General features: G+C 50.8%; 54 protein-coding genes and 1 riboswitch (2 of these 55 cut by a window edge). Of the genes, 47 read left to right on the forward strand and 7 right to left on the reverse strand.

Features of this window, described 5'->3' with window-relative positions:
- The 5 genes from lpdA to lipB all read left to right on the forward strand — a co-directional run.
- A protein-coding gene (gene lpdA / locus ACTJKB_RS09360; protein WP_440833461.1) for a dihydrolipoyl dehydrogenase crosses the window boundary here: on the forward strand, positions 1-229 show its 3' end. The gene continues 1,193 nt to the left of window position 1, outside the view; 229 of the gene's 1,422 nt are visible here — the last part of the coding sequence; the start codon falls outside the window, past its left edge; its stop codon occupies positions 227-229.
- Positions 230-477: 248 nt separating this feature from the next.
- Entirely contained in the window at positions 478-1,509 is a 1,032-nt protein-coding gene (locus ACTJKB_RS09365) for a thiamine pyrophosphate-dependent dehydrogenase E1 component subunit alpha (RefSeq protein WP_074085257.1), read from the forward strand.
- Positions 1,510-1,512: 3 nt separating this feature from the next.
- Positions 1,513-2,499: an alpha-ketoacid dehydrogenase subunit beta gene (locus tag ACTJKB_RS09370; RefSeq protein WP_440833462.1), complete on the forward strand. Its 987-nt coding sequence runs from the start codon at positions 1,513-1,515 to the stop codon at positions 2,497-2,499.
- Positions 2,500-2,923: 424 nt separating this feature from the next.
- Positions 2,924-4,354: a dihydrolipoamide acetyltransferase family protein gene (locus ACTJKB_RS09375; protein ID WP_440833464.1), complete on the forward strand. Its 1,431-nt coding sequence runs from the start codon at positions 2,924-2,926 to the stop codon at positions 4,352-4,354.
- Positions 4,355-4,411: 57 nt separating this feature from the next.
- Positions 4,412-5,134, forward strand: a complete 723-nt coding sequence (gene lipB, locus ACTJKB_RS09380) for a lipoyl(octanoyl) transferase LipB (protein ID WP_440833465.1) — start codon at positions 4,412-4,414, stop codon at positions 5,132-5,134.
- Between the two features lie 79 nt (positions 5,135-5,213).
- Here lipB and prli42 read toward each other — a convergent pair whose 3' ends face one another.
- On the reverse strand, positions 5,214-5,315 hold the full coding sequence (gene prli42 / locus ACTJKB_RS09385) for a stressosome-associated protein Prli42 (RefSeq protein ID WP_143186211.1): 102 nt from the start codon (positions 5,313-5,315) through the stop codon (positions 5,214-5,216).
- A 96-nt stretch (positions 5,316-5,411) separates the two neighbouring features.
- On the opposite strand from prli42, the gene ACTJKB_RS09390 reads away from it, so the two are divergent.
- Positions 5,412-6,539: a tripeptidase T gene (locus tag ACTJKB_RS09390; protein WP_440833467.1), complete on the forward strand. Its 1,128-nt coding sequence runs from the start codon at positions 5,412-5,414 to the stop codon at positions 6,537-6,539.
- Between the two features lie 122 nt (positions 6,540-6,661).
- Here ACTJKB_RS09390 and ACTJKB_RS09395 read toward each other — a convergent pair whose 3' ends face one another.
- A complete protein-coding gene (locus ACTJKB_RS09395) occupies positions 6,662-6,838 on the reverse strand; it encodes a hypothetical protein (protein WP_440833469.1) in 177 nt (58 codons plus the stop codon).
- A 77-nt stretch (positions 6,839-6,915) separates the two neighbouring features.
- On the opposite strand from ACTJKB_RS09395, the gene ACTJKB_RS09400 reads away from it, so the two are divergent.
- The 4 genes from ACTJKB_RS09400 to ACTJKB_RS09415 all read left to right on the forward strand — a co-directional run bounded on the left by ACTJKB_RS09400 (position 6,916) and on the right by ACTJKB_RS09415 (position 10,052).
- Positions 6,916-7,488 carry an NUDIX hydrolase gene (locus ACTJKB_RS09400; RefSeq protein ID WP_440833471.1) on the forward strand — a complete coding sequence of 191 codons (573 nt, stop codon included), beginning with the start codon at positions 6,916-6,918 and terminating at the stop codon, positions 7,486-7,488.
- Positions 7,479-8,672: an endonuclease Q family protein gene (locus ACTJKB_RS09405; protein ID WP_440833473.1), complete on the forward strand. Its 1,194-nt coding sequence runs from the start codon at positions 7,479-7,481 to the stop codon at positions 8,670-8,672. The genes ACTJKB_RS09400 and ACTJKB_RS09405 overlap by 10 nt, the downstream gene beginning before the upstream one ends.
- 74 nt (positions 8,673-8,746) lie before the next feature.
- The gene (spoIIM, locus tag ACTJKB_RS09410; protein WP_074101102.1) at positions 8,747-9,379 is read left to right on the forward strand and encodes a stage II sporulation protein M; all 633 of its coding nucleotides are present in this window, start codon (positions 8,747-8,749) and stop codon (positions 9,377-9,379) included.
- Between the two features lie 160 nt (positions 9,380-9,539).
- Positions 9,540-10,052: a copper amine oxidase N-terminal domain-containing protein gene (locus tag ACTJKB_RS09415; protein WP_440833475.1), complete on the forward strand. Its 513-nt coding sequence runs from the start codon at positions 9,540-9,542 to the stop codon at positions 10,050-10,052.
- A gap of 280 nt (positions 10,053-10,332) precedes the next feature.
- On the opposite strand, the gene ACTJKB_RS09420 is transcribed toward ACTJKB_RS09415, so the two are convergent.
- Positions 10,333-10,929, reverse strand: coding sequence for a hypothetical protein (locus ACTJKB_RS09420; RefSeq protein WP_440833477.1), 597 nt, complete (start codon positions 10,927-10,929; stop codon positions 10,333-10,335).
- 206 nt (positions 10,930-11,135) lie between these two features.
- Between ACTJKB_RS09420 and fur the strand changes: the two genes are divergently transcribed.
- The 7 genes from fur (at position 11,136) to ACTJKB_RS09455 (ending at position 17,563) form a co-directional block, all read left to right on the forward strand.
- On the forward strand, positions 11,136-11,603 hold the full coding sequence (gene fur / locus ACTJKB_RS09425; protein ID WP_440833479.1) for a ferric iron uptake transcriptional regulator: 468 nt from the start codon (positions 11,136-11,138) through the stop codon (positions 11,601-11,603).
- A 201-nt stretch (positions 11,604-11,804) separates the two neighbouring features.
- On the forward strand, positions 11,805-12,038 hold the full coding sequence (locus ACTJKB_RS09430; RefSeq protein WP_440833481.1) for a DUF4227 family protein: 234 nt from the start codon (positions 11,805-11,807) through the stop codon (positions 12,036-12,038).
- 155 nt (positions 12,039-12,193) lie between these two features.
- A complete protein-coding gene (gene xerD / locus ACTJKB_RS09435; RefSeq protein ID WP_440833484.1) occupies positions 12,194-13,087 on the forward strand; it encodes a site-specific tyrosine recombinase XerD in 894 nt (297 codons plus the stop codon).
- Positions 13,088-13,270: 183 nt separating this feature from the next.
- Entirely contained in the window at positions 13,271-14,449 is a 1,179-nt protein-coding gene (gene deoB / locus ACTJKB_RS09440; protein ID WP_440833485.1) for a phosphopentomutase, read from the forward strand.
- Between the two features lie 31 nt (positions 14,450-14,480).
- Positions 14,481-15,305 (forward strand): purine-nucleoside phosphorylase, encoded by an 825-nt coding sequence (locus tag ACTJKB_RS09445; protein WP_074113814.1) that lies wholly within the window; start codon positions 14,481-14,483, stop codon positions 15,303-15,305.
- 63 nt (positions 15,306-15,368) lie between these two features.
- Positions 15,369-16,232, forward strand: coding sequence for a purine-nucleoside phosphorylase (locus ACTJKB_RS09450; RefSeq protein ID WP_440833486.1), 864 nt, complete (start codon positions 15,369-15,371; stop codon positions 16,230-16,232).
- Entirely contained in the window at positions 16,232-17,563 is a 1,332-nt protein-coding gene (locus tag ACTJKB_RS09455; RefSeq protein ID WP_440833488.1) for a pyrimidine-nucleoside phosphorylase, read from the forward strand. The genes ACTJKB_RS09450 and ACTJKB_RS09455 overlap by 1 nt, the downstream gene beginning before the upstream one ends.
- A 178-nt stretch (positions 17,564-17,741) precedes the next feature.
- Here the strand turns inward: ACTJKB_RS09455 and ACTJKB_RS09460 are convergent, their stop codons facing one another.
- Together ACTJKB_RS09460 and ACTJKB_RS09465 are read right to left on the reverse strand one after the other, a co-directional pair.
- Positions 17,742-18,197 carry an AraC family transcriptional regulator gene (locus ACTJKB_RS09460; RefSeq protein WP_440833490.1) on the reverse strand — a complete coding sequence of 152 codons (456 nt, stop codon included), beginning with the start codon at positions 18,195-18,197 and terminating at the stop codon, positions 17,742-17,744.
- A gap of 91 nt (positions 18,198-18,288) precedes the next feature.
- Entirely contained in the window at positions 18,289-19,308 is a 1,020-nt protein-coding gene (locus ACTJKB_RS09465) for a serine hydrolase domain-containing protein (RefSeq protein ID WP_440833492.1), read from the reverse strand.
- A gap of 316 nt (positions 19,309-19,624) precedes the next feature.
- On the opposite strand from ACTJKB_RS09465, the gene ACTJKB_RS09470 reads away from it, so the two are divergent.
- The 4 genes from ACTJKB_RS09470 to sigF all read left to right on the forward strand — a co-directional run bounded on the left by ACTJKB_RS09470 (position 19,625) and on the right by sigF (position 22,565).
- A complete protein-coding gene (locus ACTJKB_RS09470) occupies positions 19,625-20,818 on the forward strand; it encodes a D-alanyl-D-alanine carboxypeptidase family protein (protein WP_440833879.1) in 1,194 nt (397 codons plus the stop codon).
- Between the two features lie 174 nt (positions 20,819-20,992).
- Positions 20,993-21,346: an anti-sigma F factor antagonist gene (spoIIAA, locus tag ACTJKB_RS09475; RefSeq protein ID WP_062522208.1), complete on the forward strand. Its 354-nt coding sequence runs from the start codon at positions 20,993-20,995 to the stop codon at positions 21,344-21,346.
- A complete protein-coding gene (gene spoIIAB / locus ACTJKB_RS09480; RefSeq protein ID WP_440833493.1) occupies positions 21,343-21,798 on the forward strand; it encodes an anti-sigma F factor in 456 nt (151 codons plus the stop codon). Before spoIIAA ends, spoIIAB begins: the two co-directional genes overlap by 4 nt.
- Positions 21,799-21,809: 11 nt before the next feature.
- Positions 21,810-22,565: an RNA polymerase sporulation sigma factor SigF gene (gene sigF, locus ACTJKB_RS09485; protein WP_025704171.1), complete on the forward strand. Its 756-nt coding sequence runs from the start codon at positions 21,810-21,812 to the stop codon at positions 22,563-22,565.
- A gap of 146 nt (positions 22,566-22,711) precedes the next feature.
- Here the strand turns inward: sigF and ACTJKB_RS09490 are convergent, their stop codons facing one another.
- On the reverse strand, positions 22,712-23,755 hold the full coding sequence (locus ACTJKB_RS09490) for a BtrH N-terminal domain-containing protein (protein ID WP_440833494.1): 1,044 nt from the start codon (positions 23,753-23,755) through the stop codon (positions 22,712-22,714).
- A 182-nt stretch (positions 23,756-23,937) separates the two neighbouring features.
- On the opposite strand from ACTJKB_RS09490, the gene ACTJKB_RS09495 reads away from it, so the two are divergent.
- The 25 genes from ACTJKB_RS09495 to ACTJKB_RS09615 all read left to right on the forward strand — a co-directional run bounded on the left by ACTJKB_RS09495 (position 23,938) and on the right by ACTJKB_RS09615 (position 54,747).
- On the forward strand, positions 23,938-25,554 hold the full coding sequence (locus tag ACTJKB_RS09495; protein WP_440833495.1) for a sigma-70 family RNA polymerase sigma factor: 1,617 nt from the start codon (positions 23,938-23,940) through the stop codon (positions 25,552-25,554).
- A gap of 305 nt (positions 25,555-25,859) precedes the next feature.
- Positions 25,860-26,069 (forward strand): zinc ribbon domain-containing protein, encoded by a 210-nt coding sequence (locus ACTJKB_RS09500; RefSeq protein ID WP_440833496.1) that lies wholly within the window; start codon positions 25,860-25,862, stop codon positions 26,067-26,069.
- 286 nt (positions 26,070-26,355) lie between these two features.
- Positions 26,356-26,934 carry a TetR/AcrR family transcriptional regulator C-terminal domain-containing protein gene (locus ACTJKB_RS09505; RefSeq protein ID WP_440833498.1) on the forward strand — a complete coding sequence of 193 codons (579 nt, stop codon included), beginning with the start codon at positions 26,356-26,358 and terminating at the stop codon, positions 26,932-26,934.
- 130 nt (positions 26,935-27,064) lie between these two features.
- Complete coding sequence (locus ACTJKB_RS09510) at positions 27,065-28,759, forward strand: oleate hydratase (protein ID WP_440833500.1); 1,695 nt, start codon at positions 27,065-27,067, stop codon at positions 28,757-28,759.
- Between the two features lie 569 nt (positions 28,760-29,328).
- Positions 29,329-29,550, forward strand: a complete 222-nt coding sequence (locus ACTJKB_RS09515) for a hypothetical protein (protein ID WP_440833501.1) — start codon at positions 29,329-29,331, stop codon at positions 29,548-29,550.
- Positions 29,551-29,790: 240 nt separating this feature from the next.
- On the forward strand, positions 29,791-30,849 hold the full coding sequence (locus ACTJKB_RS09520; RefSeq protein ID WP_440833503.1) for a FecCD family ABC transporter permease: 1,059 nt from the start codon (positions 29,791-29,793) through the stop codon (positions 30,847-30,849).
- On the forward strand, positions 30,846-31,886 hold the full coding sequence (locus ACTJKB_RS09525) for a FecCD family ABC transporter permease (protein WP_440833504.1): 1,041 nt from the start codon (positions 30,846-30,848) through the stop codon (positions 31,884-31,886). Before ACTJKB_RS09520 ends, ACTJKB_RS09525 begins: the two co-directional genes overlap by 4 nt.
- Positions 31,887-31,921: 35 nt before the next feature.
- On the forward strand, positions 31,922-32,962 hold the full coding sequence (locus ACTJKB_RS09530; RefSeq protein ID WP_440833505.1) for an NAD(P)/FAD-dependent oxidoreductase: 1,041 nt from the start codon (positions 31,922-31,924) through the stop codon (positions 32,960-32,962).
- Between the two features lie 181 nt (positions 32,963-33,143).
- Positions 33,144-34,715 (forward strand): spore germination protein, encoded by a 1,572-nt coding sequence (locus tag ACTJKB_RS09535; RefSeq protein WP_440833507.1) that lies wholly within the window; start codon positions 33,144-33,146, stop codon positions 34,713-34,715.
- Positions 34,705-35,910, forward strand: a complete 1,206-nt coding sequence (locus ACTJKB_RS09540) for a Ger(x)C family spore germination protein (RefSeq protein WP_440833509.1) — start codon at positions 34,705-34,707, stop codon at positions 35,908-35,910. Before ACTJKB_RS09535 ends, ACTJKB_RS09540 begins: the two co-directional genes overlap by 11 nt.
- A gap of 34 nt (positions 35,911-35,944) precedes the next feature.
- Positions 35,945-37,042 (forward strand): GerAB/ArcD/ProY family transporter, encoded by a 1,098-nt coding sequence (locus tag ACTJKB_RS09545; protein WP_440833511.1) that lies wholly within the window; start codon positions 35,945-35,947, stop codon positions 37,040-37,042.
- A 78-nt stretch (positions 37,043-37,120) separates the two neighbouring features.
- Entirely contained in the window at positions 37,121-37,255 is a 135-nt protein-coding gene (locus ACTJKB_RS09550; protein WP_440833512.1) for a hypothetical protein, read from the forward strand.
- Between the two features lie 218 nt (positions 37,256-37,473).
- The gene (locus tag ACTJKB_RS09555) at positions 37,474-37,833 is read left to right on the forward strand and encodes a (2Fe-2S) ferredoxin domain-containing protein (RefSeq protein ID WP_440833513.1); all 360 of its coding nucleotides are present in this window, start codon (positions 37,474-37,476) and stop codon (positions 37,831-37,833) included.
- A 110-nt stretch (positions 37,834-37,943) separates the two neighbouring features.
- Complete coding sequence (locus tag ACTJKB_RS09560) at positions 37,944-38,885, forward strand: carbohydrate ABC transporter permease (RefSeq protein ID WP_440833514.1); 942 nt, start codon at positions 37,944-37,946, stop codon at positions 38,883-38,885.
- Positions 38,886-38,908: 23 nt separating this feature from the next.
- The gene (locus ACTJKB_RS09565; protein WP_440833516.1) at positions 38,909-39,748 is read left to right on the forward strand and encodes a carbohydrate ABC transporter permease; all 840 of its coding nucleotides are present in this window, start codon (positions 38,909-38,911) and stop codon (positions 39,746-39,748) included.
- 368 nt (positions 39,749-40,116) lie between these two features.
- On the forward strand, positions 40,117-41,526 hold the full coding sequence (locus ACTJKB_RS09570) for an ABC transporter substrate-binding protein (protein WP_440833517.1): 1,410 nt from the start codon (positions 40,117-40,119) through the stop codon (positions 41,524-41,526).
- A 133-nt stretch (positions 41,527-41,659) separates the two neighbouring features.
- Complete coding sequence (locus ACTJKB_RS09575) at positions 41,660-43,474, forward strand: cache domain-containing sensor histidine kinase (RefSeq protein WP_440833519.1); 1,815 nt, start codon at positions 41,660-41,662, stop codon at positions 43,472-43,474.
- Positions 43,467-45,074 carry a response regulator transcription factor gene (locus ACTJKB_RS09580; protein ID WP_440833521.1) on the forward strand — a complete coding sequence of 536 codons (1,608 nt, stop codon included), beginning with the start codon at positions 43,467-43,469 and terminating at the stop codon, positions 45,072-45,074. The genes ACTJKB_RS09575 and ACTJKB_RS09580 overlap by 8 nt, the downstream gene beginning before the upstream one ends.
- A 29-nt stretch (positions 45,075-45,103) precedes the next feature.
- The gene (locus tag ACTJKB_RS09585; RefSeq protein WP_440833522.1) at positions 45,104-46,912 is read left to right on the forward strand and encodes a hypothetical protein; all 1,809 of its coding nucleotides are present in this window, start codon (positions 45,104-45,106) and stop codon (positions 46,910-46,912) included.
- Positions 46,913-46,947: 35 nt separating this feature from the next.
- The gene (locus tag ACTJKB_RS09590) at positions 46,948-48,084 is read left to right on the forward strand and encodes a glycoside hydrolase family 88 protein (protein ID WP_440833524.1); all 1,137 of its coding nucleotides are present in this window, start codon (positions 46,948-46,950) and stop codon (positions 48,082-48,084) included.
- A gap of 25 nt (positions 48,085-48,109) precedes the next feature.
- Positions 48,110-50,032, forward strand: coding sequence for a DUF2264 domain-containing protein (locus tag ACTJKB_RS09595; protein WP_440833526.1), 1,923 nt, complete (start codon positions 48,110-48,112; stop codon positions 50,030-50,032).
- Between the two features lie 159 nt (positions 50,033-50,191).
- On the forward strand, positions 50,192-51,001 hold the full coding sequence (locus ACTJKB_RS09600; protein WP_440833527.1) for a GNAT family N-acetyltransferase: 810 nt from the start codon (positions 50,192-50,194) through the stop codon (positions 50,999-51,001).
- Positions 51,002-51,101: 100 nt separating this feature from the next.
- Complete coding sequence (locus ACTJKB_RS09605; RefSeq protein ID WP_440833881.1) at positions 51,102-52,256, forward strand: AI-2E family transporter; 1,155 nt, start codon at positions 51,102-51,104, stop codon at positions 52,254-52,256.
- 19 nt (positions 52,257-52,275) lie between these two features.
- The gene (locus ACTJKB_RS09610; RefSeq protein ID WP_440833528.1) at positions 52,276-53,784 is read left to right on the forward strand and encodes a carboxylesterase/lipase family protein; all 1,509 of its coding nucleotides are present in this window, start codon (positions 52,276-52,278) and stop codon (positions 53,782-53,784) included.
- On the forward strand, positions 53,785-54,747 hold the full coding sequence (locus ACTJKB_RS09615; RefSeq protein WP_440833530.1) for an alpha/beta hydrolase: 963 nt from the start codon (positions 53,785-53,787) through the stop codon (positions 54,745-54,747). It begins immediately after the preceding gene.
- A gap of 58 nt (positions 54,748-54,805) precedes the next feature.
- On the opposite strand, the gene ACTJKB_RS09620 is transcribed toward ACTJKB_RS09615, so the two are convergent.
- Positions 54,806-55,981, reverse strand: a complete 1,176-nt coding sequence (locus tag ACTJKB_RS09620; RefSeq protein WP_440833531.1) for a PstS family phosphate ABC transporter substrate-binding protein — start codon at positions 55,979-55,981, stop codon at positions 54,806-54,808.
- Positions 55,982-56,191: 210 nt separating this feature from the next.
- Positions 56,192-56,340, forward strand: a riboswitch (FMN riboswitch).
- A 164-nt stretch (positions 56,341-56,504) separates the two neighbouring features.
- On the opposite strand from ACTJKB_RS09620, the gene ACTJKB_RS09625 reads away from it, so the two are divergent.
- On the forward strand, positions 56,505-57,371 hold the 5' portion of the coding sequence (locus tag ACTJKB_RS09625) for a DMT family transporter (protein WP_440833533.1). The gene runs 120 nt beyond the window's last position; 867 of the gene's 987 nt are visible here — the first part of the coding sequence; it begins with the start codon at positions 56,505-56,507; the stop codon falls past the right edge of the window.

The raw sequence follows: 57,371 nt of genomic DNA on the forward strand, positions 1-57,371 counted from the left end.
GATGAAGGATGGCTTCGTCAAAGTTGTTGCTGACCGTAGCAGCGGAGATATTCTCGGTGTGCAGATGATCGGTCCCCATGTTACGGATCTAATCGGGGAAGCGGCATTGGCACAGCTGCTGGATGCCACACCTTGGGAAGTCGGGGAAGCGATTCATGCCCACCCGACGCTTTCCGAGATCATTGGCGAAGCTATGCTCGCTGTGGATGGAAGAGCAATCGGATTCTAGGAAACGATGAATGCCCCCACGGGAATGCCGGGCGGAGCTGAAGGCGCCATTTGCGTCAATACAGCTCCAAACCGGCTTTTCGTGGCTTTTCTTTTTAGAGGAAAAGGGATTATAATGGACTGGAGTACGATTTAGTACCTGGTTTTAAGATCAGGCACAGATTAGCTTGAGTGTATGCCACCTGGTGCAAGTTTGTACGAAGAATATCAAGGAAGCATCGCTTAACAAAATTTTAGGAGGTACCTCATATGGAATCCCAAGGTACTGTAGAAACCGTTAACAGACATAAGCCGCTTGGACTCAGTGACGGCCAGGTCATCGATATGTACAGATATATGCAGCTCGGGCGGAAGTACGATGAACGCAGCCTGCTGCTTCAGCGCGCCGGGAAGATCAACTTTCATGTCTCCGGGATCGGCCAGGAGGCGGCCCAGGTAGCAGCAGCTTTTGCGCTGGACCGGGAGAATGACTATTTTTTACCTTATTACCGTGACTATGCCTTTGTGCTGACTGTGGGTATGACTACGCGTGAGCTGATGCTCTCTGTGTTCGCCAAAGCCGAAGACCCAAATAGCGGAGGCCGGCAGATGCCGGGCCATTTCGGAAGTAAACGCCTGCGGATTGTGACCGGTTCAAGTCCGGTGACCACACAGGTGCCGCATGCCGTGGGCTTTGCCCTGGCAGCCAAAATGCAGAAGAAGAAATTCGTTTCGTTTGTTACCTTCGGGGAAGGCTCCAGCAACCAGGGGGATTTCCATGAAGCGTGCAATTTCGCCGGTGTGAATAAGCTGCCGGTCATCATTTTTTGCCAGAACAACCAGTATGCAATTTCGGTTCCGGCCCACAAGCAGCTTGGGGGTAAAGTCAGCGACCGTGCGCTGGGCTACGGCTTCCCGGGAATCCAGGTAGACGGCAATGATCCGCTGGAGGTGTACCGCGTGGTGAAGGAAGCACGTGAGCGTGCGCTTGCCGGTGAAGGCCCGACCCTGATTGAGGCGATGATGTACCGCTTATCTCCGCACTCTACCTCCGACAACGATCTGGCTTACCGGACGAAGGAAGAAGTGGATGCGAACTGGAAAAAAGACGGCATTGCCGCCTTCCGCACCTACTTGATTGAACTTGGACTCTGGAGTGACGAGCAGGAACGTGATCTGGCTGCAGAATACAATCTGGAGCTCAAGGCAGCCATTGAATACGCTGAAAATGCGCCGTTTCCGAAACCGGAAGATACGCTGCTGCATGTGTACAGTGAATCTGACCTCAAGGGAGGAGCCTAACCCATGGCGATTATGGAATATATCGATGCCATCCGGCTGGCAATGAAGGAAGAAATGGAGCGCGATGAATCGGTGTTCGTGCTCGGAGAGGATGTCGGCGTTAAGGGTGGCGTTTTTACCACCACCAAAGGGCTGCAGGAGCAGTTCGGGGAAGAACGCGTCCTGGATACGCCGCTGGCAGAATCTGCTATAGCTGGTGTGGCTATCGGTGCAGCGATGTACGGGATGAAGCCGATTGCTGAAATGCAGTATTCTGACTTCATGCTTCCGGCGACTAACCAGATCATCAGCGAAGCTGCCAAAATCCGCTACCGCTCCAATAACGACTGGAGCTGTCCGGTGGTTATCCGTGCTCCCATTGGCGGGGGGATCTTCGGCGGACTGTACCATTCGCAATGCCCGGAATCGATTTTCTTCGGGACGCCAGGGCTTAAGATAGTAGCACCGTACTCGGCTTATGACGCCAAAGGGCTGTTGAAGGCAGCTGTGCGTGATCCTGATCCGGTCCTCTTCTTCGAGAACAAAAAGTGCTATAAGCTGATTAAGGAAGATGTGCCTGAAGGGGATTACACCGTTCCGATCGGTGAAGCAAATCTGCTGCGTGAAGGCAGCGATATTACAGTAATCGGGTACAGTCTGCCGCTGCATTTTGCCATGCAGGCTGCGGAAGAGCTGGAGCGCGAGGAGGGTATTACCGCGCATATCCTGGATCTGCGCACCCTGCAGCCGCTGGACCGCGAGGCCATTATTGCCGCCGCCCGCCAGACCGGCAAAGTCCTGATTGTTCACGAGGACAACAAGACCGGTGGCATCGGCGGAGAAGTGGCGGCGATTATCGCAGAACACTGTCTGTTCGAGCTGGATGCGCCGATCTTCCGCCTCTGCGGACCAGACGTGCCGGCGATGCCCATCAGCCCGCCGATGGAGAAGTTCTTCATGCTGAGCAAGGATAAAGTGAAAGCGGAAATGCTGCGCCTTGCGCAGTACTAAGTTTCATACCAGTTAGCCCGAACTTGAAAAAACAAAAGGCAGTCATCGTTAGTGGAAAAAGTATCATTAATTGGACTCATTCAGCTTGTGGAGTAACCAAGTGGGAAAAAGTACCACTAATCCGGCTGATAAACCCAGTATGTAATGAATAGGCATGAATTAGATGTACAAAATCCCACTAAAACCTTATCTAGCCAGGATTACAGCAAATTAGTTTTACTTTTTCCACTTAATATAGAGTGAACTTAAGAATCTAACCTGATTTGTTGTTGAATCTCATAGCTCGCAGGAAATTCGCCGAGTTTTGTACGAAGTAATATCTGTAAGCATATGCTTACAAAACTTAAGCGAATGCTTCCGAAGTGAGTTTTGTACGAAGTACTATCTGTAAGCATATGCTTACAAAACTTTAAGGAGTGACATTATGTCTGACAACACAAAGCTGACCGATGTGATTATGCCACAGCTGGCGGAGTCGCTGGTCTCGGCGACGATCGGTAAATGGCTGAAGCAGCCAGGGGATTCCATCGAGCAATACGAACCGCTCTGTGATCTGATTACGGATAAAGTCAATGCGGAGCTGCCTGCCACCGTGGATGGCACTCTGGTGGAACTGCTGGCGGAAGAAGGCCAGACCGTGAGCGTAGGCGAGGTGATCGCGCGCATAGCCGTAGCTGCACCTGCCGCATCAAGCGTACCGGTGGCTGCTCCAGCGGCCGCTCCTTCCGCGAGTGCTTCGCCGCAAGCGCAAGCCGCGTCCCGTCCGGCCGCGCCCAAACAAGCCCCAGGAACGGGCAGACCACCGGTGCCTGCCGCTGCGTTTGACGCATCCGCACCGATGCGCTCCCGGTATTCACCGGCGGTGCAGACCCTTGCCGCGGAGCATGGCATTGATCTCGCGGCTGTGCCGGGGACTGGCCTTGGGGGCCGCATTACGCGCAAGGACGTGCTGACGTTCCTTGATAACGGCGGCGCATCAGCCGCTGGCATGTCTGCTGCACCACCAGCCTTTGCGGGACAGCAGGCACCGGAATCCCAGCAGCCTGCGCTGCAGGCCATTCAAGAAGAAGCACCGGAGCCGGTTCGCCATTCTGGCCTGCATCTCAGTGAAACACCGCGTATTCCTACAATTGAGGTTGAGGGAGGACGGGGCAGCAGCTCGGAGTATCTGATCGACGTAACCCCAATCCGTAACACGATTGCGACAAAAATGCGTCAGAGTGTCTCCGAGATTCCGCATGCCTGGACGACGATTGAAGTCGACGTGACCAATCTGGTCGTGCTGCGCAACAAGCTGAAGGATGAGTTCAAACGCAAGGAAGGCTTTAACCTGACTTATCTGGCCTTCCTGATGAAAGCTGTCGTAAGTGCCATTAAGGATTATCCGATCATGAACTCGGTCTGGGCTGTTGACAAAATTATCGTCAAACGCGACATCAACATCTCGCTGGCTGTCGGTACTGAGGATTCGGTAATGATGCCGGTCATCAAAAGGGCTGACCAAAAGAATGTTGCCGGGCTTGCCCGCGAAATCGACGAGCTGGCCTTGAAGACCCGTGAAGGCAAGCTGCGTCTGGAGGATATACAGGGCGGTACATTTACCGTGAACAATACCGGCTCATTCGGCTCGATTCTGTCCTATCCGATCATCAATTACCCGCAGGCAGCTATACTTACCTTCGAATCCATTGTGAAAAAGCCTGTTGTGATCAACGATATGATCGCCGTACGTTCCATGGCTAATATCTGTCTGTCACTGGATCACCGGATTCTGGACGGCGTTATTTCTGGACGGTTCCTGCAGCGTGTCAAGGAGAATGTGGAGGGCTATACACCGGATACGAAGCTGTATTAATTAATGAACGGTATAACCCTGTAACAGGAGACTGTAATACAAAGGGGACCTGAGAGCATGAGCAGCACGGATCTAAGCTTATTGGAAGTTTCATATCTTCCGCTGATGGAATACGGGGCGGCCTGGGAGCTCCAAAAGGAGGCAGTTCAGGCGATTGATGCCGGAACAGGGCCGGAGCGTCTGATTCTTTTGCAGCATCCGCCAACCTATACCATCGGCTCCCAGCATCATCCTGAACATCTTCTCCTCAGTGCCGAACAGCTTAAGCAAAAAGGCATTTCGCTGTTTGAAATCGACCGGGGAGGAGATATTACATATCATGGTCCCGGCCAACTGGTTGGATACCCGCTGCTGAAGCTTGGGGTGGATGGCAAGGTGGATTTGCACGGCTATCTGCGCCGTCTGGAGTCTGTAATTATTGATTTTTTGGCAGCTTACGGCATTGAAGGCAGCCGCAAACCGGAATATACAGGTGTGTGGGTTGGCGATGAGAAAATCTGTGCCATTGGAGTCAAATTCAATAAAAGCAAATTCCGCAAAGGCTTTATCACAAGCCATGGGTTCGCGTTCAATATCGCTGCGGGAATCGGGGAACAGGGGTTTCAGGGGATTATTCCGTGCGGGATTGCCGAGTATGGAGTCACCTCACTGGAGGAATGCGCCGGGCGTCCGTTTGAACTCCGGGAGGTAGCCGGAGACTTGATTCCTTATTTCCTGAAGCATTTTCCTTATGAGACGTCTGATACCGTACTTCAGGCGGATTCGCTGCTGACCGATTAAGCCGAGCATTCACAGGTATGCTCAAGTCAAATAGCGCCCGGAGCATCCGGACGCTATTATTAACGGGCCAATGGGATCATCAGCCGGCCAGGAAAGGCTCAAGGACGAAGAGCACGGTAGAGGCGATCATGGCGATCAGCATAACATAGATAACGATGCGGAACCATTTTTGACGTTGCATGAGTGACTCCTTTGAAATTAGTTTAAGTTAATAGCGTGTGGAATGTTTAGCACAATACTGTTATTGTAACGTATCCGTGAAAGAGAGGGAAGTCCAATGATCTCACAAGACCGCTTGATTCAGGAATTCATGGAGCTTGTCCGTGTAGATAGTGAAACAGGAAACGAACGGCAGATTGCCGATGTGCTCAAAGAAAAATTCAGCGCCCTGGGCCTTACCGCCATTGAAGATGATTCCAAAGAACGCACGGGTCATGGAGCAGGCAATTTGTTCGTGACTTGGCCAGCCGAGGAGGGGGCTTCAGCACCTAAGATGCTGTTCACCTGCCATATGGATACCGTGGTTCCCGGTAAAAATATTAAGCCTTCCCTGGGCGCAGACGGCTGGATTACCAGCGACGGCAGTACAATTCTTGGCTCGGATGACAAGGCTGGACTCGCTGCTGTGTTCGAAGCCATCCGTGTGATTCAGGAGCAAAAACTGCCACATGGACAGATTCAGTTTGTCATTACCGCAGGTGAAGAGTCAGGGCTGCTAGGTGCCCGGAACATGGACCCAAGCCACTTGGATGCCGAGTTCGGTTTTGCCCTGGATTCCAATGGTGAAGTGGGAGCCATAGCAGTCGCTGCGCCGACCCAGGCGAAGGTGACAATGCAGATTTTTGGCAAATCTGCTCATGCCGGCGTGAATCCGGAGGATGGAATCAGCGCGATTCAAGTCGCCAGCAAAGCCATCTCTGCGATGAAGCTTGGACGCATCGACAAGGAGACGACAGCCAATATCGGCAAATTTGCCGGAGGCGGCCCAACGAATGTGGTCTGTGACCATGTGCAGCTGGATGCCGAAGCGCGTAGTATTGTGCAGGAAAAGGTAGAGCGGCAGATTGCTTCCATGCGTGAAGCGCTAGAGACTACGGCCCGCGAATACGGTGCGGAAAGTGAGTTCCGCAGTGAAATTATCTATCCGGCGTTCAGCTTCAATGAGCATGATCCGGTAGTGAAACTGGCGGAACGTGCGATTACCTCACTTGGGCTGTCCCCAAGATTGTTCGCGTCCGGTGGTGGCAGCGATGCCAATGTGTTCAACGGGTTGAAGGTTCCAACGGTAAACCTGGCGGTCGGCTATCAAAATATCCATACGACCAAAGAGCGGATCAAAGCCGAGGATATCGTTAAGGTGGCCGAACTCGTTGTTGCTATTGTGAAGGAAAGTGTAAAAGGCTGATCCAGCCACGGGCAGCTTAGGTTGCTGCGTGAAATACATGAAGGAGCTGTCTCCGGTCCATCCCCGGGAACAGCTCCTTATGTTTACTCACCCTGATGAACATCAGGAAGGGGACCAAGAGATTATCCGGCCTTGTTCGCATTATTGTTCCGTGCTTCGGAATGCAGCAGCAGGATATAGGCCAGCGGCATATCACGTCCATATTGCTTCATCCACCCGGCTATCACAGCCATAATTTGCTCCGGTCTGCCTACCATTGTGACGGCGGATGAGCTTGTATGGACAAGGATGTCATTCATGCCTGCATTCCTTCTTTCCTCTTAAGTTTGCTATAATACACCCTATGCAGATTGAAGCCAAAGGAGACCATTAATCTATGAAAAAAGATGAAATCAAACGCAATCCCGCACTGGACGAAGAAACTTTATCCACACAGCCGATTTTTGAAGGCAAAATCATTTCGCTGCAGGTGGATACTGTCAAGCTGCCTGATGGCAATACCGCAACGCGCGAGGTCGTGAAGCATCCGGGGGCTGTAGCCGTGCTGGCACTGAACAAGGGTAAAATGCTGGTGGTTGAGCAGTACCGTCAGCCGATGCACCGTACCGAGGTGGAAATTCCTGCAGGCAAGTTGGATAAAGGCGAAGATCCGCTGGTGGCAGCCGGGCGTGAGCTTCAGGAAGAAACAGGTTTTCATAGCGGTGAGCTGAAGCTGCTGAAGTCGTTCTATACCTCTCCGGGTTTTGCAGATGAAATCATACACCTCTATGTCACGGATAATGCCCAGCCAGGAGATATGTCGCTGGATGAAGATGAGTTCCTGGAGGTTTCGGAGCTGACACTGGAGGAAGCGTATCAATACATCGCGGATGGGCGAATTGCCGACGCCAAAACAATGATGGCCGTCTACGCCTGGCATTTATATACGCTTACTGGCCAATGGCACTAGGAGCTAAGCTTCAGGGATTCTATTGTGACCTTCATGTGCATATCGGGCGGACATCGGAAGGGCAAGCTGTCAAAATCAGCGGAAGCAGCAGCCTTACTTTTGCTAACATTGCCAAAGAGGCGGCGCAGCGTAAAGGAATGGAGCTAATCGGCATTATCGACAGCCATGCGCCGGGAGTTCAGGCGGATATCCGTACACTGCTGGCCTCTGGTGAGATGAGCGAAGCGGATGGAGGCGGAATCGCTTACCAGGGAACGACGATTGTACTGGGAACGGAAATCGAAATCCGTGAGCCCGGGCGAAAAGAGTGCCATGTCCTGGCTTTCCTGCCCGATCTTGCGGCGATGGAGGCATTCAGCAGCTGGATGAGCAAGCATATGCGCAACATCAATTTGAGCTCCCAGCGGCTGTATGTTCCGGCCCGGCAGCTGCAGGATGAGATCTGCGGGCGGGGCGGGATTCTCATTCCGGCACATATTTTTACACCCCATAAAGGACTGTACGGGTGTGCCGCTGAACGGATGGCCGAACTATTTGACCTGGAGAAGATCGCTGCGGTGGAGCTTGGGCTGAGCGCCGATTCGGGAATGGCCGGATATATTTCCGAGCTTGACCCCTACACCTTCCTGACCAATTCGGATGCCCATTCACTTGGTAAGATCGGCCGCGAGTATAATGTGATTGAGATGGAAAAGCCCTCGTTCGCTGAGCTGCGGCTCGCGCTGGCGCGTCAGGAAGGGCGCAGAGTGAGCGCCAACTATGGGTTGAATCCGCGGCTCGGCAAGTATCACCGTACCTATTGTGCGGGATGCGGCAGTATCGTAGACGAGGCCTATGCCACCTCGGAGCGTTGTCCATATTGCGGTAGCCAAAAGCTGGTGCAAGGTGTGTTAGACCGGATTCTGGCGATTGCAGACCGCGGGGAGCCATTAATTCCTCAGCATCGGCCGGCTTATCATTATCAGGTGCCGCTGGAGTTTATTCCGGGGCTGGGTAAACGCAAGCTGGAGCTATTGCTGCAGGCTTTTGGCACCGAGATGAGAATTCTGCACACTGCCGGTGAGGCGGAGCTGGCTGCTGTTGCGGGAGCTGAACTGGCGATGCAGATTGTGAAAGCCCGCTCCGGTACGCTTGCGCTGTCGTCCGGCGGCGGCGGGACCTATGGCAAGGTAGTGAAGAGCTAACGGCAAAGGACAAGTCATAGAGCGGGACGTTTCTTCATATGGTGTAACATATGACCGGAAAGGAGAACGTCCCGATGCGCAGTTTACGGCTGATGATGAAGGAACAGACGCCTCTTTATATTTTTGTCGCGGTATTGTTTTTGGTTGGGGTCGTTTTCGGGGCTTTGATTGTGAGTGCACTGACGCTGGATCAGCAGCAGGAGCTTGGTGATTACCTGGGGAATTTCTTCGTCACCGTCGATCAGCAGGGGCTCCCGGCAGCACCGGATTCTTACTGGGACATTGCTGCGCTGAATCTGAAATGGATCGGCCTGATCTGGATTCTCGGATTGTCTGTAATCGGACTGCCCGGCATACTGATCCTGGATTTTCTCAAAGGTGTGCTGATCGGCTTTACTGTCGGCACTCTGGTTAGCGAGTATTCCTGGCATGGCATGCTGTTCGCGCTGGTCTCGGTTGCGCCGCATAATCTCGTGCTGATTCCGGTACTGCTGGTAGGCAGCGCGGCAGCGATTGCTTTTTCCCTGCTGATGATCCGCAGCCGGGTGCTGGGTCAGCGGCGCTCTCCGGTAACCCGGCCATTCGCCATGTACACCCTGCTTTCCCTTGGACTGGCGGTGCTGGTGCTGGGCGTCTCCGGTTTTGAAGCCTGGGTGACGCCATCGATGATGCGCTGGGTGACGCCTATGCTTGTTAGTAATGCCTGAAAACACTGGCGTATTGCGAGTTGAGGTGTTTATCTGATTAACAAAAATCACGCAAAAATCACATTTCCGGCGATTTCTTAGAGAGTGCTGTTGATTCTTACTCGAGTTTGTAGGAGGCGGATCGGACACGGCAGAGGCTGTTGCCAAGAAATATCCGATATTGTTGAAAATCAACAATTATTACGTGCTCCAAACCGCGCCGCAAGCACCTTACACGGACGCCCAGTCACGGATCATGATTCCGCTTCGATCCGTTAGCGAGTTGCTGGGTGCCAAGGTGGGTTATGATGCAAACGCCAAAACGGCCACCATTTCCATGGACAGCACGTCGGTTATTTTTACGATCGGTTCCCGGGATCTTACGGTGAACGGAAACGCACAGGCTATGGACACAACACCGGTACTAAAGCAAAACTCGATGATTATTCCTGTTAGTGTACTGGCCAAGCATCTAGGGATCGAAAGCAGTTACTATCAGGTCAACAAGCTGTACAGCCTCATTGGTGAAGATGTCGCTACCTATATCCTGACGGACGACTCAGCGCAGTTGCCGAACCCGAGCCGGGCGCGTCCGGTAGTTAAGAAGGATGGCATTATTGAGGAAACCATCCAGAACGGCACATTAAAGGAGCCAGCCTATGTGCTGGTGAAAGGCCGGTTGCTGGACCGGTAAGGTTCCATGACTAGAGTAGCCTGAAGTTCTTAGTGGCGGCCAGACCAAGAAACACCAGTTCGCAAGCAACAATAAGCCATTCCCGTTGATGGGGTGACTTGTTGGTGCATGCTCTGGCCCTTGTCCGCTTGCCGACTGCTTTGAGGCCTACGCACATGACGGCACAGCCTGGCATCCGTTGCCCTGACCAACAGCAATGTAACGTACTACCTGTGACACTTCGGAGCAGTCTGAGGCAGCGCAGGACTTATAAAAAAGTTTCACCTCACATGTTCATTTGTTATTCATTGTATTTTTCTTGAAGCTCCAAGAATAACGATTCAGCGGAGCTTCTCTCATCATTTTCGATATAGTCTGCCAGTTCATTAAATGCTTCTTGATTTTCAGTTTTGACAAGCACTGTATTTTTTCGAATCAAAGCTGCAATTTCATCGAGGGAGTCCTGCTCTACATCAAACGTAGCGTCAATATAAAGTTCGGCAGCTTCAAGGGATAAAGCCGCAAAATCCTTGTCTTTATCTTGTGCTAAAACTTCTAATTTAGAAGGCTTGGCTGAGGGTCTGACAATCTCCCCGCCTAGTTCCTTATATATCTTTTCTACTTCTTCATAGTCTTCTTGATCCAGTAAGTCGGCTATTTTTAGAAATGATTCCTTATCTTTTTGGTTTTCTATAAACTCTGACATCTCACGAATGAACTTAATTGAAGATTCGTCCTTCGGCTTCTCACTTCCCCGGATTAATACAAATTCGACTTCAGCCATTATAGAAGATCTTTCATCTACTATTTTAGTCTGTTCATTTCCGCAAGCTGTTAAAACGAACACCAGCAGCAACCCAATCGCTATCATTTTCAACCCAATACGCTCTGTAATCATTTAGAATCCTCCAATACAATAGATATAGATAGTTTATCAATATTGGATGATTTTTCTATTCATTAAATCACGGAAAAATCACATATGTACATGGTTCGGCGGAGCTCTCCGCTCCAAAAGCGTTTGACTTCTCAAACCTACTCCCCCTATAATGGAAGAAGTGATTTGTTGCCCGGAGCGGTAATTTTCCAAGGGGGAGGCAGACAATGGAAGCCCGGATAGATAAGATTAAGCAACAGCTACAATCCCAAGGATATAAGCTGACACCCCAACGGGAAGCGACTTTAAGAGTGCTACTTGAGAATGAGGAAGACCACTTAAGCGCAGAAGATGTTTTTATGCTGGTGAAGGAGAAAGCTCCTGAGATCGGTCTCGCTACTGTCTATCGTACCCTAGAGCTGCTTAGTGAACTTCATGTCGTGGAGAAGATCAATTTCGGCGATGGCGTGGCCCGTTACGACTTACGGACAGATACAGCGAAGCATCACCACCATCATCTGATCTGCGTGCAGTGCGGCACAATGGATGAGATTCGCGAAGATTGGCTCGGACCGCTGGAAGAGCGGCTGGAGAACGAATTTAATTTTACGGTGCTTGATCATAGACTTGATTTTCACGGAATCTGCTACCGCTGCAAGGACAAGAACAACACGGACAGCAAGCCTTCCGAATAAGCTTATAGATGAGGATTTACCGCATAAGCTCTCCCCGGTACGATATACCGGAGGGGGCTTTTTAAATGATTTATAGAGCTTCATACATATTAGGAGTCACCGGTGCATAGAGTGTAGGACGAGTCCGTGGGGCTGACGACTGCAGTTTTTTCGAAGCTGGATCGCGGGCGTATCGCGCAAAAACTTTTAGGAGGAATCCCGATGATCGTCTCTGTGCCGAAGACCATGCGCCGGTTGTATTTTATGACACTGCTGGTGGCCATGAGCTGCCTTGCCTATTATGCCATGAGCTGGTTCAGCAGTTGGATCAATCCTTATGAGCATCATGAAATTCCTGAAGGAACGGCCGTCCGGGCATTCCAAGAGGTTCCGCATCGTCCAGAAGCGCTGGGCGCAGGGGAGAGATTGCGGTTTTATTACTGGTACGGTGAGTGAGCACTACTCCATAAGCAGGAAAAGCTTGAGAGTCTGTCGAAAAAGACAAGGGTGGGACCGGACATGGCCTGCCCTTAAAAGCTTGCCGCGAGCCCTATGCCTAAAATGCTGCAGAATCGTGAAGAGCAGCCTGAGTAAGACAGGAGCGTGGATTGATGAAGTCACATTTGCAGCCGTTTATGCAGTATTTGTCCGAAGACAAAGGCTTGTCGCCAAGCACACTTGAGTCCTACGGACGGGACATTTCACAGTTTATGGATTTTGCTGAAGAGCGGGGCTTAGCCTCGCCGGAAGAGATCAAAAGATCACATATTATGCTCTATCTCGCGGCACAGCGGGGAGCAGGGCGTGCAGCCGCAACAGTGAACCGGAATACGGTGTCACTCCGGGCTTTTTTTCATTATTTACTGAAGGAACGATTGATCGGGCAGGACCCGACGCTGGATATGGATAAAATCAAGCCAAGCAGTAAGCCGCCGATGATACTGAGTGTGGAAGAGATGGAACGGCTGCTGGATGCACCTGGTGAAGACACCCCCCCGGGCAAACGCGATAAGGCGATGCTGGAACTGCTCTATGCTACTGGCATCCGTGTGTCCGAGCTGATCTCGCTGAATGTGGAGGATGTGAATACAGACTTGAAGTATGTGCGCTGCACCGGATCTTCCGGCAAAGAGCGGATCGTTCCCATGGGGGCGATGGCCGCTGAATGTGTAGCCCGGTACACGGCTGGCATGCGGGACAAGCTGCTTCGAGGCAATACGGAGGAGTCCGCCCTGTTCCTGAACAGTCTGGGAGGCAGGCTGACCCGTCAGGGATTCTGGAAAATCATTAAGAAATACGCCCGCGAAGCCCAAATCGAGCAGGACATTACTCCGCATACCTTAAGACATTCTTTTGCAGCACATCTGCTGGAGGGTGGGGCTGATCTGCGTTCGGTGCAGCAAATGCTTGGACATTCTGATATTTCTACTACCCAGATTTATAGCGGAATTGCCCGTAAGAATATGAAGGAAGTCTATGAGACCCATCATCCGCGGGCTAGATAACCGGAAACACGCTTAATCTAGATATCACAGACAAAAATCAAGTCCGCAGCTTCCAAAAGATGCTTTTTGTGAGTAAGATCGCTATGATGGAATCATACTGAAACCTAAGGTTCCACCGGGTGGAACTCTCTTGAAAGATCAGCGTCTCAAGACTTGCATACTACTAAAGGAGTGAAGACCGCAATGTCCTCATTTAAACGAATCGGATTTATTGTACTGGATAGTGTAGGTATCGGCGAAGCGCCGGATGCCGAAGGTTTTGGAGATAAGGGTGCCCATACGCTGGGTCATATTCTGGAACGGGTGCCGGGTCTTAAGCTTCCTAACCTGCAGCAGCTCGGCCTTGCGAATATTGCACCGCTGCCGCCGCTTGAACCTGTGGCTGCCCCAACCGGATATTACGGTAAAATGCAGGAGGTTTCGGTAGGCAAGGATACGATGACCGGCCACTGGGAGCTGATGGGACTCAAAATTGAGATTCCCTTCAATACTTACCCTGACGGCTTCCCGGCTGAACTGATTGAGAAGTTTGAAGCCGCTACAGGCCGCAAGGTGATTGGCAACAAACCAGCCTCCGGCACGGAAATACTGGTGGAGTATGGTGAGGAGCAGATGAAGACTGGCGCCTGGATTGTATACACATCTGCAGACAGTGTGTTTCAGCTTGCTGCGCATGAGGAAATTATCCCGCTGGAAGAGCTGTACCGCGCCTGCGCTATCGCCCGTGAACTGACGATGGCTCCCGAATTCTCGGTAGGCCGCGTGATCGCCCGCCCTTATGTGGGCGAACCTGGGAACTTCGTACGTACGCCGAATCGCCATGACTATGCGGTGAAGCCACCGGAGCCAACCATTATGAATGCGCTGCAGGATATCGGCAAAGACGTGATAGCCGTTGGCAAGATCAATGATATTTTTACGGGTGAAGGGGTTACGGCCTCCTATCCGACCAAAAGCAATGAGCATGGTATCGAAATTACAATTGCAGAGCTGCGCAAGCCTTTTAACGGCTTCCTGTTCACCAATCTGGTAGACTTCGACTCCCTGTACGGCCATCGCCGTGATCCTGAGGGCTATGGTCATGCCTTGGAGGTGTTTGATCAGGCGCTGCCAGAGCTGCTCTCGACGTTAACGGAAGACGATCTTCTGATCCTCTCGGCAGACCACGGGAATGACCCGATCCACAGCGGAACGGATCATACGCGCGAATATGTACCGCTGCTGGTCTACAGTCCGCGGTTCAAGAACCCGGACAGCCTGGGCATCCGGCAGACGTTCTCTGATGTGGCAGCGACGATTGCCGACAACTTCGGAGCGAAAGCGCCGCAGTACGGGACAAGCTTTTTGGCGGAATTGAAGTAATCCCACAAACTCTTTAGGAGGCAATATAATCATGAACGTAGTAACCCAGAGCAATATTCAGGAAGCAGCAATCTATATCAAAGATAAATGTCCGGTTGCCCCGGAGATCGGCCTGATCCTCGGTTCCGGTCTTGGCGTGCTGGCGGATCTAATCACCGATGAGGTGGTTATTCCCTATCATGAAATTCCGCATTTCCCAGTATCTACGGTGGAAGGACATGAGGGTGAGCTGCTGATCGGCATGATCGAAGGACGACGTGTGGTGATGATGAAGGGCCGCTTCCACATGTATGAGGGCTATGGTCCGGAAACGACAGCCTTTCCTGTTCGCGTAATGAAGGAGCTGGGTGTAGCCAGCCTGCTGGTGACCAATGCCGCCGGAGGCGTGAATACGGACTTCAAACCTGGGGATCTGATGCTGATCACCGATCATCTGAATCTGACCGGACGCAATCCGCTGACCGGCCCCAATGACAATGCGCTGGGAGTGCGCTTCCCGGATATGTCTACAGCCTACAGCCCCCGTCTGATAGCAGTGGCCAAAGAAGCTGCGGCAGCGCAGGGTTTTGAATTCAAGGAAGGCGTGTATGCCGGACTGCTTGGACCCAACTACGAAACACCGGCTGAAATCGTGATGCTGCGCCGCCAGGGTGCGGATGCGGTCGGGATGTCTACTGTTTCGGAGACCATTGTTGCCCGTCATGCCGGCATTGAGGTGCTTGGAATTTCCTGTATCACTAATATGGCTGCTGGTATTCTGGACCAGCCGCTGAACCATGCAGAGGTTATGGAGACGGCGGACCGTGTGCGCGAACACTTTTTGAAGCTGGTCCTGGCGTTTATTCCGAAGATGTAGGCTAAGGCCTCAGCTTAACTGACTTTTACACCATACACAATTGATAAAGGGAGGACGTTACTTATGACACAACACGCAAATACCCCTTATGGCATGCAGGTCAAAGAAGCCGCTGAATATATTCAATCCAAACTGGGTGCATATGCTCCAAAGATCGGACTGATTCTGGGTTCGGGTCTTGGCGATCTGGGCGATCAAATTGAAGATGCCATTTACTTGCCTTATGAGGAAATCCCCCACTTTCCGCGTTCGACGGTGGAAGGTCATGCCGGACGGTTCGTGATCGGGAAGCTGGAAGGCAAAGACGTTATGATTATGCAGGGCCGTTTCCACTACTATGAAGGTTATGCCATGCGCAAGGTGGTACTGCCGGTATATGTAATGGCCAAGCTGGGCGTAGGTACACTGGTAATTACCAATGCGGGCGGCGGCATGAACCGTTCATTCAAAGCCGGTGATCTGATGCTGATTACCGACCACCTGAACATGACTGGCGACAACCCGCTGATCGGACCTAATGATCCGGAGCTGGGCGTGCGTTTCCCGGATATGTCCCGTGCGTATGATCCTGAATACATCGTTCTGGCCAAAAAGCTGGCAGCTGAAGTCAAAGGTGTGGATGGCGAAGCACTGGCGCTGCAGGAAGGTGTCTATGCCGGAATCAGCGGTCCAACCTACGAAACGCCTGCTGAGCTCAAAATGCTCGCCCTTCTCGGCGGAGATGCCGTCGGCATGTCCACGGTGCCGGAAGTGATTGTTGCCAGCCACAGCAAGCTGCGGGTGCTGGGTATTACCTGTATTACGGATATGGCTATTGGGGATGAGCTGGAGCCGCTGACGCATGAGCAGGTGGTGAAGGTGGCAAACCTGACAAAACCGAAATTTATCGGCCTGGTGCGTGCTTTTGTGCGTGAGGTACAGGCATAATGCGGGCAGTTGATCTGATTCAGAAGAAAAGAGACGGCGGCGAGCTTAGCCGTGAAGAAATCGCCTATCTGATCCAGGGCTACAGCAAGGGAGAAATCCCGGATTATCAAATTTCCGCTTGGGCGATGGCAGTCTACTTCCAGGGGATGAACGCACGTGAAACCGGTGATCTGACCCTTGAAATGGCTATGTCGGGAGACCAGGTTGACCTTAGCCCGATTGCGGGCATCAAGGTAGACAAGCATTCCACAGGCGGTGTGGGCGATAAAACAACAGTAGTGCTTGCTCCACTCGTAGCCTCCGCTGGAGTACCAGTCGCCAAAATGTCCGGCCGCGGTCTGGGACATACCGGCGGCACTCTCGACAAGCTGGAGTCGATCAACGGCTTCTCCGTGGAGATGGACCGGGAACGGTTCTTCACTCAGGTTGGCGAGATCGGTGCAGCCGTCATTGGCCAGTCCGGCAATATCACCCCTGCCGACAAGAAACTGTACGCGCTGCGTGATGTGACCGCGACGGTGGAATCCATTCCACTGATTGCAAGCTCCGTCATGAGTAAAAAGATCGCCGCCGGCGCCGATGCCATTGTACTCGATGTCAAAACCGGCAGCGGGGCGTTCATGAAAACGCTGGACAATTCCATCGCCCTGGCCCAGGCCATGGTCGATATCGGAACCCATCTGGGGCGGAACACGGTTGCGGTCATCAGCGACATGGACCAGCCCCTGGGTTACGGCATCGGCAATGCCTTGGAAATCAAGGAAGGCATTGAAACCCTTAAGGGTCACGGGCCTAAAGATCTGGAAGAGGTCTGCCTGATTCTTGGAAGTCAGATGCTGGTCCTTGGGGGGAAAGCGAAGGATGAGGCCGAAGCGCGCTCGATCCTGAAGTCTCACATTGAGGATGGCAGTGCACTGGCCAAGTTCAAGCAGATCGTCCTGGCCCAGGGCGGAGATGTTACCCAGGTGGAGTCTCCCGATACACTGCCGTCCGCACGGACCTTCATCGAAGTGAAGGCAGTAACTGCCGGGTACGTAGAGAGCATCCAGGCTGAACAAATTGGCATCGCCGCCATGCTGCTCGGTGCCGGCCGGGAAACGAAGGAATCGGTCATCGATCTGGCGGTCGGTATTCAGCTCTCCAAGAAAGTCGGCGATGCTGTAGCTGCAGGCGAAACACTCGCTGTCCTGCATGTGAACGACGCCGGAGTGAACAAGGTGCAGGAAGCGGAAGCCAAAGTGCTGGAAGCTTACCTGATTTCCGCCGAGCCGGTACCCCCGCAGCCGCTGGTGTTCGCATTGGTGACCAAAGATGGGGTAACACGGTATTAAGCAGACAGGGATTATAGTGCTTGGTGTCGAAGGACTCTTAGCAAAAAACAGCGGCAGCCATGGACATAAAGTCCTGGACTGCCGCTATTTTTTCCTGAAAACATAAGGATTTATAGGTTGTACGCCATAAATCATCCTTCTATTTCTCACTGAAACGGATACCATGTTCCGCTTTTTCTTAATGAACTGGAACGCAGATCTCACAATAATGATTATTAACAAGTTCTATGCTATACCGCTCCAGGATGGGTCTTGTTTCATCCAGACTCAGCCTTCGGTTCTTCAACTCCGTGAAGATTTCACCCCAGGCTTTTTGAACAGCTTCTGCTGTATGAGCGATCATAAACACAGCGTAGCTTCCTCCGCTTATACTGCCTATGCTGACTTCATCAGTCTGGACACAGTAATCCTCAGGAACAACCAGACACGTATCGTAGCGGCAATGTTCCGGTTTTACAAATGCAGGATTATCTTGGGCAATCCCAAGGATCACAGACATCGTATTAATAATTGGCTTAGAGGCTACCCACCTTTTGAATGTATCCATTAATTGTGAATTTGCTATTCCATAAGGACCAATCTGTCTCATGTATACAATTGTACAGGGCGGTATGATTTCAATTGTCACGTTCATATGATCTTCTCTTTCATATAGAGTACATCGATGTCTGAAACCATCTTAAGATGCATTAAAATGAAAAACAACTCATTTTTATAAAAAAATGTTAAATACCCTCCTCAACAACCTGCATCATCCGGTATGCGCCGCGGCTGTGGTTGCAGAGGACAGCAGCTGTAATCCCGCTGGCAGGATAGTATGCAGAATGGAAGGATACGCCGGGATCGTAGCCCATCACATGATATTTATAAATCTCTCCACTGCGCTTCGTAATCCATACCCCGTAGCCATAATACTCTTCTTTGTCCTCATGAATATGGGGGGTAAGCAGCAGGGCGGTCAGTTCAGGACCCAGTAGCTTAAGCTGGAGCAGCCTTTCCCAGAGCAGGAGCATATCGGGAGCAGTGACGAACGCGCTGCCGTCTGCGCCTCCTTTTACGGGGATGGAGTAGATGTTGGTGGTCCAGGTTCCGTCCTCTTTCACGATGTAGCCCTGTGCGGTATTGCCGGGGAGCGCATCCAGCGAAAAATAGCCCGAATCCGCCATCCCGCATGCCTTGAAAATATGCTGCTCCACATATTCCGTGAATGATAACCTGCTAAGCTTCTCCACAAGCAATCCGAGCAGGATGTACCCCGCGTTATTGTAATGGAATCTGGTACCTGGCGAGAATTTCATTGGCAGCTCCTGGAACATGGGCAGGAAGTCTTTAAGCTGTCTTAGCTGATACATCGGGCGGGTGGTCCAAAGTGCAGCGAAATCATCCATCGTCTCTTCATCAAAATAATCCGGAATGCCTGAGCTATGGGTCAGCAGCTGATGAACGGTGATGTCACGGCTGAAATAGGGAAACTCCGCCTCCTCGAAAATATCCATGATTCTACTGTCTAGCGCAAGCCTGCCCTGCTCTACCAGTTGGCAGACGGCAATGGCTGTGAACAGCTTGGAGCCGGACGCATTGCCGAAACGTGTGTCCAGACGGTTTGGTCTTTGTTCTGCTTTGTCGGCGTAGCCGTAAGCGCCAGAGGCCGTAGCACGGTTGCCATTTTTGACGAGTACGGTTCCCGAAAAGCCTGTGGCTTCAGCCTCAGATTGAATGGTGGTGCGAAGTTGTTCCTGCAGCATGATGTTGTCCTCCTGATATATCATTTCTTGTCAGCCGAAATGCTGACTTGAAGTCTATCTATAGCACTAAAACCGCCTCCGGTATCTGATACGTAGTTCACAATATCATGCTCCCTGCAGAAAAGGTATGCAAACTTCTTTTATGAACCATTTATTCCGGCTATGTTGTGGAGTCTGCACTTCAGGGGGGCTTCACCGGAGACGAACCTGTCTTTTTACATACAAATGGAATAATTTTCACCCTTTCTGACCAGACTGGAACACAGTACCTGTGAAATGAAGGTTAATGTTCAGGAGGGGAACCATTGTGAGAAAAATGCGTTATGTACTGCTCGTGCTGTGTGTTGCTGCTTCGGTTCTGGGTTCAGCTTCAGGCGTGTATGCAGAGGAAAAAACCAAAGCTAAAGACACCGGTAAGAATACCGCTGCTGTGGATCTGGCACCCGGAGCGCGCTCTGCCATTCTGATGGATGCGAACACCGGCACCGTGATCTATGAAAAGAACAGCCACGACAAGCTGCCGCCAGCAAGTATTACCAAAATCATGACCATGCTGCTGACCGTCGAGGCGCTGGATGAAGGCAGACTGCAATTAACCGACAAGGTGCGGACGAGCGAATATGCCGCGTCGATGGGCGGGTCGCAGATTTTTCTGGAGCCCGGCGAAGAAATGACTGTGGATGAAATGCTTAAGGGCATAGCCATGGCCTCAGGCAATGACGCTTCTGTAGCGATGGCCGAGAAATTGGCCGGTTCGGAGAGCGCTTTTGTCGATCAGATGAATCAAAAGGCCGAGGAGCTTGGCCTGAAGGACACGCATTTTGCTAACTGTAACGGTCTGCCGGCTGAGAACCACTATTCCTCCGCCCATGACATTGCCGTCATCAGCCAGGAGCTCTTGAAGCATGAACGGATTATCAAATACACCGGTTCCTATCAGGATTATCTGCGTAAGGACTCAGCCAAGCCGTTCTGGCTGGTGAATACAAACAAACTGGTGCGCTTTTATACGGGGGCCGACGGCCTGAAGACAGGTTATACTTCCGAAGCCAAGTTCTGCCTCTCCGCAACTGCGGCCAGGGATGGACTGCGTGCCGTTGCGGTGGTGCTGGGCGAACCCAATACCAAAACCCGTAACAGTGAAGTGTCCGCGATGTTCGATTACCTCTTTTCACAATATAAAGTCCATACGATTCACAAAGCGGGAGACACCATCGGCAATGTGAAAATTGAGAAAGGCGTGAAGACCCAGCTTCCGCTGACGGCCAAAGAAACCTACAGTGTGCTTTTGAAGAAAGGAATCACCCAGGAGGGCATCCGTCATGAGCTCGTGGCCCCGGACAGCATTAAGGCCCCTGTAAAAGCAGGTCAAACGGTAGGCAAGCTGGTTGTCTATCAGGGAACAACTATCATTAAGGAATATGAGCTGAAGGCAGATTCAGATGTGCCGAAGGCAGGCTGGTGGAGGCTGTTCAAACGGACTGCAGGTTCCATGTTCAGGGCTGATTAATTTCTTGCTTTTTGTAGATTAGTCTCAGGCTTTCTGTTGATTCGTAGGGGTTTTCTTCTAGTTTTGTCGTGAGGCAGGATTATAGAATTCCCGCGTAGAAAACCTTGTCCTTGTAGGGGGAAGAACTGATGTAGAGGACGTTTTCTCAAAGCAACGAAGAGGAGAGTGGCAGGTATGAATTCTCATGTGGAGATGGAGCATCACAGGGGTGTGCTGATTGTGCGGCTGTCAGGAGAGCTGGACCACCACGCAGCCGAGTATGTACGAATGGATATGGATGAGGCGATTATGCGGGGCCAGGTAGAGCATCTGATTCTCAGTCTGAAGGAACTGCAGTTCATGGACAGCTCGGGCTTAGGTGTCATTCTCGGGCGCTACAAGCTCATTCGCAGCAAAGGCGGGAAAATGGTCGTCTGTGACGCCACCGCACCTGTAAAAAGGCTGCTGGAAATGTCGGGCTTGTTCAAAATCATGCCCCTATATGACGACGAGAGCGCTGCACTCTCGGATTTGGAGGTTGCGTTATGACAAAGAGTGAAGCGGGTAACTTCATGAGCGTCCAGTTTGCCGCACTATCGGAGAACGAATCGTTCGCACGCGTGGTGGTAGCGGCTTTTGTGTCCCGGCTTGATCCTACGATGGAGGAGCTGAATGACCTGAAGACGGTGGTGTCGGAGGCCGTTACCAACTGCATTATCCACGGGTATGATAGTGATCCTCAAGGAATTGTCAGCATCTCCGCCGCCATTGAGCATGAAACTGTGCACCTTACCATTGAGGACAAAGGCCGGGGAATTGAGGATCTGGAGCTGGCCCAGCAGCCGCTCTATACCTCCAAGCCGGAGCTGGAGCGCTCGGGTATGGGCTTTACGATTATGGAAAATTTCATGGATGAATTCGAAGTTGCAAGTGAACCGGGGCGCGGTACCTCCATTTCAATGAAGAAAACCATCGTCTCGAAAAAAGCTTTATACAATTAGGGGTTGGAGCCATGGATGCAGAGTCAAAAAAAGCTCCGCCGACCTATTTGGACGATGCGGAGGTCAAACGTCTGATCGCACTCAGTCAAGCCGGAGATAATCTGGCCCGCGATACGCTGGTCAACTGTAATATTCGCCTCGTCTGGTCGGTGGTGCAGCGGTTTATGAACCGCGGGTATGAGCCTGACGATTTGTTCCAGATCGGTTGTATCGGACTGCTAAAGTCCGTTGATAAATTCGACCTCAGCTACGAGGTCAAATTCTCCACCTATGCCGTGCCGATGATTATCGGCGAGATCCAGCGTTTCCTCCGGGACGACGGCACCCTCAAGGTCAGCCGTTCCCTCAAGGAGATGGCCAACAGGGTGCGCAAAATGAAGGACGAAATGTCCAAAACGCTGGACCGACTTCCGACCATCGGGGAAGTCGCAGAAGCGCTGGGGGTCACGCCCGAAGAAATCGTGTTCGCCCAGGAGGCCAACAAGCCGCCGACCTCGATCCACGAGACTGTCTTCGAGAATGACGGCGATCCGATCACGCTGATCGATCAGATCGCTGATGAGACGCAGGAGCGCTGGTTCGACAAGCTAGCGCTGAACGAGGCCATCGGGGCCTTGACCGAGCGCGAGCGCCTGATCGTCTACCTGCGCTACTATCGCGACCAGACCCAATCCGAAGTCGCCAGCCGCCTCGGCATCTCGCAGGTTCAGGTGTCGAGGCTGGAGAAGAAGATTCTCGCGAATATCCGCGAGCAGATTGCGCAGTAGGGTTGCGGTAAGACAGCAAGAGATTGGCGAAGAATATAGAAGTGGCACGAGCCGGGAGTTAAGTGTGTAGTGAAAGTGACGGGTGAATAAACGTTTGAAAGCCGCCTCGGGAGGGGCGGCTTTTTGTGTTGATATATTGTTACAATCTAAAGTTCTATATGTTGCAAACTTGTTAATACCGCCGTTTTTTCTGCATGAATATCCTTAATCATATTTGACATTTGCTGTAATAATTGAATATCTGCTGTTTCAGATAATTTCCACATGAAATCCGCTACCCTATCCCATTTTTCGGAAATTGCAATGTAGGTTATACCTAATTCCTTCATTTCTTCGGATTGTACAATACTACTTGCCTGAATTAAAAAATCTCCATACATCCTTCTAAAAATACCCCCGCCAGTACCACCGTCGGCATGAATCATAAAATAATTTGTTATTCCTGCCATTTTTATTTTTTCTTCATCAAACTTACTCCACTTTAATATTTCCTTGGAAAATTTATGGATCCCGTTTACCCCTAACAATTGTGCGGGAGCATTTAGCATCGTATCACAAGTTTCTTGTATTGCTGATAAAATAATATGTGGCGACACCTGTGTGTATTCATTAAACTGTATATCAAGATATTTATTATTTGCGGGAAAAGGTCTATGGTTACTATTCCGGGCCAGTTCAACTTGTTTATAATCCACCAAGTGATAATCTTGGGAGATAGGACCATTTGGTGTCCTGATAGCATAGTCAGAATTGTCTCTATCACTAATATAAAATTTTTCAGTTTCATGATCATAACCCCAAATCACGACGGCATGTCCACCAAAATGACTGTCTTCATCCAGGTTTAGATAATCAAGATAAGGCATATCTGCATATACCAAAACTGGTTTATCATCGTCCAGTAGTTTTAGCGTTTTATCAAACGCAGTTTGATACGTACTGCTTGAATTGCATTTTATTTTAATATGAAGTCTTTCAGCAAGCTTTTTTTCAAAATCAAAGGGTTTTGTTCTTCCAGATACCATTGGCGATGTAGAAAGATTAATGTATACAAAGGACAACCCTGAACCGATTCCAAAAATCATTTCTTCTGTAAGCGGGTAGTTATAGTACTCAAACACTTGTTTTAGGGCGTTAGTTATACAATGTTTACCACCACTTGTCTTGAACTCATTGATTATTTTCTTCATTATCCCAATCAGCTCCTATTGCCATATTTTAATACCATTAACAAGACCACAGTGTGTCATATTTAAATATGCACCTTCCTAAATCACTAAATATAATTGATTCTGGAAATTCTTCAGTCTGTCCATTATCATCTTCTCCGGCACAATGTAACCTTTGCCCGTGATTATGGCACCTATGGTATATGAACATGAAAGTGAAGGGGATGGCGGACATGCGGCAGTGGGTGGAGAAGGCGAGACAAGGAGATGCTGAGGCGTTCGCACAGCTGATGGTGCATTGCCGGGGGATGGCATACGCGGTTGCTTACGACTTGCTGAAAGACGTCCATCTCGCGGAGGATGCAGTTCAGGAGGCTTGCCTTGAAACGTTCCTAAATTTGCATAAGCTGCGCGACCCGGCTGCTTTTCCGGGCTGGTTCAAGACGATTGTCGTAAGGCAATGTCAGCGTATTCTCCGGCGCAAGCTTCAACCCACGATTCCTCTGGATGAAGCGCTGCAGGGTTTGCAGAATACGCCGGATGCGGCGGAGGTTGCGGAACGATATGCAGAGGAGCAGGTGCTCCAAAGCTCGGTGGCTGCGTTATCCGCCAAGCTTAGGGTTCCAGTGCAGCTGTTTTATTTCTACGGCTATTCCCTCCAGGAAATTTCCGCTTATCTCGGGACTCCGGTGCAGACACTCAAGAAACGGCTGCACGATGCACGCCAAAAGCTGAAAGGCACACTCCCGGTTGCCGATCTGGCTTCCGTATTCAATCATTTGTACGAAAGGGGCGCTAATATGCTGCATATTGTGAATGGAGATACGGTAGGTAACATGCTAAAGCAAGGAATTGTTCAAGGGGATGTATTGGTTTGGAGGGAGATTTATTCCTCTGGTCCAATATTTGAAGACCTCTCCGTTCCGGAGGAACGTGCGAAACGCTCTCTAGTGCTGGAGGCAACGCTCGGTATTCCGGCCAATGAGTATATAGCAAGCTGTGAGGAACAGGAGCGTAAGCTCCGCGATTATACCCGGTACGACGAAGTTGTATTGTGGTTTGAGCATGACCTGTTCGACCAGAGTATGCTTGCTTATCTGCTGCATGCGTTCAAAAGGAATATGCCGGGCCGCACCAAGCTTAGTCTGCTCTGCATCGGGGAGTTTCCGGGAATCGAACCGTTTCATGGTCTGGGGCAGCTTACTCCGGCACAGCTTGGAACGTTATCCGGGACCTGGCGGACGATCGGAAAGCGAGAAATTGATCTTGGCTGTGAGCTTTGGCAAGCGTATGCTTCATCTGATCCTACCCAAATGGCTGATCTGCTTGAACTGAAGAAGTCGGAGCTGGCGGCGTCCGGCCTGCCTTTTGCCTATGAAGCCTTCATGGCCCATTTACCACGGCTTCCTTCCGTAGAGAATGGCCTGGGGATTGTGGAACAGACCACACTTGAAGCTGTTGAAGCTGGGGCGCATACGCCGCTGGAGTTATTCCGTCAAGTTTCGGATGCCCTGCATGTACTTGGTATGGGGGATATCGAATACTTCAAGTTTGTGCGTGCTTTGACTGCGGGCAATCATCCTCTGATGCATATCGACGGGGCTGTGGAAAACGCGGATTTCCGGCAAATTCCTGAGTTTCTGAGCCGACAGGTTACATTGACAGAACTGGGTAAGCAGATACGGAATGGAACGGCAGACCGCGTCCTGGTGCAAGGAATAGATGAATGGTATGGAGGCCTGCATATGCAGGGGGATAATGTGCCTTGGCGCTGGGACCCCTCTACCGGAAGACTGGTGCGGAACAAAACTGGATTTTAGAAGTATAATTAATGTTCAGATCTTCAGATAACTGCCTGACCATGACGAATAAGCCCCCAAGTGGGTCTTTTTTACTTATTTATTTGATTTGCTGGATAAGGAAAATTATGGGTGATATGATGGAGATATGCGTTTCTATTCTGCCAATGAAATACGGCCTAGACCGCAAAGTAAATTATAGTGTCCCTCTGCGTCTTTAGCATCATTGTGGGCAATATGATTATTTTTCGCCTATATTCAGCCGATGTATTAAGTAACAGACCAAACCCTAGACGAAACAGAGAAACCTTTTGGAGGAGAGCACCATGGCTAAAAAACATTTTATTTGCAATAAATGCGGATGTAAAGAATATGCCGTGGACCAGTTTCAGGCCACCGGCGGCAACTTTGCGAAGCTTTTTGATGTCCAGAATAAAAAGTTCATCACCATCAGCTGCCGGGAATGCGGATATACGGAACTGTACAAGGCCAATACGGGCAGTGGAATGAATATTTTGGACTTCTTAACGAGTTAGAAGAGGTTATTATTCTGAAAAAATTATGCCGAAGGCAGTGCCTTGCGGCTGAAATGATGGGCCTGAATAATGGCTATGCAATTGTTGTGTGTAAGACAAGTGAGATGACGGACAAACGAACGATGTTTGCCCGTCTTTTTTGTGCTTTTATTCACAGCTTGCTATACCAGCTACAGATCCCGAATTTCCTGTTACCACTTGCATACATAATGGAAGGAAGAGTAATATTTTACATAGTATGATAATCCGCAAGGTCAATCTATTATCCAGGGGGCAGAAGGAAGCTATGTCCTATTCACAAGTCACGAAAAACGCATTGGCCCGCTCACTCAAAAAACTGATGCTCACGAAGCCGCTCCACAAAATCACCATTCAGCAGCTTACCTGCGATTGCGGGGTGACCCGGCATACCTTTTATAATCATTTTCAGGATATATATGAGCTGCTAGGCTGGGTCTACCAGACCGAAATCATCGAAGGCCTTGAGCCGTACCGCAATTGCTCCGGTTGGAAGCAGGGGTTCCTTAGTGTCCTGAACTACACACAGAGCAACAAAACCATTTGTCTGAACACCTTCCATTCCCTCGGGCGCGAGCATTTGGAGGACTTTTTGTACGGGGTGATCTATGGGGTGATGATCCAGGTCGTAGAGGAGCTGAACATACAGGAGCCCGAACGGGTGAGTATGCTGGCTATGCAAGATATTGCTGATTTCTATACCCTGGCGATCCTGGAGCAGGTCATCCATTGGCTTAAAGCAGGAGCGAACACCGACCCGGCACAGATCGTGGACAAAGTGGCCCGGATTATGGACGGCAGCATCTCCCGGAGTCTGGCTAACTATCATACCGCCCCGATAAAATGACACAATCTCCCGCAGATGTGTAAACCCTGTACAGATGCTGTGAGCTGTCCATAGAATTCTTAGGTTCCGCTGGGTATAGTGAAGTCAGTTCTAGAGTCACTTATCCAGTTCGATGAAAGGAAGAGGACAAATGGGAACCTATCAAAGAATTAACCCACTCGTACAGGAAGGTATTGCTTCGAAAAAAGCATATCTCGTCGGAGGGGGGATCGGCTCGCTGTCAGCGGCGGCTTTTCTGATCCGTGATGGGCATATGCCCGGCCGGAACATTCATATTCTGGAGCAATCTGCAGTATATGGCGGCTCGATGGACGGCGCGGGGAATGCCAAAGACGGCTATAGTGCCCGGGGCGGACGCGAGATTGAGGAGCATTTTGAGTGCTTCATGGAGCTGTTTGGCTTCATTCCGTCACTGACCAACCCTGACCGGACGGTGCTGGATGAGTTCCGCGAGCTGAACCTGGCCGAACCAATCGAATCTCACTGCCGTCTGGTAGAGAATGCAGGGCAAAAGGCCGATTTTTCATCGCTGGGATTGTCTACGGCCCACTCGCTTCAGCTCGGTAAGCTGGTGATGGTGACAGAGGAGAAGCTGGGTGCGGTGACGATTGAGCAGTTTTTTGACCCGAGCTTCCTGGACACGAACTTCTGGTATTTCTGGCGGTCCATGTTCGCCTTCGAGAATTGGCATAGTGTGGTTGAGGTCAAACGGTATATGGAGCGTTTCATGCACCTGATCTCCGGGATGAATCAATTGAAGGGCATTCTGCATACGGAATACAACCAGTTCGATTCGCTGATTCTTCCGCTGATAAAGTGGCTGGAGAGCGAGGGAGTTCATTTTGACAAGGGACATCAGGTCACTGACTTGGATGTGGATTTCACTGGCGGGGAGAAGACGGTTACGGCCATTCATGTTCTAGTAAACGGAACGCCAAAGACCCTTTCGATCTCCCGCAGCGATTTGGTGATGGTAACGAACGGCTCAATGACGGAAAATTCGACTCTTGGCGATATGGACCATCCTGCGGTTCTCAACCGTTCGGTTACGGAGCGAGGCTGCTGGAGCCTATGGGAAAAGCTTGCCGCCAAATCCCCCGATTTCGGCCATCCGGAAGTATTCTGCGGGGACATTGACAAGACGAAATGGCTGTCTTTTACGATGACGTTTACCGATGATGAGATCGTCTTCCCTTATTTGCTGGAGCTGACCGGTGATCTGCCGGGAATGGGCGGTGTAGTGACGATCAAGGATTCCAACTGGATGATGTCCTGGACTGCACCGAAGCAGCCGCATTTCATCAATCAGCCGGAGAATGTGAAGGTACTGTGGGCGTATGGCCTGTTCCCGGATGCCGAGGGCAACTATATCAAGAAGAAGATGAGCGATTGTACCGGACGCGAGCTGCTGGAAGAGCTCTGCTACCATATCGGCCTGAAGGACCGGATTCCGGAAATTCTGGAGCATACAACGAATGTCATTCCCTGCATGATGCCATATATCACTTCCCAGTTTATGCCCCGTGTGGCAGGCGACCGTCCGCAGGTTGTTCCGCAGGGCAGTACGAATCTGGCTTTCCTCGGACAATTTGCCGAAGTGCCTGACGACTGTGTCTTTACCGTGGAGTATTCCGTGAGATCAGCGATGATGGCCGCATACAGTCTGCTGGCGCTGGAAAAAGAAGTGATTCCTGTGCACCCAAGCAAGTTTGATGTACGCGTGCTGCTGACCGCCGTGCGGACATGTCTCGGCAATAAGCCGCTGCCGCTCGACCGGACGCTGGGCCAGCTTTTGTCGGGAACGGTGATTTCGAAGCTGTTGTAGGTTTCGGCGCTGGGCAATTTGCATAGGAATTTATAATATGAAGGGTATCCCACAGCCAGAGATGGCGACTGGGATGCCCTTTTTTGAAATACTACTGAATCGTTCGTTCATAACCATAGTTAACGGTTGTCACTGCATTAGGAGACCCATCGTAATTCTTCAACACACTGAGCGGCTCACAATGCATGGCTCTGGAGTCACATTGGAAGGCCTGAAGAAAATAAGCGGAAAAAGACCCGCTACTTCTTAGTAAATCCCCGTTATTACTGAATTAAGGGGAATTCATCCCTGTATAATCGCCTAATAAGGTACAGCAGGGTGTAACGGCCAAATATAGAGTGGAGATTTCCCTTTATTTCCCTGAAATGTCCATCTCCCTCCCGATTAGAGGGCGTGATTCCCTTTATCTTGGTATTCGCTTCTTTTTCTCTTGAATCCTGTAATCGATACCTGCCAGACATGTGTGGACGCAAAGGGTATTCCTTTATTATGGAGCAATGACAGCTTTCGACAATATATTCGATGAAATAGTGATAATGTGGATTTGAAATTCTTCTGGAGGATCTGCTATGAAAAAAATATGGGCTAGAATTGCGGTTGCCCTGCTGGTGCTGACCTTTGTGGCGATCATCCTGTGCTTCTACCTTGATAAATTCATGTATGCGTACTCTCTGATTCTGGTGCTGTTCTTCATTTTTTCCGGAATGGGTGCTCTCTACAAGTTGAAGAATGATGAATACATGTACCATAAATCGAGCAGACGCGACGAATATGAGGACTATACCCGCTAAAAGCACCTCCTGCCCCGTTTGCAGGTGTCAAACCAACCAGCGGATGGTAAGCAGTCTTCAGATTTAGAAGTATTCCATTCAAAACCCCCGGCAAATTGTCGCTTCCTCAGGATGATTTCCGGGGGTTTTGGTTTTGTATAAAGCTGTGAATCATATTTGTCCATTGCCAAAATACGGCTTCTTCCTTTACAATGTTATAATGATAATGATTATCAATTTCATGAGAAAAAGGTGGAACCTATGAGTCTACAGACAGCAGCCGGCACAGGTCCACTTAGGGGGCAGGATGAGGTGAAGCTTCGTTCGCGTCCTTGGGCAGCTACGCTGATCCTGGTTGGCGGTCTGATTGCCCTGGCGCTGGGAATTGCGGTTTCGGTCTCTTTCGGGGCTGCGGACATTAAGCTGCCGGTGGTATGGAACGCTGTTTTTCATTTCAATCCAGATATTACGGATCACCAGATTATCCGCGAGCTGCGGCTTCCCCGCGTGCTTGGTGGTGTGATGATCGGGGCTAGCTTTGCGGTAGCTGGAGCCATAATGCAAGGGATGACCCGTAATCCGCTCGCGGACTCGGGGCTGATGGGCATTAATTCAGGCGCAGGTTTTGCGCTGGCGCTTGTGTTTGCTTTTATGCCGAATCTGCCGTTCATGGGTTTGATTCTGTATGCTTTTGCGGGTGCAGGGGCTGGTGCGGCGATCGTATACGGTATCGGTTCCCTGGCTAAGGGCGGACTTACGCCAGCACGCCTTGTACTGGCTGGTGCGGCATTGAGTGCACTGCTCTCGGCTTTAAGTGAGGGTGTGGCTTTATATTTTAGAATCGGACAAGATCTGGCCTTTTGGTATGCAGGAGGTATAGCCGGAACGAAATGGTTCCAGCTCAAGATCATGTTTCCGTGGGTATTTGTGGCGATTCTCGGGGCGATTGCACTATCCCGATCCATTACCATGCTCAGTCTGGGTGAGGATATTGCCAAAGGTCTCGGGCAACGTACAGGTCTGGTGAAGCTGGCAGGTGCTCTGATCGTTCTGGTTCTTGCCGGTTCTTCGGTTTCGGTCGTAGGAGCTGTAGGGTTCATAGGCCTGATTATTCCCCACTTGACAAGGTATCTTGTCGGTGTGGACTACCGGTGGATTATTCCTTGCTCCGCTGTTCTTGGCAGTCTGCTGGTTGTGCTAGCCGACCTCACTGCGAGAACCATTATTCCGCAGCATGAAACGCCGCTGGGCGCGATTCTGGCATTGATTGGTGTGCCTTTCTTTCTGTATCTGGCCCGCAAAGAAAGAAGGGAGCTATGAAGGTGCGTAAAAAGGTGGCAATAAGTTTTGATGAGGTTAGACGCAGACGGGGATTTCAAGTGCTGGCAGTACTATCAGCCTTGATCGCAGCTGTTTTTGTGATCAGTGTGAACACAGGATACATACATTTGACCCCGCCCCAGCTGCTGCATACCCTGCTCGGCCGTGGCACAGACAAACAGGAGCTCATCCTGTTCGATTTCCGTCTGCCGCGGATTGTGATATCGATTCTGATCGGAGCCGGACTTGCGGTTTCGGGTGCGGTGATGCAAGGTGTGTTCCGCAATGATCTGGCCGATCCCGGAATTCTTGGCATCAATGCCGGAGCCGGACTCATGGTGATGCTGCTGGTTTCTTTTTATCCGGCAACCACAGCCGCACCGGTATTTATGCTTCCGCTGGTAGCTTTTGTCGGGGCTGCATGTACGGCAGCCATGATCTATGCACTTGCCTATAAGCGGCATGAGGGAATCTCTCCAATCCGGCTGTTGCTGACCGGGGTGGCGGTTGCGGCAGGCATGAGCGCGGCTATGATTGTGCTTACCCTGCGCCTGGACCCCGACAAATATCAATTTGTCGCCACGTGGCTTGCGGGCAGTATCTGGGGAACCAGCTGGAAGTTCGTACTTTCCTTGCTGCCGTGGATTCTCATTCTGCTGCCTTATGTGATCTACAAGGCCAGAGTCATGAATGTATTGAACCTGGGGGATCAGACTGCAACCGGACTCGGCGCGGCGGTAACGAAGGAGCAATTCCGCCTGCTAGGGGCTGCGGTGGGTCTCGCAGCAGCCAGTGTCGCCGTGAGCGGTGGAATTGGATTCGTTGGCTTGGTCGGGCCGCATCTGGCCCGGCGCCTGGTGGGGCCGAAGCATCAGTTCATGCTGCCCGCTTCGGCGCTGCTGGGATCACTGCTTGTTCTTACGGCGGATACCATCGGCCGCTGGATTCTGCAGCCTTCCGAAATTCCGGCTGGTATTGTGGTTGCCGTGATTGGAGCGCCTTATTTTCTCTACCTGCTGGCACGTACCCGATCTTAATTCGTTGAAATACCATTACACCTGGAGGGGATTACATGAGCAAAGAGCTGGAATTATTCGATGTGACCATTATTGGCGGGGGTCCTGCCGGTATGTATACAGCATTCTATAGCGGGATGCGCGACCTGAAGACGAAGCTGATTGAAGCCAAGGATGAGCTGGGCGGAAGAATGCTCATTTATCCCGAAAAAATGATCTGGGATGTGGGGGGAGTTACTCCAATACTCTGCCGCAAATTGATAGATCAGCTGGCCGAGCAGGCCCGGACCTTTGATCCTACCATCGTACTGGGCCAACAGATCATTGCTCAGGAGCGGCAAGAGGATGGCACGTATATATTGACATCAGCGGGCGGCGAACAGCATTGGACGCGCACGATCATCCTCACCATAGGATACGGTATCCTGCAGATGGCGAAGCTGGAGATTGAGGGGGCAGACCGCTATGAGGTGACGAACCTCCATTATACTGTGCAGGAGCTGGAACCATTCCGCGGCAAGCGGGTGCTGATCTCGGGCGGCGGCGATTCGGCGGTGGATTGGGCGAATGAGCTGGAGCCCGTTGCCGCCAGCGTAACCATTGTTCACCGGCGCGAGCAGTTTGGCGGTCATGAGAAGAATATTGCCCGCATGAAAGCCTCATCCGTTCAAGTCCGCGTTCCCTACACGGTTAGCCAGCTGCATAGCAGCAATGGGGAGAAGATAGATCAAGTCACGATCAGCCATATGGAATCCGGCGAATGTGAGCAGCTTGAAGTGGATGCAGTGATTGTGAACCATGGGCTGAAAAGCGACTTTGGTCCGCTGAAGGATTGGGGAATTGATATGGGCGAATGGTGTGCCAATGTCAGCGGACGGCTGGAAACGAACCTGCCTGGCGTGTTTGCCGCCGGAGATTTTGTGGATTACAGCAGCAAGGTCCGGTTGATTGCCGGAACGTTCACCGATGCGGTTCTTGCTCTGAACAGCGCGAAGCTGTATTTGGACCCTGAGGCTCCGAAGGTGGCGTATGTCTCCTCACATAATGAACGCTTTAAGGAAAAGAACAAGGCCCTTGGAGTAGTGGATGAACACTAACAGGCTAGAGATTAACTTAATGTAGAATAACTAGAGGCTGCCAGTACGAAATTCTTCGTGCCGGCAGCCTTTTTGTGTGCACAGACCCTGCATTCGCTGCGCTTGCACCAGCGCGTGTCTATTCCATATGCTGCATAAAAAAAGGGGAGCGGGCGAATAGTATGGACAGGAGGTGCTGATGATGGCTACTCGAACAACCAAACCGAAACAGACGCAAAGGGCGGATAGCAGTAGTCAAAGCTCCCCGCTTACAACGAATCTTGACGACAATCTGCAGCACATTAGGGAAGGCCTCGGTAACAGTCTGGATCTGATTATCCGCTATTTCCAAACGATAGAGGATGCTCCCCGGATTGCTGCCGTTTATATGGATGGTCTTACGGATAAGGAAATTGTGAATGAGTTCATCTCACACGCCATGTCCTTTCAGACCGTAAACGAAGAAGGCCAGAAGTTGACAACAAGCCTGGACATTTATAAATATATGAAAGAAAAAGCGCTGAATCCTGGTAAAGGGCAGACAATCACCACGCTGAGCGAGCTCTTTGAAGCCCTTTTGTCCGGAAATACCCTTGTCCTGATTGAAGGCATGGCAGAAGCAATAAGCGGTAACACAAGCGGAGGCGAGGTTCGTCCTGTGTCTGAAGCAGGCACGCAGGTTTCGATCCGCGGGTCCAAGGAGAGTTTTACGGAAACGATTGGGGTTAATATTTCTCTGGTCCGCCGCAAAATTAAAAATCCCAATCTATGGGTAGAGCCGATGACACTGGGTGCTGTGACACAGACTAGCGTCGCCATCATGTATATAAATGGAATAGTAAACGAAGATAATTTGCAAAATCTAAGAGAAAAGCTGCAAGAGATCAGAGTGGATTCCATACTGGAATCGGGATACATTGAGCAGCTCATTGAAGAAAGCAGATATTCTCCTTTTCCCACAATATACAATACAGAACGGCCCGACAGTGTGGCCGGGAATCTGCTGGATGGGAGAATCGCCATTTTTGTAGATGGAACCCCTTTTGTGCTTATTGCACCAACAACGTTTTTTATGTTTTTTCATACGGTAGAGGATTACTATCAGCGTTTTGATATTTCCACATTGATCCGTCTATTGCGTTTTCTCTGTTTGCTGATTTCAATGTTTGGCCCCGCCATCTTTGTTGCCGCGCTTAACTTTCATCAGGAGATGATTCCGACCCCGCTGCTCATTAATCTGGCCTCACAGCGGGAGGGGGTACCTTTTCCGGCGTTTGTGGAGGCTTTGATGATGGAGATTACCTTTGAAATTATCCGTGAGGCGGGTATTCGACTGCCTTCTCCGATCGGTCAGACCGTATCCATTATTGGAGGTTTGGTACTGGGACAAGCGGCCGTCCAGGCGGGAATTGTTTCACCAGCCATGGTTATCGTCGTTTCATTGACAGGGATCTCCAGCTTCACCACTCCAGCCTTTAACATGGCACTCTCAGTGCGGCTGCTGCGTTTTTCCATTGTATTTGTTGCCGCATTTATGGGTCTTTATGGCATAGCTATTCTGGCCCTGATCCTGATCGCACATTTATGCAGTATTCGCTCCCTGGGGGTTCCTTATATGTCTCCTATAGCTCCGTTTTCCGCTGAAGATCAGAAGGATACCTTTATTCGTTCACCCTTGCATTTTATGAAAATCCGGCCGCGTCTAAATAAAAAAATAAGCAATGTGCGCAAAAAAGAAGGCAAAAGCAAAAGGGTAAACACCAATGAAAGTTAAAATGAAAGGTTGCCTGATTGCATATTTGGGACTGGCCCTGAGTCTGACAGGCTGCTGGAACAGCAGAGAATTGAACGAGCTGGCTATTGTCAGTGGAATCGGAATAGACCAGGGAACGAAACCGGATGAATACAAGGTAACGTTCCAGGTTGTCATTCCATCTGCTTCAGCTACCAGCCAGGGAGCAAGCAGCAGTGAGTCTGCGTTTACCACTTATTCGTCAAACGATCCTACCGTGTTCGGGGCACTGCGCAAAACCTCGAAGCGGGCGAGCCGACAGCTGTTTTTTGCCCATACCCAATTGTTAGTCCTGGGGGAGTCTATCGCAAAAAGCGGGATCAGCGGTGTATTGGACATCTTTGAACGATCTCATGAGCTTAGGCTTAATACGGCCGTACTGATCTCAAGGGACACAGATGCTGCTTCCATTCTAAAAATATTCACACCACAGGAAAGTATTCCCTCCATCGGACTGGCTAAGAAGGTACAAAATACTTCCAGTGTATGGGGGGAAAACCCAAAAATCGACGTTTTTGAGCTGATTAATAAAATGACTGGGGAGGGAGGCTTCACGGTCAGCGGACTGCGCATGATTGGAAATGTAGAAGCAGGTAAGAAGAAATCAAACCTGGAGCAATCTGATGCAGAGACCGTTATTACAATGGGGGGACAGGCCGTATTCAAGAAGGGGAAGCTGGAGAAATGGATCGACGGCCCCGAAGCCAGAGGAACAGACTGGATTCTGAATAAAATTATCGAAACGAATGTGGATATCGATGCAGGGGAACAAAAAAAGGCAGTTGCAGTCAATGTGTTATTATCCAGAACCAAGGTCAAGGTAGAATTGCGGGAGGGAATTCCGGTTTTTCATGTGAATGTCAGTGAGGAAGGGAATATTAATGAGACCAAGAGCAGTTTGGACTTGAGCAAAAATGAGGAAATCATCAAGCTGGAAGAGGCTATGGAAAAGCTGACGAAGGCAGAAATAGAGCAGGCGTTCCATGCGGCGCAGCAGACAGGTGTTGATTATTTGAATTTTGGGAATGAATTAAAACGTACCCACCCCGGCGAATGGAGAACTGTGGAGAAGAAATGGGACCAGATCTTTGCCAAAGGAACACTTGATCTCAAGGTTGAAGCGTATATTCGGGGTACAGGGATGCGGCTCGCTCCATTCACGGCACCTGAAGAGTAACGATTTTCTAATGAAAAGATAGGTGAGCTTTCTTATGAGAAAAGAAGTCATCGGACCCAGTCAATTGTTTGCCATGATGGTGCTGTTTGAACTTGGAACAGCCCTGGTTGTTCCGATAGGTCTGAAAAGCGGCCATGCGGTGTGGCTGTCCATATTAATGGCCCTGCCAGGAGGAGTATTACTCTATCTGATCTATTACGATCTGTATCGTCAGTTTCCCGGACTGATCATCAGCGGATATACACAGAAAATACTGGGTAAGGTCATTGGTTGGCCGCTGAGTCTACTGTATATTCCGGTGCTGATGTTCAACGGCTCCCGCAATTTGCGGGAGGCTGGAGATCTGTTAATCTCGTCAACCTACGACCGGACTCCGATCCTCGTTCTCAATGCAATTATGGTGACTGCTGTCATGTACATCCTGACCAAGGGGATTGAGGTATTCGCCAGGACAGCGGAAATTTATTTTTGGATCATCATGATCATGGGGCTGACCTGCAATTTTGTTGTCATCGCTGCCGGACTGGTAGACTTTAAGCATCTGTTTCCCCTTCATGCCAACGATTGGTGGGATGCGCTGAGCGCTGCCTATCCCAGCATCTGGATTTTTCCGTTTGGGGAACTGGTTTGCATAACAACGGTTTTGCCTCATTTCAATAAACCCCGAAAAGCCAAAAAAGCAGGGGTCATGGCAGTGATCCTAAGCGGGCTGCTTCTCACTTTCACCCATGCCATTGAAATATCCGTACTTGGAGAAAATATATACAGTAGAGCGGCCTTTCCCATTTTTACAACGATCACGCTGGTGAACGTGGCCAATTTTATCCAGCGTCTGGATGCCTTAGTCATTTTGACCCTGATCATCGGTGTTTTTTTTAAAATGTCGATCTATTGTTACGCGGCGACAGTAATCACTGCAGATCTGTTTAAAGTTCAAGATTACCGGAAACTGGTTGTGCCTGTTGGAGTCATTGTATTGTTCAGCTCATTTATGAGCGCAGAGAATTACGCCAGTCACTTGAACGAAGGGAGAGCGTTTCTGAAATACATTCTTCCGGTTCTCTGTGCGGTAGTTCCTATTCTGCTCTTCTTTGTCCACCATGTGCGAAAACGGTTCGGCTGGTACCGGTAGCCTCATTGGCTGGGTTTCTTTTTCCTGTTGTAAGCATCCATTCCTTGTTGGATAAACGGAAGAAAGAAGAATATAATGATGACGACCAATTCCTCGAAGGTAGTAGTCGAAAAGATCGAGGTAAGAAAGCTGAATGACTTGGAAAATGGGGTTCCGGTTAACCAATCCACGGATATCGATATAGTCAAGCCCAGTAAGCCAAGTGCGGCGTAAATATACAGAATTTTCATAAGTGTTGTTCTCCTTCTTTACTTTTTTGTGACCGGCAAGCTAAAGATATTATCCCCATCTGATGAGGCTGGTAACCAAGACTTTGCCCTCCGCGCTCCAGGGAAACCGGATTGCACGCTATTGACTAGCATCCGGAGAATGGCTAGAGTTTAGAATGATCCTTATGCGGGGTATTAGTGTTCAGAAGGGGGATACATTTTATGACGACCTGGAATCTGCAAGGAACGGTTCATCATCTGCTGATCTGCGGCGGCAGCAGCTGCAGAAAGAATAAAGGCGAAGAAGTGGCTGATGCCATTGAGGACGAAATTGAGAAACAGGGAGCGGCAAGCAAGATACATACCACAGTAACCGAGTGCAACGGAAGATGCTCAGACGCCTGTGTAGTGATCTCGTACCCGGAGGGAGTCTGGTACAGGGAGATGACGCCCAAGGCGGGCAAAAAGCTGGTGCGGAAGGTGCTCCAAGGGGAACAACTGGAGGATCATATCCTCTATACCTACGATGGCGGACTGAAGGCCCAGACAGAGAAGGGGACCAAGGGTAAAAAGAAGAAGTAAAAATTACACTGAATAAGATCAAAATACCGTCAAAGCGCTGACGGTATTTTTTTTATAATGAGAACAGAGAAAAGGGCGTGACCTATAACAAAACCATTGAGGTGTGAGACATGGGGCAAAATATGGAGACATTAACGCAAAAGCCGCCGGTTGTACGAAAGCGTAAGGGCTGGTCGCTGCAAAAGGGAGAGACGCTGTCTGGACTGCTTTTTGTAAGCCCGATGCTGATCGGGGTAACGATTCTGGTGCTGATACCGATCATTGCCACACTGGTGCTGGGCTTTGCCGACTGGAATTTTGTGCAAGGCTTTGACGGTATCCGCTGGGTAGGGCTGCAGAACTTCAGCAATCTGCTGCAGGATGACATGTTTATCCGCTCGGTGCGTAACAACTTTATCTTTCTGCTGACAGTGCCAGTATATTTGCTGGTATCCATGGTGCTGGCGATATTGATCGACCGCTATGTGTATATGAAGGGTTATTTTAAAATCGCTTACTTCGTCCCTTATGTATCGATGACCGTCGCCGTAGCGATTGTATGGCAGGTGCTGTTCCAGCCTTCATACGGCCCGATTAACGAAATGCTGAAGGCCATCGGGATTGCTGACCCGCCGAAGTGGATTGCCGATCCGCATTTTGCCCTGATATCCATTATGATGATTTCGGTCTGGATCTCCATCGGCTTCAACATGATTATCTACATCGCCGGACTGCAGTCCATTCCGAAGGATCTGTACGAGGCTGCCGAAATTGACGGAGCCAACGCCTGGACCAAATTCAGACGGATTACCTTTCCGCTATTGTCGCCCACGACCTTCTTCCTGCTTGTAACCGGCATCATTGCCACGTTTAAAGTGTTTGATGTGATCGCGGTGCTGACCCAGGGCGGCCCGATTGGCTCCACGACGATGATGGTCTGGTACTTGTACGATACGGCTTTTGTCAATCTTAAGGTTGGTTACGCTTCAGCGATTGCCGTCGTGCTGTTCCTGTTCGTCATGCTGATTACGTTCGGGCAGTGGCTGGCAGAGAAGAAATGGGTCAATTACTAGACAGAGAAGTGAGGGTAAAGCATATGGAAAAACGTCCAGGCGTCGATTGGCTGAAAATCATAGTTACGGTTGTCATGTTTGCCGGCAGTGTGCTGTTCCTGTTGCCATTTGTATGGATGCTGGTCACCTCGTTCAAGGTGGAGTCGGAAGTATTCGCATATCCCATCCAGTGGCTTCCGAAGGAATGGAATGCGGTTGAGAACTACAAAGCGGTCTGGTTTGGCGATTATCCGTTCACTTTATACTACTGGAATTCGATCAAGGTTGCGGTGATTACTACAGCGGCATCCTGTCTGATCTCGGCCATGGCGGCCTATGGATTCTCCAAAATCAAATTCCGGGCCAGCAATTTCCTGTTCATGATTGTGCTGGTAACGTATATGATTCCAGGGCAGGCAATCCTGATTCCACAGTTTATTATTTACCGCAACATCGGGCTGTTCGACAGCCATTTGGGTCTGGTGCTGCTCGGGACCTTCAGTGTGCTCGGGACGTTTATGCTGCGTCAGTTTTTTATGGGTCTGCACCAGGAGTTTATTGAATCGGCCAAAATCGACGGTGCCGGACATCCGCGTATTTTCTGGTCCATCGCCTTACCTCTGGTGAAGCCAGCGGTGGCCACGTATGCGATCCTCCGGTTCATCTGGACCTGGAACGATTATCAGAATCCGCTGATCTTTATCCGGAGCGACAAATTGCTGACTCTGCCGATAGCGATCCAGAAGTTCACTTCAATGAGCGGTGAGTTCTACTCCCTGATTATGGCGGCGGCGGTGTCTGCCATCCTGCCGCTGATTATCATCTTTATCCTGGGACAAAAGAATGTCATTGAGGGCATCGCCCTTGGTGGTGTAAAAGGTTGAAATGAAATGCGTACCTGCCTTACCGGCCCGTACCGCAATAACTTCTTATTCTAATTGAACTTGATGACTTCATATAGGGCGGAAGGGGCGGAGGGGAAGTTTGGAATTGGAGGAGCGAATGCGTCCGCCTTTATGCTTGAATTTCTACCGCGACCAGCAGTTTAATCAAGGAAATTCAAGCATAACAGCGGCCGGAAGTCCAAACATTCCCCGCAGTCACGACCAGACCCCAATAGGAGAATTTGAAGTTCAACTTGTATAGAAGTAAAAATAATTCAATAAAAGTAAATATTGTTTCATGTGCCAAATGTAAGCGTATTCTATAATTCATTTGTGAGTCACTGATATAATCTAGGGAGGGTTCAATGATGATGAAAAGAAAAGGTTGGTCCGGGGCGATTGCAGGGGTTCTGATGTTAAGCCTGCTGGCGGGCTGCGGCGGGAATAACAGTAATAATAGTGCAAATGGCGGGGCCAATACAGATGCGGGCAAAGCAACGAACGGAGCTGCAGCCGGCAATACAGAGAAAACCAACCTGCGGCTCTATACTTATGGGACAGAGGAGGCGTACAACTGGAAGCACACGCTGGAAGCTTATGAAGCGGCCAATCCGGGTGTGACCATTGAGCTGGTGCAGCTGAGTGAAAAGGGCGATACCCAGGAAGCCTTCAAAAAACTGGATCTGGAGGCAGCCTCCTCCGCGCCTATGGATATCCTGATGTTCAGTGACGCAGCCGGATATGCCCAGCGCATCGCGCTGGGGATGGCTGAACCGCTGGATGAGTATATCGCCAAGGATGGCTTCAAGGTAGAAGAAGATTATAAAGTGGATACCCATTTGGACGGCAAGGTCTATGCGCTGCCGGGCAAATTCAATCCATGGTATGTGTTGTTAAACAAGGATAATCTGGATGAAGCAGGACTTGCCGTGCCTACCGACTGGACGTGGGATGATTTTGCCGACTATGCCCAGAAGCTGACAAAGGGAGAAGGAGCAGAGAAGCGTTACGGCGCATACTTCCACGGTCCGCAGGCAGGTGGCTGGATGGAATTCCTGAAGCTGAAGATGGAGAACCAGCCGCAGAACTCCGAGTTTCTGAAGGCGGATGGAACCTCCAATCTGGATGATCCGAACTTCAAGGCAACGCTTGAGCTGAGACTGAGAATGGAAAAAGAAGATAAGTCATCCGTTCCTTATTCGGACATGATCTCCCAGAAGCTGGCTTACCGCACCCAGTTCTTCAACCAGTCTGCGAGCATGATTCTAATCGGAAGCTGGATGAACACGGAGATCGGCGGTACAGAAAAGGTGCCTTTGAACTTTAATGTAGCCGTAGCCCCATTCCCTAAGAACAACGCTGCAGATGAAAAGGGCCTGACACCGGTGACTACGGACTATGTGTCCGTTGCCGCCAAATCCAAAAACAAAGAAGCTGCCTATAAATTTGTCCGCTGGTATACAACCGAAGGCCAGCTTGTCCAAGGCAAGAACATTCCGGCCTGGAGCAAGGTAACGAGCGATCAGGTGCAGGGGATTATCGATACCATCCTGGCCGGTACCAAGAATCCGGAGAAGGTTGACAAGAAATCACTGGTTGACACGCTGGTGGCTTCCAAGGCATCGGCGATCATTCCACCGGCTACCTACCAGGCAGAGGTCTACAAAGCCATTAACGAGGAGTATGAGAAGATGATCCTTGGTGATCAGGATGTGGATACGACCATCAAGAATTCCCAGGACCGTGTGAATAAAATAATTGCAGCCAATAAAAAATAATTTGCTATAATCATTTCATAGAATGTATACAAGATGAGTATATATTTTCCCGCAGAAACGGAAGTCCTTTTTCACTTGGGGGCCAAGCCGTTTCTGCTTGTTTCAGGGGTACATATTGAAGGGGGACACCGCTATGTTCAGCAGACTCAGGGAGCTCGCCCCCAAATCGATCCGTCACAAGCTGATTGTCGCATCCATTGCCTGTATTCTGGTTCCTGCCGCGCTCACGCTGCTGATCTACAATTCATTAACCCAGGAGGCCGTCAAACGGCAGGCTATTGCAAATGCAGAAGATTCCTTACAGCTGGTGAACGGCTCGGTGACGAACAGCCTGAAAGGGATGCTGACCATCGCCAATTATGTCCAGACCAATCCCGGATTGAAAGCGTATTTTAAGCTTGCCGCAGCCAATAATGTAAGCGGTAACGAATACCAGAGGTTCATGGACCAGAACCGGGTGCTCGAACAGCTCGATACCCTTACTGTCGTTGGCCAGAACAGTTATGTAACGATTCTGCTGACCAACGATAAATATTATATGAATTATTCTGTTAGCGATTACAATCCGCTCGAGTTGAAGAAGAAGCCCTGGTTCCGAAAGATGACAGAACTGAAGGGGCTGGAGTCTTACTGGGCTGGAGTAGAGCCCACTGAATTAGCCTACGACAAGTTTGATCATCCGTATCAGGTGACGGTGGCGCGAACGCTGCGCCTTGACAGCACCGAGATCTATGGGTATGCCGTTGTGACCATTATGGAGGATCAGCTTCATGATATTTTTGGCAATCTGTCGGCAGGACAGAAGGTGGTTCTGCTGGATGGAGAGAACCATGTTGTCTCCGGTGGAGATGCAGGGAGCATTGGCAAACCGTTTCCGTATGTGAACGCCGTGGATTCTTTACAGGCTTCAGAGGTCGTTACCATTGCCGGGGAGCGATATCTAGTTGTTCAGCAGCAGCTGTCCTTCAACGGCTGGCGGCTGGTACTGATGCAGCCTTACAAGGAGAGCATCGTAGATATCAGCTCTATTTTTAATCGTGTGTTTGTCATCCAGCTTATTTCCTTCTTCGTCTTCCTGCTGCTGCTCATTACTCTTGTCCGCGCCTTTACGAAACCGCTGGTACGGCTCGGCAAAGTAACAACTGCTGTGCAGCGCGGCAACCTGCTGGTGCGCTCCGGAGTCAGGGGCAATGATGAAATCGGCCGGCTGGGGCTGATGTTCGACCAGATGCTGGACCGGGTCAAGGAAATGATCGCAGAAGTCTCAGACACCCAGGCCCGTAAACGAAAAGCGGAGCTGAAAATGCTCCAGGCTCAGATCAACCCTCATTTTCTGTTCAATGTACTGAACTCGATCCGTATGAAGGTCATGAAGCGAGGTGATCCGGAGAGCGCCAAAATGATCAGCTCCCTGTCCATGCTGCTGCGGATGACAATCAGCCGTGAAGAGGATGAGATTTTTCTGCATGAGGAGATTGATCTGGTCTCCCACTATGTCAGCCTGATGAATCTGCGCCAGAAGGAGGAGGCCCGGGTACAGCTTGATATTGATCCTAGGGCGTTTCTGATTAAGGTCCCGCGCTTTTTCCTTCAGCCGCTGGTTGAGAACGCGCTCATTCATGGGCTTAGCCAGCAGCCGGGCGTAATTAGTATTCGTGCGGATGTGGAGGAGAGCTATACGGTCCTGTCTGTAACCGATAACGGCCTAGGGATGAATGAAGCCCGGCTAGATAGTATAGCTGGACGGATGCAGTCCGCAGGAACGGAGATGAGCTCCGGCAATGAAGAGCCTAAAGGCTCTTTCTCCGGGATGGGTATGTCCAATGTAGTGGAACGTATGCGGATGCTGTTCGGTGAGGATTTTATCATCAATGTTCGCAGTGAAATCGGCAACGGGACCACGATAGAGATGCATATTCCGCATAGGGAGGAGATACGGGATGTATAAGGTGATGCTTGTGGATGACGATTATCCGGTGATCGAGCTGTTGTCCGAGAGTATCTGCTGGGAGGAGCTTGGCTTACGCCTGATGGGTACGCATGAGAACGGGGAGAGTGCCTGGGAGCATGCACAGCAGGAGATACCGGATATTCTGATTACGGATATCGGCATGCCGCGGATGAATGGACTTGAGCTGTCCGCCCGTATCAAAGAGCTGAGGCCGGGTGTGCGGATCGCGGTTTTATCCTGCCACAATGAATTTCAATACGCCCAGCAGGCGATGCGCCTTAATGTGCAGGATTATCTGCTCAAGGATGCGCTGGACCCGGAGGATCTTGTGCAGCTGCTGTGCAGATTCAAGGAATCCATGGATGAAGAGAACCGCGCAGGCTGGGAGACCTCCCGCATCCGGCAGCTGTTCGGAGAGACTAAGGAGCTGCGCAAGGAGCGGAGCATCAAGAATTTCATCCATCAGCCGTTGCTGTCGCCGGAGAAATGGCTGGCTGAGGCTGCTGATTACGGACTGTTCCAGCAAGGTGAATTCTGTCTGCCCGTAATTGCCTACCTGGAGGATTACCGGCATGTGAAATACCGTTTCTCCTCGGATCAGACGCTGCATTTTGCTGTGAGTAATGTGATGAATGAAGTACTGGACGGGATGAAGCCGCGCGGACTTTATATTGGCTACAATATAAAATCTTCGTTCCTGCTGTTCTCCTACAGGCCTGGTCTGCAGGGCAATATTTATGCGGAAGCTGCTGCCGGGCTGAAGATTATCCAATCGACCTTGTCGAAGGTGCTGAAGGTCCGCATGTCCTTCATTACCGGAGAGGGCACCGGAACACCGGAAGGACTTAAGCAGCAGCTGAATGAGCTGTTGAACGGCGAAGAGCAGCGCTTCTATCTGATGCCAGGGGATACCGTTAAATGTAAGTCTGCCTGTAGCTCCACCGCAGTAAGCAATCTGTTTGCACATTATGATCAGGCAGCGGCGGAGCTGCGGGAGGTGCTGCTGGGCAGGAATGCTGAGCAGGCGCGTACCGTGTCCGAGAAGTGGATCTCACTGATCCGGGAGGAACAGTATCCTCCGGAGACGGTCAAGGACTGGATGCTGAAGCTGCTGCTCGACCTGAAGCTGAAGCTGCACTCCCTCCAGTTCATTCGTCCGATGTATTCGGCGGATTCGCTGCACAAAGAGATCGTGGATATCGATTCGCTGCCATCGCTGCGTGAATGGCTGGATAATCATCTGGAATCCATCGTTGCAGCGAAGGGGGCTGGTGCCGGTGGCAGCAAAAGGACCGAAGTAACCGAGGCCTGCCAATATGTTTCTCGCCGACTGGAAACACGGATCGGTCTGGATGAGGTAGCGGATCATCTCCATTTGAACGCCAGCTATTTTAGCAGGCTGTTCAAGAAGGAGACAGGTACTACTTTTATCGAATATGTTACAAAACTAAAAATGGAGCGAGCCAAAGAACTGCTGGATGGAACAAATTCTACAGTTGGCGAGATCTGTGAACAGCTGGGGTATGACAACCAGAGCTATTTTATCAAGACTTTTAAGGTGCATGCAGGAGTAACACCCGTTGAATACCGGGGGTAGCCGTGTACCGTAGAGAGAGGCGACATAAGATGCAAAGATCCGAAATCCTAGCGGTGGTACAGAATATGGAGCCAGCTGATACCCGTCTGTATTATCCGGATGGGGATTCAGCCGGTTTCTGGTCTACGGTAAGGAATTCACCGCTATATGCGGAGGAGGTCGCAGAAATTCGTGCGGAAGGGAACAGGCTCAGAGGGGAAAAAGCACCTGAGCTTACCTATAATTTGTTTACTGTTTTTGCCCGCACCGGGTCCAGACTGGAGTATGAACGGCCCTATTTTGAACGCAGGAGAATGCTGAACACGTCAGTACTGCTGTCTCTGCTGGAGCCGGAGCAGGAAATCCATATCCATGCGGTCTGCGAGATGATATGGAGCATCTGCAACGAATACACATGGTGTCTGCCAGCCCATACCGGCAATAGCGGTATCCCGGAAACGATAGATCTGTTCTCGGCTGAAACCGGTTTTGCACTGAGTGAGATCCGCTGTCTGCTTGGGGACAGGCTTCCTGTTCTACTACATACGAGAATCAAAGAAGAGGTACAGAGACGGTTGTTCGGACCTTATCTGAACTCCGGGCCTTATCACTGGGAGACGGCAACGCATAACTGGGCGGCGGTCTGCTCGGGATCGGTCGGTGCGGCAGCGATGCTGATGCTGAATGACCTGGAGACGCTTACGGATATTCTGTTCAAGGTACAGGGGACGATGGAATATTATCTGCAGGGCTTCGGGGATGACGGTGCCTGCCTGGAAGGGATGGGCTACTGGAATTATGGTTTTGGCTATTTCGTATATTACGCTGACCTGCTCCGCCGCAGAAGCCGGGGAGAACTGGATTGGTTCCGGCTGGACAAGGTGAAGAGCATCGCTGCATTCCAGCAGAAATGTTTTCTTGGCGGCAGCGTAGTAGCCAACTTCTCCGATTCGCAGCAGAGAGTCAGCGTGTCTTTGGGACTCAGCCACTATCTGGGCACCATTTATTCAGAAGTAGAATCGCCGCCTGTTTCGATTAGGGCTTCATATACGGAGGACCACTGCAGCCGCTGGGCACCGGCGGTGCGGAACCTGATCTGGCGCAGTCCGGTGGCCAGCCGGAGCGAGTGGGCCAGCAGCAGCAGTTATTTACCGGATGCGGAATGGCTGGTTGCCCGGAAGATTACCCCAGCCGGGGTATTCGGTTTCGCCGCCAAAGGCGGAAATAACGACGAGCCGCACAATCATAATGATCTTGGTCAATTCATTCTACTGGGAGATGAAACGGTATATCTCTCTGATCTTGGCAGCGGAGAGTACACGGCAGGATATTTCGGTGCAGAGCGGTATACCTATGATTGCAATGGTTCACAGGGTCACAGTGTGCCTATTATTGACGGACAGCTTCAGTTGCCGGGAGCCGGGGCTTGTGCCAAGGTGCTGGAAGCTGAGGCAGGGGAGGATGAGAGTGTGCTGACGCTGGATTTGACCTCTGCTTACGGGTACGGACCGCTGGAGCGGCTGACGCGATCGTTCAGCTGGCAGACGTCAGACATCCAACCGACACTTCTGATGACCGACGATTTCCGGTTTGCCGAAGCCCCGGCGGCGCTGATTGAACGGCTAGTGACCTTCTGCCAGCCTGTGCTGGAGGAGGACAGTGTTCTGCTGCGGGGCACAGGCGGAAAAGGTTTGCGTATCCTCTATAATGCCGGTGCACTCAGACCAGAGATTTCGGTGCATGTCTACAGTGATCATTTTGGCAAGACCAGGACCTGGTACGGAATGGATTTCCACACCTCCGGGAAACCAGGCAAGCAGGGTAGCTATGAATTCGAGTTTCAGTTCGTTGAGACATGATCAATTCCAAATGAATGAAATGGCGGTGGCTAAAGATGACAGCGGAAACAAAGCTTGCGTGGGCAGAAGAAGCCTGGCATAAGGCGCTGAAGAAAACACAGCAGAACAGTTTGCGGATCGGCGCAGGCTTCCCCCATGCTAGTCGGGGCGGACAATATGTACTGGAGCAGCCGTTCTGGTGGACGGCAGGCTTTTGGCCTGGCCAGCTGTGGCTTTTGTATAACGACAGCAGGGATGAATCCTTGCGGGCTTTGGCCGAGCAATGCGAGGATCAGCTGGACCAAGTGCTGAATGAGTATGTCCGTCTGGACCATGATTTGGGCTTCATGTGGACCTTAACCAGTGTGGCTTCCTACAAGCTTCTGGGCAATGAGGTCTCCAGGATCAGAGCATTGAAGGCGGCGAATTACCTGGCGGCCCGCTTCAACCTGAAGGGCAGCTATATCCGCGCCTGGAACCCCTGGTATGAAGGCGAAGACAACAGAGGTTATGCGATTATTGACTGTGCCATGAATATGCCGTTGCTCTTCTGGGCGGCGGAGGTGACCGGAGACCCGCGATACCGTCACATTGCTGAAGCGCATATGGATACGGTAGTGAAGCATTTCATCCGCCCGGACGGCTCAGTCTATCACATTGTCCGTTTTGATCCGGAGAGCGGGGAGTTCATCGAAGGCATCGGCGGTCAGGGTTATGCGCCGGAGTCTGCCTGGTCCAGGGGAACGGCTTGGGCCATTTACGGCCTGGCGCTTGCTTACCATCATACCGGTAAAACGGAATACCTGCATACGGCCCAAAAGGTGGCCCATTTCTTCCTGGCTCGTTTACCGGAGGATCATGTGCCGCATTGGGATTTCCGCGCACCCGGTGAAGCACGGAACTTCCGGGATTCCTCGGCAGGAGCCTGTGCCGCAAGCGGGCTGCTCCTTCTCGCAGACAAGCTTGGCGAACTCGAGGCGCCGGTATACCGGGAACCTGCTGTACGGATATTGGAATCGTTATACCGCAATTATGGCACCTGGGACAATGAGGCTGAAGAGGGCCTGATTCTCCATGGTACAAGCAATTACCCGGCTGGCACGAATATTGACGTACCTTTAATTTACGGAGACTTCTTCTATGCCGAAGGGCTGGCACGGTTGACGGGCAAGGGACCTTTCTATTGGGAGTAAAAGAAACAGTTAGGGAGTGGTAATGATGAGCAGCCATTTGGAGCAGATAAAAGCTAATCCGCTGATCACCAAAGCGGACCTGCAGGAAGCCTTCCTGCAGCTTGCCCATCCGCTGAAGCCTCACTACAGCGAAGGGCATGCCCGCGTGAAGCTGGGCGTAACGGGAGTCCACTATGGTCCGGATATTGCGGAAATGGAGGGCTTTTCCCGTGTGATGTGGGGATTTGTACCTTTTCTCGCGGGAGGCGGAGAGGATGACATGTGGGAACTGATCCTAGATGGCATCAGGAACGGCACCGATCCCGGGCACAAAGAATATTGGGGCGAGGTCGCCGACTATGACCAGCGGCTTGTGGAAATGGCGGCGTTCGGCTATGCGCTGTCACTGATTCCGGAGCGGATCTGGACTCCGCTGAACGGCCAGGAGCGTGCCAATCTGTACGCCTGGCTCAATCAGATGAATTCACATCCCTGCTACGATTGCAATTGGCTCTTCTTCAACGTGCTGGTGAATCTGGGCTTCCGCACAGCAGGACTGCCTTATGACGAGCAGCAACTCGAGAACAACCTGCGCCGGATTGATGATTTCTATCTCTCGGATGGCTGGTACAGCGATGGAATCGGCGGGCATATTGATTATTATGTTCCGTTTGCCCTCCACTTCTACGGCCTGCTGTACGCTAAGCTGATGGGTGATGAAGACCCTGAGCGTTCCCGTGTGTTCAAAGAGCGCGCCGGGAAGTTTGCCGAAGAATTTATCCATTGGTTTGCCGGGGACGGCTCGGCTCTTCCGTATGGAAGAAGTCTGGCGTACCGGTTTGCGCAGTCTGCTTTCTGGGGTGCGCTGGCTTTTGCTGAAGTGGAGACAATGCCCTACGGGGTGATCAAGGGGCTGATCCTGCGCAACATGCGCTGGTGGCTGAAGCAGGATATCCTGAATGAAGAGGGCGTGCTGACCATCGGCTATGCCTATCCGAACCTGGTGATGGCTGAGAACTATAATTCACCGGGCTCTCCTTACTGGTCTCTGAAGTTCTTCATGCCGCTTGCGCTGGAGGACAACCATCCCTTCTGGCTGTCTGAAGAGCTGCCGCTTCCTGAGCTGAAAACGCTGGCTGTGCAGCAGCCTGCACATTTGGTCATTTGCCGCCAGCCTGAGACGGATCATGTGGCTGCCTTCAACAGCGGTCATCTCTCGACCAATGAGCATACACACACTTCCGCCAAATACGAGAAATTCGTTTATTCCACGGCCTTTGGCTTCAGTGTGCCCCGCTCGGAATGGGGAATTGCCCAAGGCGCGTTCGATTCCATGCTGGCACTTAGCGAGGCAGGGGATCATCTGTACCGGGTACGCCGGCAAAATATAGAGACACGGATCGAAGACAATATCCTGTACTCCCGCTGGAAGCCTTGGGCGAATGTGGAGGTGCAGACCTGGGTGGTTGCCGGTCTTCCATGGCATATCCGCATTCACCGGGTGCAGACGGGGCGGGCCTTGGATGCAGCAGAAGGCGGTTTTGCCGTGGCCCTGGAGCCGGCATTTCAGGAGCTCCGCTCCGCTGACGGATACGCGGAGACAGCTGTCAGCAGTCATGGTGTAAGCGGAGTATTGGGGCTAGCGGGCTACCGCGAAGCTGTGATGATCCGTCCGCAAACGAACACCAATGTCCTTCGTCCGCGGACGGCTATCCCGACTCTGCTGGCGGGCATCGCTCCAGGCACGCACTGGCTGGTCTCAGCTTTCTATGGGGAGCCGTGTCTGACGAGCAGTCTTGGCATGGTAGAACCCCGGAATGAAGATGGAACAGAAGCCGATGTACCTGCAGGAAACGGTCTATCTGTTAGAGATGCTGACCCGCTGCTGCTTCTCGGCATCCAACTGACCGGATCTGAGATCAGAATAACATCTCATTGCGGCCGGAATCTTGTGATCCCGCTGGTTTAAGAGACTGAAAGGGAAAGCTTCGGATGAAGCTGGATAGCCTGACAAGAACTATAACGGATACGAAAAGCCTGCTGCCAGAATAAATTGGCGGCGGGCTGTTTATTTTTGCTGGAGGGAGGTCTATGATGAAATGATAAGGAAAATTAAGGGGGAACCGTAATGTTTGAGAGCTTTGAGACGGGAGACGAAGTGCTTCAAAGTGAGGCGTTCATGAAGGAGGAGGTCCGGTATAATCTAATCCACCGGATTACCGAATATCCTGAAGCGATCCGGCTGACCACGTCAGACCGCAAGCTGATATTCACACAATCACCGGGGCATAATCCCTGGCTGTGGGTGTCCGGTGAGCTTAGGAGAGAGCAGCAGGAGCGCCTTGTGCAGCAGCTTGCAGAACGGGTACAGTTGAATGAGTTTCCCGGGATTTCCGCGCAGCCGGAGATCGCGAAGACATTTGCGGAGGCTTTTTGTGACAGAAAGGGTAAGCTCTATCATACGAATATGATGCTGGAGGCTTATCATTGTCCGGAGGTGCGGAAGCCTGCAGAGGTCCATGGATACCTGGAAAAAGCTAAGGCTGAACAGGTTCCTGTGATTGCTGAATTTTTGACCGGATTCATGAAGGATGCTTTTGGCGAGATGCTGCGGCCGGAGGATTTTTTGACGATAGCTGCTGAAGATGCCGCCTCCGGCGACTTGTACCTGTGGATGGCGGATCATACCCCCGTATCCATGGCAAAGATCACTCACCGTTCGGCCAGACATGCACGCATTAACGATGTGTACACCCCTGCAAGTCACCGCAAGCAAGGCTATGCGAGCGCACTGGTTGCAGCCCTTTGTGAGCATCTTCTGAGTGCAGAATTGACACCGGTGCTCTACGCGGACGGCAAAAATCCGGACTCCAACAAAGTCTACCAGTCGATCGGGTTTATGAACGCAGGCCAAATTGCAGACCTCAAGTTTGATTAAAAGGAAATTTGACTTGCTGCCCCTGTGTTGACTATGCTAATAAAAAGTGCAAATAATCACACATAGGATGAAGCAATTGTGTTAAGGGGGCGCGGGAGTGATGGAGAGGCTGCAGGTATGGCCGGAAAAGTTCAAGAAGTTTTTTCTGAATAACCGATTTGTGGTAACACTGTTAATCGTACTGCTGATCGGAATAAATATACTGGTGTTTTCCAAAGTTCCGTTTATATTCAAACCGATTTCAGTCTTGCTGCATACCGTGGCGGCACCCCTGCTGTTATCGGGGATTGCCTACTATCTGCTGAATCCTCTGGTGGATCGGTTAGAGCGGCGGAGCAAGATCAGAAGGCCATATGGCATCGCCATTCTATATCTGCTAATCGCCGGAATTATAACACTGATCCTGCTTACGGTAATCCCGATGATCCGCACCCAGCTGGTAGGCCTGATTGATAATTTTCCTAAATACAGTGATCAGATCCAACAGGAATTCATCAACCTGACCGGCAGCAAGCTGTTTGGACAGATTCAGGAGAATGTGGGGACGGATGTTAATGACCTTACAAGCAAAGTCACATCGTGGGGCACTTCTTTCCTGAACAATGCGGTGAACGGTGTCGGCAACTTTGTAGGAGCGCTGACGGAGATTGTGCTTGCCCTGGTAACTACCCCATTTATTCTGTTCTATCTGCTGCGCGACGGCAAAAGGCTGCCGGATTATTTGATGAGATTTATTCCTACGGCATTGCAGCCGCAGACCCGCATGGTCATGTCAGAGATGAACAGCCAGGTGGCGTCCTATATTCGGGGACAGATTATTGTCAGTTGCTGCATCGGCGCCTTGCTCTACATCGGATATTTAATTATCGGGCTTGAATATTCGCTGGTTCTGGCGATTGTTGCTGCCTGTACCGCGGTTGTACCTTATCTGGGTCCGGCAATTGCCATTACTCCGGCCCTGATCGTAGCGCTGGTGACGTCTCCGTTCATGCTGCTGAAAATGGTGTTCGTATGGACGGCTGTTCAACTGATCGAAGGCAAGTTCATCTCTCCGCAGATCATGGGCAAGTCGCTGAAGATACATCCGATTACCATCATTTTTGTCATTATTTTTGCCGGTAAAATGTTCGGTGTGCTCGGAATCATTCTGGCCGTACCGGGATATGCCGTACTGAAGGTGGTCGTTACCCATGTCTTCCAGTGGTTCCGTTTCCGCTCCGGACTCTATATACAGATTGAAGATAACAAGGAATAACGGGAAGAGGTAGATTGATATGACAGCACCACTTGTTACAACATTGTACGGAAAACTGCTGGGAGCCGAGGAGGAGGGGGTGAAGGTATGGCGCGGGATTCCTTTTGCTGCACCTCCAGTCGGGAAGCTGCGGTTTCGCGCGCCTCAGCCGCCTCTGCCGTGGGTTAACGTCAGAGAGGCCCTTTCATTCAGTCCGGTAAGCCATCAGCCAGTGAGCACCAGCAGCACACGGTTTGGCGGAACGTCCCCAGTCTATTCGGAAGACTGTCTATATCTGAATGTATGGTCTTCTGCGGAAGAAGGGGAGAGCTTGCCGGTGATGGTCTGGATTCATGGGGGAACCTTTGTGACCGGAGCCGGCAGTCAGCCGATGTTCGACGGTACCCGGATGGCCCGCAACGGCAAGGTTGTTCTGGTTACAGTAAATTACCGGCTGGGGCCGTTCGGATTTGTACATATGTCCCCATTCGGCAGTGATTTAGCTTCAAATGCGGGCCTGCTGGACCAGATTGCGGCCCTTGAGTGGGTACAGGGCAATATTAGCGCTTTCGGTGGCGATCCACAGCGCGTTACCGTCTTCGGAGAATCGGCGGGCAGCATGAGCATTGCCGCGTTGTTGGCAATGCCCGCCGCGGAGGGCTTATTCGCAAGGGCTATTATGGAGAGCGGAGCCGCGCAGATGCTGCAGCCGCAGCAGGGCCATGAAGTAGCAGCGGCTCTGCTGGCTGAGCTGGGGCTTGCTCCAGGCAGTGATTTGGAGGTATTGGATAACCTTCCGGCGGAGCAGATCCTGGAAGCGGCGGCGCGAATGACTTACAAGCTGTCCGGTGAAGCGCTCAGCATGTTTTTCCAGCCGGTCATCGAGCCTTTGACGTTGCCTGCCGATCCTGCTGAAGCTATAGCGGGTGGGTCGGCACAAGGAATTCCGCTGCTGATCGGTACCAATCTGCACGAGGGAAATCTGTTTTTCCGGGAAGAACGTCCGGGGGAGAGCTTCGAGCAATCGCTCAAAGCACTGGAAATGCTGATGGGTATTGACGATCTGGCGGAGCTTGCCGGCGATTATCCGAAGTCCTGGGAGGGACAGGCGGAGCTCCTGACGGACCTCTTTTTCTGGGGCAGCTCGATTGCCTTTGCGGAGACCCAGTCTGCTGCAGCGCCCGTATGGATGTACCGGTTTGACTGGACGGTTCAGGGCCATCCACTGCTGGAGAAGGCTGTTCATGGTGCCGAAATTCTGTATGTGTTCGGCAACCTGCATCTGCTCAAGCAATATGGCTTGACTGTGACTCCAGACATGCAGAAGTTGTCCGAAACGATGCAGAAGACCTGGACGGCATTCGCACACCAGGGGGATCCATCGATTCCCGGCCTGGAATGGCCGCCGTATAGAGCGGACTCGCGGGCAACTGTTATTTTTGACGGGGAAACGCAGGTGGTGCTGGACCCGGATGCGGAGAAACGGCGGCGGTTATTTTCTGCACAGGCTAATTGGCCGAAGGTGTTCTCTGGGAAGACCGGCGAATAGATGAATACTACCACTAATCATTTAACATACAATGAATCCGAAATATATTGGAAGCAATACCAGAAGTTTTTTCCTGAGGAATTGCGAATAGCAGAAAATAACCTACCGTCTGAAGAGTGGTGGGATTGGAACGATTGTCATATCCATCTGGATCGTATGTACGCTCCAGATTCAAAAATTAAGGTTATTTTAATTCATGGTGCAGGCGGGAATGGCAGATTATTGGCACCCTATGCACGGATGCTACAAAAGCATGGATATGATGTTGTATCCCCTGACCTCCCTCCTTTTGGGCTAAGCAACACTGAGTCATTACAATCCATGGATTACCTACATTGGATTGAAATACTTACGGAGTTGATCGAACAGGAAATCAAACGGGATGGTAAAACGATAGTGTTATTAGGAGCCAGCATTGGAGGCATGCTGGCTTATCATGTGGCTTCAAAGAGCAATCAAGTTGGAGGGTTAATTGTAACAACCTTTGTGGATACAAGTAACCCGAACGTTCGTGACCAAATTGCCCCGAATAAGGCGATTAGTCGTTTGGGTAAATTCACGATGGATGCTTTTCCTTTTGTTTTGGATTCGCTACGAATTTCTGTTACAAAAGTATCGAGAATGGAATTAATTACAAATGATTTCGAATTGACCAAACTGATTATGAAAGATCCTCGAGCGGCCGGGACAAAAATTACTTTGCGGTTTCTAAGAAGCTTCTTAAATATGAAATCCATGATTGAACCCGAAAATTTTGATGTTTGTCCAATATTACTTATTCATCCTGAAATAGATCCAATGACGCCATTTAACTTAAGTGAACCTTTTTATAAACGGTTAAAGGGTAAAAAAGAATGTGTGATTTTAGAAGGAGCCGGGCATTTTCCGATAGAACAACCAGGTTTGGAACAAATGAAAACGGCAGTGCTTTCTTTTTTATTTGACATAGAAAATGCACTTTGAGCAAATAAATTGCTGGGTTAAATACTGTCATACGATGGAATTATTACGTTAATATCTGTTATTTTAATGAGGTATAACCTGTCTTTTCCACCAGTTCCTGTCCCTCGGCCGATTGTATCCAGTCCAGAAACGGCTTCACATTGGGATTCATACTGCCCGCGGTTACGGCATAGAATTCTGTGGTCATAGGATACTTTCCACTCCGGATTCCCTCTTTGTCAGGCTTTACACCATCAATGGCAAGCAGCTTGATGTGATCATTCTTGTTCATCTCGGACGCATAGAACAAAAAGCTGAAGCCAAGCGCATTTTTGAAGTTGCGGTAATCTGAGGTTTGACTGATGATACCGCTCATCAAATCCATCACATCTTCCTGAGGTGGAGTCATCAGTGTGCGGTCCTTCATGATTTTCTCAAGCATTGTCTGGCTGCCGCTGCCCTGATCCCGCTGAAAGGCACGGATCCGGTCATTTTTGCCGCCCACCTCTTTCCAGTTCTTCAGTTTGCCGGCATAGATGTCCTTGATTTGCTCGGTACTCAGGGAGGACACCGGATTGCGCTTATTGACAAAGAAGACAAACGCTTCGCGTCCGATCGGTGTAAGCTTCAGCTCTTTGCCTGCCCGTTTGGCCTCTTTCTGCTGGGCGAGAGAAGGGGCAGCGGCAAAAATTATGTCAGTGTCTCCGGCAATCAGCCGTTTGTAGGCGAAGGCGGTGGAGGAGCACAGGATAATGTCATCATCATTAATTTCATATGGATCATAATTGTCTTCCGGGTACACCGCCTGCACAAAAGCGGAATAGAGCGGATAAAGAGCCGTTGCTCCGTCCAGATGCGGAAGCTGGTCACTGATGTGGTAGGTTGCGGACTTATCCAGAACTGCAGCCTTGCTGTTGACATCGAACGGCTTGTACTGACTGAGGTTCACCTCTTGGTCATTCACCACAGCGAAGCTGTTCACGTAGGCTTTGTTCAGCTCATAACCGGCTGTGGCCAGCAGGCAAAGTCCGGCGAAGACGGCAAGAGACAGGTTCCGGACCCGGCTGGAAAGCAAATCAAAAATAGCCATCACGGAATAAAGAGCCAGGCCGCAGGCAACCACCACCACAAGCGGTGCGTAAAAGGCCAGCCCAAGGGCTAATGCAGCAATGAAATAGCCGATAAATCCGGCAAATGCCAGGGCAATCAGGACAAGAACAGAATAGAGCAGATTCAGAGCAACAGGTCTTTTCATAACGGCCTCTCTTTCCCGAAGCAAAATATGGATAAAATGCACACATTTATATTATATATGATTCACATCCTCATTTCTTCCAAATAATGAGATGATGCCAGAGATTCAGAAATGATGTGTCTAATGAAAAAAATGTGAATATTTTCATAAAGGGCTAGACGAAATGAGCAAACAGGGTTATCCTGTAATTGTGAAAAATATAACGGAATACAAGATTCTCGGGGTAAGGTGAAATTCCTGACCGGCGGTGTTGTTCAAAGCGAACTAAGCCCGCGACTTCTTTTCTCTGTTATTGAGGAAAGAACTGATCTGGTGACAATCCAGAGCCGACGGTAAAGTCCGGATGAGAGAGGATCATAAGACAAAGATAGCAGGTGCTGCAATGGTTACTGTCCTATAAGGACGGTGTAGCCGTTTCTACTTGTGTTTTTGCCCTAAACAACCCCCGAATTACGTCCTTTTCAGACGTTTTTGGGGGTTTTGGTCTCTTATCGAGGGTTTGTATCGACAAGGAGAATGTATGATGAGTCAAGTTACCGCTTCATCTTCAGGAGTCCGCACAGCGCCACTGCGCAGCGGATTCTGGCTGGTTGTTCTGGGCGCTGCACTATGGGGCGTCGATCCGCTGTTCCGCATTATTCTGCTCAAATCACTGACTTCTTCACAGATTGTGCTTCTGGAGCATGTCGTGCTTTTTTTGGCAGCAGCCCCTGTGCTGTGGCGCCACCGCGCTGAGCTTAGGTCGGTCCGTCTGCGCCAGGCTGTTGCGCTGCTTATTGTATCTTGGGGCGGCTCGGCCGTGGCTACGATACTCTTCACCAAGGCCTTGTCCACAGGCGATCTGAATGCGGTCCTCCTGCTGCAAAAGCTGCAGCCGCTGTTCGCCATCGGCCTGGCCGCCGTCATTCTGAAGGAGCGCCTGCCCAAAAATTTCGGGCCGCTGATCTTCGTTGCTCTGGCAGGAACGTATCTGCTGACCTTCGGCTGGACCATTCCTTTCGGCCATGTGAACAGCTTCATCGGCGTCAGCAGTCTGATGGCGCTGGGAGCAGCTGCCTTATGGGGCGGATCTACGGTGATGGGACGATATCTGCTGGGCTCGATGAAATACGAAACGGTCACTTCATTGCGTTTCATTCTGGCGCTGCCTTTGCTGTTCGTCATTACGAGCATGGAGGGGGCCCCTTGGCAGATCCATGGAGGCTTGGGTGCATCGTCAGCGATTGCGATTAATCTGCTGCTGCAGGCGCTGCTGCCGGGACTACTCAGTATGCTGCTCTATTACAAAGGCCTTAACACTACCAAAGCATCCTTTGCTACACTTGCCGAACTCAGCTTTCCTATGACAGGTATCCTGATTAATTGGATTGTCTACCACCAGCTGGTCACA

The organism is Paenibacillus sp. 22594, from assembly GCF_052044425.1.
GTDB lineage: Bacteria > Bacillota > Bacilli > Paenibacillales > Paenibacillaceae > Paenibacillus_AQ.

Coding starts and splice junctions, on each gene's coding strand:
- ACTJKB_RS09575 (WP_440833519.1), top strand. CDS start 41,660: ATGTTCAGCAGACTCAGGGAGCTCGCCCCCAAATCGATCCGTCACAAG.
- spoIIAB (WP_440833493.1), top strand. CDS start 21,343: ATGACAAAGAGTGAAGCGGGTAACTTCATGAGCGTCCAGTTTGCCGCA.
- ACTJKB_RS09375 (WP_440833464.1), top strand. CDS start 2,924: ATGTCTGACAACACAAAGCTGACCGATGTGATTATGCCACAGCTGGCG.
- ACTJKB_RS09545 (WP_440833511.1), top strand. CDS start 35,945: ATGAGAAAAGAAGTCATCGGACCCAGTCAATTGTTTGCCATGATGGTG.
- ACTJKB_RS09490 (WP_440833494.1), bottom strand. CDS start 23,755: ATGAAGAAAATAATCAATGAGTTCAAGACAAGTGGTGGTAAACATTGT.
- ACTJKB_RS09445 (WP_074113814.1), top strand. CDS start 14,481: ATGAACGTAGTAACCCAGAGCAATATTCAGGAAGCAGCAATCTATATC.
- ACTJKB_RS09505 (WP_440833498.1), top strand. CDS start 26,356: ATGTCCTATTCACAAGTCACGAAAAACGCATTGGCCCGCTCACTCAAA.
- ACTJKB_RS09570 (WP_440833517.1), top strand. CDS start 40,117: ATGATGAAAAGAAAAGGTTGGTCCGGGGCGATTGCAGGGGTTCTGATG.
- lipB (WP_440833465.1), top strand. CDS start 4,412: ATGAGCAGCACGGATCTAAGCTTATTGGAAGTTTCATATCTTCCGCTG.
- sigF (WP_025704171.1), top strand. CDS start 21,810: ATGGATGCAGAGTCAAAAAAAGCTCCGCCGACCTATTTGGACGATGCG.
- ACTJKB_RS09405 (WP_440833473.1), top strand. CDS start 7,479: ATGGCACTAGGAGCTAAGCTTCAGGGATTCTATTGTGACCTTCATGTG.
- ACTJKB_RS09605 (WP_440833881.1), top strand. CDS start 51,102: ATGGAGAGGCTGCAGGTATGGCCGGAAAAGTTCAAGAAGTTTTTTCTG.
- ACTJKB_RS09470 (WP_440833879.1), top strand. CDS start 19,625: ATGCGTTATGTACTGCTCGTGCTGTGTGTTGCTGCTTCGGTTCTGGGT.
- ACTJKB_RS09465 (WP_440833492.1), bottom strand. CDS start 19,308: ATGCTGCAGGAACAACTTCGCACCACCATTCAATCTGAGGCTGAAGCC.
- ACTJKB_RS09520 (WP_440833503.1), top strand. CDS start 29,791: ATGAGTCTACAGACAGCAGCCGGCACAGGTCCACTTAGGGGGCAGGAT.
- ACTJKB_RS09395 (WP_440833469.1), bottom strand. CDS start 6,838: ATGAATGACATCCTTGTCCATACAAGCTCATCCGCCGTCACAATGGTA.
- ACTJKB_RS09615 (WP_440833530.1), top strand. CDS start 53,785: ATGAATACTACCACTAATCATTTAACATACAATGAATCCGAAATATAT.
- ACTJKB_RS09555 (WP_440833513.1), top strand. CDS start 37,474: ATGACGACCTGGAATCTGCAAGGAACGGTTCATCATCTGCTGATCTGC.
- ACTJKB_RS09525 (WP_440833504.1), top strand. CDS start 30,846: ATGAAGGTGCGTAAAAAGGTGGCAATAAGTTTTGATGAGGTTAGACGC.
- ACTJKB_RS09430 (WP_440833481.1), top strand. CDS start 11,805: ATGATCGTCTCTGTGCCGAAGACCATGCGCCGGTTGTATTTTATGACA.
- ACTJKB_RS09565 (WP_440833516.1), top strand. CDS start 38,909: ATGGAAAAACGTCCAGGCGTCGATTGGCTGAAAATCATAGTTACGGTT.
- ACTJKB_RS09580 (WP_440833521.1), top strand. CDS start 43,467: ATGTATAAGGTGATGCTTGTGGATGACGATTATCCGGTGATCGAGCTG.
- ACTJKB_RS09535 (WP_440833507.1), top strand. CDS start 33,144: ATGGCTACTCGAACAACCAAACCGAAACAGACGCAAAGGGCGGATAGC.
- ACTJKB_RS09510 (WP_440833500.1), top strand. CDS start 27,065: ATGGGAACCTATCAAAGAATTAACCCACTCGTACAGGAAGGTATTGCT.
- ACTJKB_RS09515 (WP_440833501.1), top strand. CDS start 29,329: ATGAAAAAAATATGGGCTAGAATTGCGGTTGCCCTGCTGGTGCTGACC.
- ACTJKB_RS09500 (WP_440833496.1), top strand. CDS start 25,860: ATGGCTAAAAAACATTTTATTTGCAATAAATGCGGATGTAAAGAATAT.
- spoIIM (WP_074101102.1), top strand. CDS start 8,747: ATGCGCAGTTTACGGCTGATGATGAAGGAACAGACGCCTCTTTATATT.
- xerD (WP_440833484.1), top strand. CDS start 12,194: ATGAAGTCACATTTGCAGCCGTTTATGCAGTATTTGTCCGAAGACAAA.
- ACTJKB_RS09595 (WP_440833526.1), top strand. CDS start 48,110: ATGAGCAGCCATTTGGAGCAGATAAAAGCTAATCCGCTGATCACCAAA.
- ACTJKB_RS09495 (WP_440833495.1), top strand. CDS start 23,938: ATGAACATGAAAGTGAAGGGGATGGCGGACATGCGGCAGTGGGTGGAG.
- spoIIAA (WP_062522208.1), top strand. CDS start 20,993: ATGAATTCTCATGTGGAGATGGAGCATCACAGGGGTGTGCTGATTGTG.
- ACTJKB_RS09600 (WP_440833527.1), top strand. CDS start 50,192: ATGTTTGAGAGCTTTGAGACGGGAGACGAAGTGCTTCAAAGTGAGGCG.
- fur (WP_440833479.1), top strand. CDS start 11,136: ATGGAAGCCCGGATAGATAAGATTAAGCAACAGCTACAATCCCAAGGA.
- ACTJKB_RS09590 (WP_440833524.1), top strand. CDS start 46,948: ATGACAGCGGAAACAAAGCTTGCGTGGGCAGAAGAAGCCTGGCATAAG.
- ACTJKB_RS09560 (WP_440833514.1), top strand. CDS start 37,944: ATGGGGCAAAATATGGAGACATTAACGCAAAAGCCGCCGGTTGTACGA.
- ACTJKB_RS09610 (WP_440833528.1), top strand. CDS start 52,276: ATGACAGCACCACTTGTTACAACATTGTACGGAAAACTGCTGGGAGCC.
- ACTJKB_RS09365 (WP_074085257.1), top strand. CDS start 478: ATGGAATCCCAAGGTACTGTAGAAACCGTTAACAGACATAAGCCGCTT.
- ACTJKB_RS09585 (WP_440833522.1), top strand. CDS start 45,104: ATGCAAAGATCCGAAATCCTAGCGGTGGTACAGAATATGGAGCCAGCT.
- ACTJKB_RS09400 (WP_440833471.1), top strand. CDS start 6,916: ATGAAAAAAGATGAAATCAAACGCAATCCCGCACTGGACGAAGAAACT.
- ACTJKB_RS09455 (WP_440833488.1), top strand. CDS start 16,232: ATGCGGGCAGTTGATCTGATTCAGAAGAAAAGAGACGGCGGCGAGCTT.
- ACTJKB_RS09620 (WP_440833531.1), bottom strand. CDS start 55,981: ATGAAAAGACCTGTTGCTCTGAATCTGCTCTATTCTGTTCTTGTCCTG.
- ACTJKB_RS09370 (WP_440833462.1), top strand. CDS start 1,513: ATGGCGATTATGGAATATATCGATGCCATCCGGCTGGCAATGAAGGAA.
- ACTJKB_RS09550 (WP_440833512.1), top strand. CDS start 37,121: ATGACGACCAATTCCTCGAAGGTAGTAGTCGAAAAGATCGAGGTAAGA.
- ACTJKB_RS09390 (WP_440833467.1), top strand. CDS start 5,412: ATGATCTCACAAGACCGCTTGATTCAGGAATTCATGGAGCTTGTCCGT.
- ACTJKB_RS09420 (WP_440833477.1), bottom strand. CDS start 10,929: ATGATTACAGAGCGTATTGGGTTGAAAATGATAGCGATTGGGTTGCTG.
- ACTJKB_RS09530 (WP_440833505.1), top strand. CDS start 31,922: ATGAGCAAAGAGCTGGAATTATTCGATGTGACCATTATTGGCGGGGGT.
- ACTJKB_RS09460 (WP_440833490.1), bottom strand. CDS start 18,197: ATGAACGTGACAATTGAAATCATACCGCCCTGTACAATTGTATACATG.
- ACTJKB_RS09540 (WP_440833509.1), top strand. CDS start 34,705: ATGAAAGTTAAAATGAAAGGTTGCCTGATTGCATATTTGGGACTGGCC.
- prli42 (WP_143186211.1), bottom strand. CDS start 5,315: ATGCAACGTCAAAAATGGTTCCGCATCGTTATCTATGTTATGCTGATC.
- deoB (WP_440833485.1), top strand. CDS start 13,271: ATGTCCTCATTTAAACGAATCGGATTTATTGTACTGGATAGTGTAGGT.
- ACTJKB_RS09450 (WP_440833486.1), top strand. CDS start 15,369: ATGACACAACACGCAAATACCCCTTATGGCATGCAGGTCAAAGAAGCC.